We start from the raw sequence: 57,204 nt of genomic DNA on the forward strand, positions 1-57,204 counted from the left end.
GTCTTGCAGTGGGTATTCATCGATCAGGTCATACTGTTCAAAGTAATACTGCAGGCGATAGCCCGCATTGGGATCGGCATGGCCCTCCAGAACGGCATGGAGATGAACGTATTCAAAATTCAGTGTTCTGGAGGGAGGCAGCGGGTTATTGATGGCCTCCAGGCCCTTGTCCACGCGGGTCAGACCGGTGTTCACCGTCAGTGACCGGGAACCCGTCAACTCCCGATCCAGGCGCAGGTTCAGGGCCGTGCGCTCCCACTGGTCGCGGTTGCCGGGAAAGCCGTCATCCTCCGCATGGGACAAGGACAGACGGTAATGTTGTCTGTCCCCCAAACTGCCTCCCTGGCGCAGGGAGGCATCACGGACACCGTGGGTGCCGATCCGGGTCCGGACCTGCGTCCCGGGCGTATCGGCGGCATGGCGGGTCAGGATGTTGATGATGGCAAAGAAGGAGTTGGAGCCATAGGCGGCCGAGTTGGGGCCGCGAATGATCTCGATGCGTTCGACGTCATCCAGGGACAGCGCCAAGTCGCCCCACTGTGCGCCTCCGTTGGTGGGGCTGTAGATGGAGCGGCCATCCACCAGGACCTGCAGCTGGCGAACGAACATGCCTCCCAGGCCGTGATAACTGACGATGCGTCGATTGCCGTCGTGATGGCTGACCAGAAAGCCGGGCACCATGCTCAGAACATCGGCAATATGCCGGGCATCGCTGTGCTCCAGCCAGTCCCTGTCAATAATGGTGACCGAGGCCGGGGCCTCGATCTGGGGCTGCTGGAGCCGCGTCGCCGTGAGCGCCACTGGCAGGTCGAGGAAAAAATCCTGCTCCGAGAAGCTGTGAGGTTCCGCCTGTAGCCCCTGGGGCAGGATCATGGCGCCACACAGGAGCAGGGTCTTCTTGTTGGTCATTAATCGAATCAAGCCCTGAAGGCCGCGGCGGCGGCTCACAAAGTGCTGAAAACCATATCGGGATCTTTCACAGACCTCCGGTGCTGATCAAGATCTGCAGGATGGATTCGGCCAGTATCCGGTAGCCATCCTCATTGGGATGAATGGGGTCGGCCTTCAGTTCGTCCCGTGACAGTATATGGGCGAGCGCGTGATTTTCCAGAGGAATTCTAAATTCCCGGGCCAGGGCTTCATAGGTGACGGCATTTCGTAGTCGAATCAGGGTGGGGGTGGGCACGGCCACCAGTACGACCTGGACATTCCGGTCCCTGGCGGCCCGGATCATGGTCGCCAGGTTGTCCTGTTTCTGCTCCATGTCCATGCGGCGGAGCATGTCGTTTCCGCCATGGATCAGCACCAGCAGATCCGGTCTGTGCTCGTCCAGTAGCCGTGGCAACCGTTCACGCCCCTGACGACTGACTTCTCCGGGCACGCCGGCATTGATGACCTCAAGTCCCGTCAATCGGGCCAGATGGGCGGGATAGCTCTCATCCCGAGAGGCGCCGGTGCCAAAGGTGAGACTGTCGCCGAACGCCAGTATCACCGCGTCCTCGGGCAACGGCAGCATGGCCGGCGGGGCAGGGGAGCAGGCTGCGAGGAGGATCAGCAACAGCGCCGAGATCAGTCTGCCCGCGTGGTGCGCAAGCCGGCGCATCTCAGCGGATCTCCCGAGGGCCTGAATGCCCTAGCAACTGGCCGAGGCTCCGTCGTGCCTGCTGGCCGATGAAGACCCGGGACAGGCGTCGTGGACCGAACAGGAGTTGTTGCTGTACACGTCCCCCCAGATACAGCAGATCCTTGGCGGTGGGGTCGAAGGGGCGTCGACTGATACGGGCGATGCGTCCCAGGTTGATGCCCCGCCCATCGTCCAGCAGGATGAAATGCGGACTCAGGCCCCTGGCCGGGTCGGGCCGGGGGAAATCCATCACATCCAGCAGGATCCGGGGGGCTCCATGGACGCGAACCCCCAATTGCATCGGGCTTGGGACCAGTTCCACCAGATAGATGGCGTCACCAATGGCGGCACGCAGTCGTTCGATCTGCGCGTGATATTCGGTGGGAGGCCATAACTGCTCGCTCATGAGCAAGGAGACTAGGCCCGGGCGGAGGGAACTGCAACCCGGCCGACAAAGGGGAAATCCTGCGCCACGAAAAAAGCCCAGGTGGATCCACCTGGGCTTTTCAATCTTGGCTCCCCGGGACGGGCTCGAACCGCCGACCTAGTGATTAACAGTCACCCGCTCTACCGACTGAGCTACCGGGGAATTGCTTGGAAGCCCGGCATATTACGGATTCCGCCGGGCTTCGTCAACACATTTTGTGAAGTTTATTCACCTTCCACCGCGCGGGCGATTCTTTCCACCGCCTGCTTCAGATTGTCCATGCTGGTGGCGAAGGAAATGCGCACGTGACCGTCGGCGCCGAAGGCGGAACCGGGCACCAGGGCCACGCCCACCTTGTCCAGCAGGTACTCGGAGAACTTCACGTCGCTGTCCATGCCCAGCTTCTCCATCGCACCCTTGACGCTGGGGAAGGAGTAGAACGTGCCGTCGGAGGGCAGGCATTCCACGCCCGGGATGGCGTTCAGGGCCGCCACCAGATAGTCATGACGCTGCTCGAAGGCCTTGCACATCTCACCCACGCAGCCCTGGTCGCCGTTGAGGGCGGCCTCGGCGGCCTCCTGGGCGATGGAGGTGGGGTTGGAGGTGCTCTGGGACTGGATCTTCTTCATGGCGGAGATCAGGGCCTTGGGGCCGCCGGCATAGCCGATACGCCAGCCGGTCATGGCATAGGCCTTGGAGACGCCGTTGAGCACGATGGTGCGGTCATACAGTGCCGGGCAGGCCATGAGGATGTTCACGAAGGGCACGCCCCGGAACATCATGTGCTCGTACATGTCGTCGGTGGCCACCAACACATGGGGATGACGCAGCAGCACTTCGCCCAGGGCGGCCAGTTCCTCGCGGCTGTAGGCCACGCCGGTGGGGTTGGAGGGGCTGTTGATCACCACCAGGCGGGTGCGCGGGGTGATGGCGGCTTCCAGCTGCTCGGGGGTCATCTTGAAACCCTGGGACTGATCGGCGGAAACGATCACCGGCTTGCCGTCGGCCAGCAGCACCATGTCCGGGTAGGAGACCCAGTAGGGCGCGGGGATGATGACTTCGTCGCCTTCGTTCAGCAGTGCCTGGGCCAGGTTGAAGAAACTCTGCTTGCCGCCGCAGGAGACCAGGATCTGGTCGGGCTGGAAGTCATGCCCGTTGTCACGCTTGAACTTGTCGATGATGGCCTGCTTCAGGCCGGGGGTGCCGTCCACCGCGGTGTAGCGGGTCTTGTTGTTGCGGATGGCGGCAATGCCGGCTTCCTTGATGGGATCCGGCGTATGGAAATCGGGCTCGCCGGCACCCAGGCCGATCACGTCGCGGCCCTGGGCCCGTAGCTGGGCGGCAAGGGCGGTCACGGCCAGGGTGGGGGAGGGCTTGATGCGCTGAACGCGGGAAGAGAGCTTGATGTCCAAGGCGATGTCCAGGGAATGCGTGTGTGGATGGGGTTCTGCGTGTGCACACCCGGCGGGGGTGCAAGGGCGCGTACAGGAAAGACGCGCCGAGTCAAGGTAGGATGATACTGAAACCAGGTGGATAAAATAAGCCCATGGACTCATGTTTCCAGCTCAAGACCTCATACACGCCGGCCGGTGACCAGCCTGCCGCCATCGCGCAGTTGCTCGACGGCCTGGATGCCGGGCTGGCCCACCAGACCCTGTTGGGGGTGACCGGTTCCGGCAAGACCTTCACCATTGCCAACGTCATCCAGCGCGCCCAGCGCCCGGCCATCATCCTGGCCCCGAACAAGACCCTGGCGGCCCAGCTCTACGGAGAGATGAAGGAGTTCTTCCCGGACAACGCAGTGGAGTATTTCGTCTCGTACTATGACTACTATCAGCCGGAGGCCTATGTCCCGTCTTCGGACACCTTCATCGAGAAGGACTCCGCCATCAACGATCACATCGAGCAGATGCGCCTGTCCGCCACCCGCGCCCTGCTGGAGCGGCGGGATGCCATCATCGTTGCCAGCGTGTCCGCCATCTACGGTCTGGGGGACCCCCGGGCCTACCTGCAGATGGTGCTGCACCTCAAGCGCGGCGATGTCATCGACCAGCGCCTGATCCTGCGCCGATTGGCGGAACTGCAGTACACCCGCAACGATCTGGACCTCAAGCGGGGTACCTACCGGGTGCGGGGCGAGGTCATCGACATCCACCCGGCGGAGTCGGACCGGGAAGCGGTGCGCATCGAGCTCTTCGACGAGGAGATCGAGCAGCTCTCCTATTTTGATCCCCTCACCGGGGAAGTGCTGCGCCGGGTGCCGCGCCTGACCATCTACCCCAAGACCCACTATGCCACCCCCCGGGAGACCCTGCTGGCGGCCATCGAGCAGATCAAGGATGAACTGCGGGACCGCCTGGAGGTGCTGCGCCGGGCGGATCAACTGGTGGAGGCCCAGCGCCTGGAACAGCGCACCCGGTTCGATCTGGAGATGATGCTGGAGCTGGGCTACTGTTCGGGGATCGAGAACTACTCCCGTTACCTGTCCGGGCGTAACGCCGGTGAACCGCCGCCCTGTTTCTTCGACTACCTGCCCGATGACGCCATCCTGGTCATCGACGAGAGTCACGTCACCGTGCCCCAGCTGGGGGCCATGTACAAGGGGGACCGGTCCCGCAAGGAGACCCTGGTGCAATACGGCTTCCGGTTGCCGTCCGCCCTGGATAACCGGCCGTTGCGTTTCGAGGAGTTCGAGGCCCTTTCACCCCAGACCCTCTTCGTCTCCGCCACGCCCGGCCCTTATGAACAGGAGAAGGCCGGTCAGGTGGTGGAGCAGGTGGTGCGTCCCACCGGACTGGTGGACCCGGAGGTGGAGGTGCGACCCGTCTCGACCCAGGTGGATGACGTGCTGTCCGAGATCCGGCTGCGGGTGAAGGCCAACGAGCGGGTCCTGATCACGACCCTGACCAAGCGCATGGCCGAGGACCTCACCGATTATCTGGGGGAACACGGGGTTCGGGTGCGTTACCTGCATTCGGACATTGACACCGTGGAGCGGGTGGAGATCATACGCGATCTGCGTCTGGGAGAATTCGACGTGCTGGTGGGGATCAACCTGTTGCGGGAAGGGCTGGACATGCCGGAGGTGTCCCTGGTGGCGATCCTGGATGCGGACAAGGAAGGCTTCCTGCGTTCGGAGCGTTCCCTGATCCAGACCATCGGCCGGGCGGCCCGCAATCTCAACGGCAAGGCCATCCTGTATGCGGACACCATCACCGGCTCCATGCGTCGGGCCATGGACGAAACGGCCCGCCGCCGGGACAAGCAGATCGCCCACAATCAGGCCCATGGCATCACGCCGAGGGGGGTGCAAAAGCGCATCGCCGATATCATGGAAGGGGCCTATGCCGGCGGCGCCATGGCCACGCCGAAACGCCATGCCAAGGTGGCCGAGGAGGAGGCACGCTACGGACGGCTGTCGCCCCGGGACACGCTCAAGGAGATCAGTCGCCTGGAGGCACGCATGCTTGAGCATGCCCGTAATCTGGAATTTGAAGAAGCGGCCCGCCTGCGGGACGAAGTTGCGCGTCTGCGCGAGGGGATGTTGGGGGTGGTGGAGTCATGAAGTGTAGAAGCGTGTCTGCCCTGGCCCTGCTGGGAGCATGGGCATGGAGTCTTTCCGCCGGCCTGGGGGCAACGACCCTGTCGCTGCAACCGGGCTCGGATCTGGTGGGCGAGTTGCGGCATGTGGAGGCCCGCCATGAACACACCCTGATCGACATTGCCCGCAGTCATCAGGTGGGGTTCGAGGCCATCCGCAATGCCAACCCGGACCTCAATACCTGGATTCCCGGCGAAGGGGCCAGAGTATTGCTGCCGCTGCAGTTCGTGCTGCCGGACGCACCCCGTCGAGATATCGTCATCAACCTGCCGGAGATGCGACTTTATTATTTTTCCGCCGACGGCAAGCAGGTGATGTCCTATCCCGTCAGCATCGGGCGCATGGACTGGGATACTCCCCTGGGTACCCTGAAGATCACCGAAAAGCGTGAAAATCCCACCTGGACGCCGCCCCGGTCGGTACGGGAGTCCTACGCGGCCCAGGGCAAGAGCCTGCCGGCGGTGGTGCCGCCAGGGCCGGACAACCCCTTGGGTGAGTTCGCCATGCGGCTGAGCCGTCCCAGTTACCTGATCCACGGCACCAACTGGTCCACCGGCATCGGCATGCGCGCGACCCACGGCTGCATCCGCATGGACAATAACGACATCCGCACCCTCTATGGCCGGGTGCCGGTGGGGACATCCGTCAATATCGTCAACCAGCCCTTCAAGGCCGGCTGGAAGGGGGATGTCCTGTACCTGGAGGCCCATCCGCCCCTGGAAGAGTTCAAGGCGGATCACAGCATCACTCCGGCGATCCAGCGCATCATGGCGGCGGTGGGTGAGAAGCCCGCCCGGGTGGACTGGACACGGGTGCGTGAGGTGGCCGAGGCCGCCACCGGCGTACCCCAGCCCGTGGGCTACCGGGGGGAACTGACGGCCTTGCCGGAGTTGCGTCTGGGGCAGCGTCCCGCGGTGGCGCCGGAAGCCGATGCCGGTGACTGGTTCGTGCAGATGGGCAGTTTCAGCGAGGTGGACCGCGCCCGGGTGTTGAGCGCCAGGCTGGAGCAGGAGGGCTTTCCCGTCAATGTCTCCCAGTTCAGCAAGGGCGAGCGACCAATGTACCGCGTGTTACTGGGGCCGGTGCAGGACCGGGCCGCCGCCACCGACCTGGGCGAGCAAGTGGCCCGCCGGATGCTGATCGAAGGGATGGTGATACAGTTGCCGCGATAAGGACGTGCCGAACCCGTCACTCCCGCGAAGGCGGGAGTCCAGGGTTTTCACTCCGTGGCCTGGATTCCCGCTTTCGCGGGAATGACGTGTTGGGGGTGTCTCCGGGCGCTGTATGTGGCCAAGAGTGGGGGAAAGGGACCGGGTGAGAGTGGAGTGGGGCTGTTCCGCGTTGATGCAATCATGCTGATATGGCATAACGGTTCTGTGACCGATTACCGGTTTTGACATCCCCGCCCCAAGGAGCTCCAGCCCACATGGATTGTCACCCCCACCAATCTCCCACCATCTGCTGAACCGGCCCCAGGTTGCCGGGTAATGCCCATGGGAAACGCGCCATGAACACCGAAAACCACACCCAACTCGCCGCCTTCATCTGGTCCGTGGCGGACCTGCTGCGGGGGGATTTCAAACAGTCCCAGTACGGTCGCATCATCCTGCCCTTCACCCTGCTGCGGCGCCTGGAGTGTGTATTGGAACCCACCCGGGCCAACGTACTCAGCACCGCCCAGGAACACCAGAGCAAACCCGATGCGGTGCGCGAGAAACTGCTGCTCCGGGCGGCGGATCAGCCCTTTTTCAATGCCTCGCCCCTGACCCTGGGCACATTGTCCGATACCCAGACCGGCGATGACCTGATGCGCTACGTGCAGTCGTTCAGCGGAGATGCCCGGGAGATCTTCGAGCACCTGGAGTTCGAGGGGTTTATCCAGCAACTGAGCGCCAACAACCTGCTCTATCAGGTGGTGCAGCGCTTCGCCGCCATCGACCTGAGTCCGCAACAGCTCTCCAACTACGGCATGGGGCTGGTGTTCGAGGAACTGATCCGCAAGTTCGCGGAAAGCTCCAACGAAACCGCCGGGGAGCACTTCACCCCCAGGGACATCGTGCATCTGACCACCTCCCTGATCCTCACCGGTCAGGAAGACCGGCTGCAACCGCACCGGATCGTCACCGTCTATGACCCAACAGCAGGGACGGGGGGATTTCTCTCCGAGAGTGATGAGTACATCCAACAGGTCAGTCAGGGCGTGACCGTCTCCCTGCATGGCCAGGAACTCAACCCGGAGTCCTACGCCATCTGCAAGGCGGACATGCTCATCAAGGGCCAGGCGGTGGAGCAGATCAAGCTGGGCAACACCCTTTCCGACGACCAGCTGGCGGGCGAACGCTTCGACATCATGCTCTCCAATCCTCCCTTTGGCGTGGAATGGAAGAAGGTCCAGAAGGCGATCACCGACGAGCACACGCAGAAGGGCTTTGATGGGCGCTTCGGTCCCGGTCTGCCCAGGGTGTCCGATGGCTCTCTGCTCTTTCTGATGCATCTGGTGAGCAAGATGCGCCCCCGCCAGGAGGGTGGATCACGCATCGGCATCATCCTCAACGGCTCGCCCCTGTTCACCGGGGGAGCCGGCAGCGGGGAATCGGAAATCCGCCGCTACCTGCTGCAGCACGACCTGGTGGAGGCCATCATCGGCCTGCCCACCGATATGTTCTATAACACCGGCATTGCCACCTATGTGTGGATTCTCTCCAATGACAAGCCCGCCGAGCGCCGGGGCAAGGTGCAACTGATCAACGCCACCGGTCGGGCCAGCAAGATGCGCAAGTCCCTGGGCAGCAAGCGCCAGTATGTGGCCGATGGCGACATCAACGAGATCGTGCGCCTGTATGGCGCCTTTGGGGAGGCGGAAGAAAGCCGGATCTTCCCGGTGGAGGCCTTCGGCTACCGGCGCATCACCGTGGAACGTCCGCTGCGGCTGAACTTCCAGGCCAGCCCGGAGCGCATCCAGCGACTGCTGGAGGAAAAGCCGATTCAGAAGCTCGATGGCACCACCCGCCTGGGTGTCCAGGCCGCCTGCGAGCGGCTGGGTGTCGAACGGGTCTACACCCACCGCGATGCCTTCCTGAAGGATCTCAAGGCGGCGCTGAAGGCGCTGGACCTGAAACTGGGCGCTCCCGTCATGAAGGCCATTCAGGGTGCCTTGTCCGAGCGCGACCCCGAGGCGAGCATCTGCACCGACAACCAGGGCAACCCGGAGCCGGACACCAGCCTGCGGGACAATGAGAACGTGCCCCTGGGTGAATCCGTGTTCGACTATTTTGAGCGGGAGGTGAAGCCCCACGTCCCCGATGCCTGGATCGACGAGAGCAAGCGCGACCTGCTGGACGGGGAGATCGGCATTGTCGGCTTCGAGATCCCCTTCAACCGTCACTTCTACAAGTTCATCCCGCCGCGTCCGCTGGAGGAGATCGACGCGGATCTGAAGGCCTGCACGGACCGGATCAAGCGGATGATTGAGGAGTTGTCGGCGTGAGGCGGTCGCAGAGAATAGTGGACGATGTTTGCCTTGCTCTTTCTGGGTTGACAGCGGACGTCAATACTGGTAGCGTCCACCTTAACAACACCCCCCAAGCCTATCCCGCAGTCCGCTGCGGTGACGCTCAAACCGGGGGGTTACTTTTTTTCGGGTGGTGGTAATGCGTTACGACAAGCCACCCACATCCATTGACGAGCAGATCGCGCTGTTGGTGGACAGAGGCATGTATGTGCCCTCTGCTGAACGTGCTGCACACTATCTTCGCCATATCGGCTACTATCGCCTCAGCGCCTACTGGCTGCCCTTCGAACATCCCCCGGCCACGCAAGGCCAACGGTCTCACCGATTTCTGAATGAAGTCTCGTTCGATGACGTACTGGCCCGGTACGTCTTTGATCGGGAGTTGCGGTTGCTCTGTCTGGAGGCGCTGGAGCGTATTGAGGTCTCCATCCGTGCATCTTGGGTCAATGCGCTCGCTCTGAGGCATGGTCCCCATGCCTACCTTGATTCTACCCATTTCAAATGCGCCTATGAACACGCCGGGCAGGTGGCCAAGGCAGCCAGCGATATGGGGCGGAGTAGCGAAGTGTTCATTGAGCACTACCGGGGGAAATATTCCGATCCAGGGCTACCACCAATATGGGTGATGGCGGAGACGCTCAGCTTCGGTGCGCTTTCCAAGTGGATTCAGAGTACTCGGGAAACCAATATCCAGAAAGAGGTGATGCATCACCTAAGGCTTCCGACGGTCGAGATCGTTCACGGTGTTTTTCATAACCTGAGCCAGCTACGCAACGTCTGCGCACACCACTCCCGCTTGTGGAATCGGCGTTTTCCCAAGAAGTACCCTCACATAAGGAAGATCCCCGATCTGCTTCATCCGGAGACCGAGGGAGAGGAGGCCCGCTATATCCGCAACCACTTGGTCATGCTTCGATACCTCATGCTGGTGATCAACCCCGGTACCTCCTGGCCACAAAGACTGTGTGACCTTCTGCAGCTGCAACCCAGTGGAACCATCGCTGCCATGCGCCTACCCGACAACTGGCTCGAACTTCTGCAACCCACTTCACTTGGGGGGCATCGAAAATGAGCTTTCCGAAATATCCCGAGTACAAGGATTCCGGGGTGGAGTGGCTGGGGGAAGTGCCGGCGCATTGGTCAGTTAGGCGGATTCGGTACGTAGCAGATATCAATCCGTCAAAATCCGAAGCACGATCATTAGCGGGCAATAAGAAAGTCAGTTTTATCCCCATGGAATCGGTGGGGGAAGACGGTACGCTTGACTTAAAACATGTGCGTCCACTGGAAGAAGTTATCGACGGATATACCTATGTTCGTGATGGTGACGTCACTTTCGCCAAGATCACGCCTTGCTTTGAGAACGGTAAAGCCGCTTTGATGGAAGGGCTGGAGTCGGGTATTGGCTTCGCCACCACGGAATTGACTGTTCTTCGGCCAAAACCGAAATGCTCAACCGGCGAATTCCTTTTTCGTGTTGTCCATTCAGGGCCTTTTCGACTTCTTGGCGAGGCACGCATGTATGGGGCTGGCGGACAGAAACGGGTGCCGGATGATTTTGCCAGAGATTTCACGATTGCTTGGCCACCACTGACCGAGCAGGTCGCCATCGCCGCCTTCCTCGACCACGAAACCGCCCGCATCGACGCCTTGGTGGAGGAGCAGCAGCGCCTGATCGAACTGCTCAAGGAGAAGCGCCAGGCGGTGATCTCCCATGCCGTCACCAAGGGGCTTGATCCCGATGTGCCGATGAAGGACTCCGGGGTGGAGTGGCTGGGGGAGGTGCCGGCGCATTGGGAGGTGGTGAGGGTCAAGCATTCGGCTAAGCTGGAGAGTGGACATACACCCAATAAGGATAAACCCGAATACTGGGATGGTGATATTCCTTGGGTATCACTTAATGATAGTAAGCAGTTAGCTAGCTCCGACTATATCGATAAAACAAAGTTCACGATCAGTGCTCTTGGTATTGCGAACTCGTCCGCTCGGCTGCTTCCAGCCGGGGCGGTAGTATTTACCCGTGATGCCACTATCGGATTATCTGCTATTACTGGTGATGAGATGGCGGTTTCTCAACATCTTATTGCTTGGTTATGCAAAGATGAGATTGTCATACCGGAATATCTTCTTCTCGTTTTTTATGCGATGAAAGAGGAGCTCGATCGGTACACATTTGGGGCGACAATAAAAACGATTGGGATGCCGGATATTCGCTCCTTGGTCATGCCTTTACCGCCACTTTCGGAGCAAATTTTGGTCATTAGGAATGTTTTTTCACAACGAGAAAAACTGGATCGCTTGATAGCTGAGGCGGAAATGGCCTCACACCTACTTTTAGAACGCCGCTCCGCCCTCATCTCCGCCGCCGTCACCGGCAAGATCGACGTGCGCGGCTGGCGGCCACCCGACAGTGCAGCTGCCGCCCCTGCCAAGGCACTGCTTGCCCAAGAGGCACAGTCGTGACCCAACTCCCACCCGATACTCAGGAAATGCTCGACAGCCTTCGGTCTGCGGTTGCGGAGGCCCTGGAACGCAAGCGACGGCTTGGGGAGTACGCCGTGTTCTGGGAAGACGGAAAGCCTGTTTTGGTGGGCGAGGATGCCCCGCCGTATCCTGAACCCGATCACCAACGAGGATGACATGGCCGACAGCCGCGAAACCCAGTTTCAGCAGGACATCATCAACGCCATGGAGTCGGGCGGCTGGAACGTCGGCACCGCCAGCGGCTATGACCGGGCCTCGGCCCTCTATACCGAGGATCTGCTGGGTTACATCCAGGACGCCTGGCCCGAGCGCTGGGAGAAGTTCTGCAAGGCCAACCCCCAGGCACCTGACAAAGTGTTCGTGCAGAAGGTGATTCGTGAACTGGAGCGGGCCGGTACCCTGGAGGTGCTGCGCCACGGTTTCAAGGTGCCGGGGGTCAAGTTCGATCTGTGCAGCTTCCAGCCCGACCACGGCATGAACCCGGATTCCCTGGCCCGCTACCGGGCCAACCGCCTGCGGGTGGTGCCGGAGGTGTCCTATTCGCCCCATGCCCGCGAGAAAGGGCAGGGGAGTGGGAGCTATAACCCGCGCCTGGACCTGGTGCTGTTCGTCAACGGTATCCCCACCGCCACCCTGGAACTCAAGAGCCAGTTCAAGCAGACGGTGGAGAATGCCAAGCGCCAGTATCGCAAGGACCGGCCCGTAAAAGACCCGGTCACCCGCAAGCCGGAACCTCTGCTCACCTTCAAACGCGGCGCCCTGGTCCATTTCGCCGTCAGTCAGACGGAAGTGGCCATGACCACCCGGCTGGCCGGCAAGGACACCCGTTTCCTGCCCTTTAACCGGGGCACGGAGGAGGGCGGGGCAGGCAATCCGCCACCCGCCGATGCCCAAAGCTATGCCACCGCCTACCTGTGGGAAGCGGTCTTCGCCCCGGAGGCCTGGCTGAAGATCATCGGTCGCTTTCTGCACCTGGAGCAAAAGACCGAGGAGGATTTCCATGGCCGCCGCCAGACCAAGGAGACGCTGATTTTCCCCCGTTACCACCAGTGGGAGGTGGTCAACCGGCTGATTGAGGCCACCCGGGCCGAGGGGCCGGGACGGCGTTATCTGGTACAGCACAGCGCCGGGTCGGGCAAATCCAACTCCATCGCCTGGACCGCTCACCAGCTGGCCAACCTCTACGCCGAAGACGGCACCACAAATCCGTCGGGAACGGATTTGGACAGCCGCAGGCTGGCCCGAAGGGCGGACTCCAGGGATGGAGTCCGCAAACTGTTCAACTCGGTGATCGTGGTCACCGACCGCACGGTGCTCGACAGCCAGCTGCAGGAAACCATCTACCAGTTCGAGCATGCCCACGGTGTGGTCTGCCCCATCACCCGCGACATGGGCAGTCAGAGCAAATCGGAGCAACTGGCCGAGGCCCTGGCCAACCACACCCGCATCATCATCGTCACCCTGCAGACCTTTCCCGCCCTGTTCGATGCCCTGGACAAGCGCCCCAAGCTGGCCCAGGGCCATTATGCAGTGATTGCCGATGAGGCCCATTCTTCCCAGACCGGCAGTTCCGCCAACAAGCTCAAGGCCCTGCTGGCGGCGGCGGGAGAGGTGGTGGAGGACGATACCGGGGAGATCAGTGCTGAGGCCATGCTGGACGCCGCCGTGGCCTCCCGTCGCCCCAGTGAGCGCATCAGTTATTACGCCTTCACCGCCACCCCCAAGGCCCGGACCCTGGAACTGTTCGGTCGCCCACCGGACCCGGATCGCCCCCCATCGACGGACAACAAACCCGAGCCGTTTCACCTGTACTCCATGCGCCAGGCCATCGAGGAGGGCTTCATCCTGGACGTGCTGCGCAACTATGTGACCTACAGCACCGCCTGGAAACTGGCCCATCCCGAGGGGGAGACACAGGAGGTGGAGTCCAAAAAGGCCTCGCGCACCCTGGCCCGGTGGGTGCGTCTGCATCCCTACAACATCGCTCAGCGGGTGGAGGTGATCGTCGAACACTTCCGCGACAACGTGCGTCACCTGCTGGATGGCCAGGCCAAGGCCATGGTGGTCACCGCCAGCCGTCAGGAAGCGGTACGTTACCAGCTGGCCATGGGCCGCTACATCCAGGAGCAGGGCTATGAGGATGTTCACCCCATGGTGGCTTTTTCCGGCACTGTGCCGCCGGATGAGGAGATCCCCGAGGAAGTGACCGAAACCAGCCCCCTGCTCAACCCAGGGCTGAAGGGCCGCGACCTGGCCAAGGCGTTCGACACCGACGAGTACAACGTGATGATCGCCGCCAACAAGTTCCAGACCGGTTTTGATCAGCCCAAGCTGTGCGCCATGTATGTGGACAAGAAGCTGCAAGGAGTGGACTGTGTGCAGACCCTCTCCCGCCTGAACCGGCTGTTCCCCGGCAAACAGACCTTCATCGTGGACTTTTTCAACGATGCCCAGGAAGTGCTGGAGGCTTTTATCCCCTACTACCGCAAGGCCGAACTGGCGGACGTGTCCGATCCCCAGGTGGTGTTTGACCTGCAGCGCAGCCTGGATGCCAGCGGCATCTATCAGTGGCCCGAGGTGGCGGGATTTGCCCAGGCCTTTTTCGATCCCAAGGCCCCGGCAGCCAGCCTCAGCTACTACTGCCGCCCGGCCCAGGAGCGGTTCCGGCAACGGTATCAGGCCATTCTTGATCAACAGCGCATCTGGCGAGAGGCCCGTGACCAGGCCGAGCGCAACGGCGACGACAAGGGGCTAAAACGCGCCGAGCAGGAACTCAAGGATGCCGGTACCACCCGCGATGAACTGGACCTGTTCCACAAGAACCTGGCCAGTTTCGTGCGCACCTATGAATTCCTCAGTCAGATTGTCACCTTTGACGATATCGAATTGGAGCAGCTCTGCGTATTCGCCCGCCACCTCCACCCGCTGCTGCGCCTGGACCGACTGCTGGATGATGACGCCATCGACATCAGCGAACTGGAACTGAGCCACTACCGCCTGACCAAGCGGGAGGAACAGCGCCTGCGCCTGGAGGATTCGCAAGGGGATTACGCCCTCAAGCCGATCAGCGAGCTGGGTTCTGGCAAACCCCACGACCCGGATAAGCAGCGCCTGGACGAGATCATTGAAAGGCTCAATGATCTTTACGGCGCCGAAGTCAGCGATGACGACAAGCTGCACTTTGCCAACGGCATTGCCGACCGCATCGAGCGGGATGAGGCAGTGATGGCCCAGGTGCGCAGCCACAGCGAGGCCCAGGTGATGCATGGACTGTTCCCCAAGAAGGTCACCGATGCGGTACTGGATGCCCTGAGCGACCATGAAAAGCTCAGTCTGCCGGTGCTGGAGGATGAGAAAGCCGGGAGGGCGTTTGCGTTGTTGATCTTGAAGTTGCTGGCGGGTCGGTCGGCGGAGAGTTGGAGGGGGAATGCAGATCAGTTCGATGGGGTTGCCGAAAAACTTCGATGACCCAATGCGTCTCTGCCGTTTCTTTGGCTTGTCTAAGGGCTATTGGCTGCGGGCGCAGGTGGCCTATGACACCGAAATTGCAGAACATGTCCTTAAGGATCACTGCCGCAAGGAACATTCTCGCGCTTGGGCACAAGCGTCTCGCAGGAGGAATCCCCCGGCTTTAGCCGTGGGGAGGGCTTCAGAACACCACCAGCATTCCCGCCAGCAGCAGGGCCACGCCGGAGCCGGCGGCGGCGCTGCCGTAGCAGGCCAGCATCATCTTTTTCGAGGCGGGTATGCCAAGGTCATGCAGGGTGTGGTATATGCGGTGGGCGCCGTGGAACAGGAACAGGCTGATGACCACCGCCAGGCCCAGGGCCGGCAGGGGATGGCCGAACAGGCTGCGCAGGCTGTCGTAATGCATGGCGTCGGGACCAAAACCCAGGCCCATGGGGACGAGGATGCCGATGATCAGGACCAGCATGGTGCCCAGCAGGGCGGCAAAGACGCCACCGGCGCCGAACAGGGACCAGACGATGGGTTCGTGGGAACGGGCTCTCATCACAGAAACCTCATGGCAAGCACCAGAAGGACCAGGGAGGCGATGCCCCAGGCCCAGAGGGCGGCGCGGAAGATCATCCGGTCAGGGACCGGCCGGCCCCGGAATCGCATCGGGGGCGTGGTCAGGGGCATGACCTTGAACCAGGTCCAGGCATGGAAGGCGAAGGCCGCCAGGGCCGCCAGATGGAAGATCACCGACACCGGCGATTGCAAAAAGCCCCGCCACAGGTTGAAGGCGGTTTCTCCCAGCACCAGGCAGACCATGCCGGCGAGCAGGAACAGGGCATAGGCCGCCACCATCACGCTGGTGCCTTCCCGCAGCAGGTAGCGGCGGTAGGCGGGGTGTCGCATCCACCAGCGGTTCATGGGGCGGACGTAGGTCTTGGGTGCAGGCGTCATCACGAACCCCTCCCGAAGGGCGCCAGAAAGCGCAGGAAGTAATCCTGGGTGCTGTTGATCTTGTTGCGGTTGATGGCCCGGGCCGGGTCCACGTGCTTGGGGCAGACTTCCGAACACAGGCCTACCAGGGTACAGCCCCAGACGCCTTCCTCGGCATTCACCACCTCCATGCGGGTTTTTTGTCCGGCATCCCGGGAGTCGGCGTTGTAGCGGGCCAGCAGGGCCAGGGCGGCCGGTCCGGTGAACGCATTGTTGAGGCCGTACTGGGGGCAGGCGGCGTAGCAGAGCAGGCAGTTGATGCACTGGGCATACCCCAGGTAGTCCTCGATCTGCCGGGGTGTTTGCAGGTTGGGGCCGTCCTCCGGGGTGAGCGGCTGGGCCGGGACCAGGTAGGGCGTGACGGATTCCAGCTTGCCCAGGAAGTCGCTCTGGTCGATGACCAGATCCTTGACGATGGGGAAGTGCTCCAGGGGTTCCACCCGGATGCGGGCCGGGTAGTAGTCCCGCAGGAAGCTCTGGCAGCTCAGGATGGGCTGGTGGTTGACCATGCAGCCGCAGCTGCCGCAGATGGCCATGCGACAGGACCAGCGGAAGGTGAGGCTGCCGTCCAGGTGGTCCTTGATGTATTGCAGTCCTTCCAGCACCGACATCTCGTCGGTGAAGGGGACCTCATAGGTCCGGTAATGGGGGGCCTGGTCCTGCTCGGGATCATAACGCAGGCACTCGATCATGATGGTGCGGGTCTGGCTCACGGTATCCCCCGATTATGACTGGTTCTGGGCGGCGCCGCCGTAGACCCGCGCCCTGGGCTGGGAGCGGGTGATGGTGACCGGGCTGTGGGTCACCCGGGGCGGGGCGTCGCCCTGGCTGTGGATGAGGGAATGACACAAAAACCGTTCATCGTCCCGGGCCTCGAAACCGTCGATGCGCATGTGGGCACCGCGGGATTCCTGTCGCAGCAGGGCGGCATGGGCCATGGCCTCGGCCACCTGCAGGGTATGGCCCAGTTCGATGGCGGTGAGCCATTCGGTGTTGAAGGCACGGCCCCGGTCATCCAGGGCCACTCCGGCCCGGAACTGTTCCCGCAGCTCCGCCAGTTGTTCGCAGGCCTGTGCCATGCGCGGCCCTTCGCGGACGATGCCGACGCCGGCTTCCATGATCTCGTGCAGGCGTTGGCGCAGCCGGGCCACCCGGGTGCCGCCTTCCCGGCGCAGCATGTCCAGATGCACGGCGGCCCGGCTTTCGGCCTGGGCCTGGAGCGCGGCGGAGGCGGCAGGGGTTTCACGGGCATGGCGGGCGGCGGACAGGCCGGCGGCGCGGCCGAAGACCAGTAGTTCGGCCAGGGAGTTGGAGCCCAGGCGATTGGCGCCATGGATGCCCACGCTGCTGCATTCGCCGGCGGCGTAGAGGCCGGGCAGCGGCGTGGCGCCATGGACATCGCAGAGTACGCCGCCCATGGTGTAGTGCACGGCGGGCCGCACCGGAATGGGGGCGGTGACCGGGTCCACGGCGGCAAAGGTGCGGGCCAGTTCGCAGATCATGGGCAGGCGTTCCATGATTTTCTTCTCCCCCAGGTGGCGCAGGTCCAGATGGACCGCCGTGCCGTGGGGGGTCTGCAGGGTTCGGCCGGCCTGGTCCTCGTGCCAGAAGGCCTGGGACAGGCGGTCCCGGGGTCCCAGTTCCATGGCGCGGGGGCGGGGCCACGGGTCCAGGGGACCCAGGCCGTAGTCCTGCAGGTAGCGGTGGCCGTCCTTGTTGAGCAGGATGCCGCCTTCGCCGCGGCAGCCTTCGGTCATGAGAATGCCGCTGCCGGGCAGGGCGGTGGGGTGCCACTGCACGAACTCCATGTCCCGCAGGGGGACGCCCTGGGCGTAGGCCATGCCCATGCCCTCGCCGGTGACGATGCCGGCATTGGTGTTCTGGCCGAAGACCCGGCTGGCGCCGCCGGTGGCCAGCACCGCCGCTTTGCACTGGAACAGGACCGGTTCGCCGGTGGCGATGCACAGGGCCAGCACGCCCTGTAGGCGGCCGTCTTCCACCAACAGATCGGTGCAGAAGAACTCGTCATAACGCTGGATGGCGGGGAATTGCAGCGAGGTCTGGAACAGGGTGTGGAGGATGTGAAAGCCGGTCTTGTCGGCGGCAAACCAGGTGCGGGGGGATTTCATGCCGCCGAAGAAGCGCACGTTGATGCTGCCGTCGTCCCGGCGACTCCAGGGGCAGCCCCATTGTTCCAGCTGGATCATCTCCCGGGTGCATTGGCCGACGAAGTACTCCACCACGTCCTGTTCGCAGAGCCAGTCGCCGCCGGAGACGGTGTCGTCGAAATGCTTGTCCAGACTGTCATCCGGGTGAATCACCCCGGCGGAGCCGCCTTCGGCGGCGACGGTGTGACTGCGCATGGGGACGACCTTGGAAACCAGGGCCACGGAAAGCCCCGGGGCTTCCTGTGCCACGGCGATGGCGGCCCGGAGTCCGGCACCTCCGCCGCCGATGATGACCACGTCGGACTGGATGACCTGCATGGAATGATCCCGTTGTGAAGGGTTTGGAGACACTTTAGCAGGATTCTATCCGGCCACACTTCCAGCCAGATCAAAAAAGGCATAAGATCCCGCCGCCGCGTCCTGCGGTGTATGAGTCGGTCGTCTTTTTACCTCTTTTCCAGGAGAACTTGCGTGGCGCAGCAATGCGATGTGCCGCCGCGAGGCGATGGGCTGTGGCTGCACCTGATCACTTTCGATCCCTTCCGGACCATCGGCATGCCCGGTGTGCGCTATGTGCGCCCGGAAAACTACCTGGTGGAACGTCAGCGTCTGCAGGAAGCCGACTGGCTCTTGTTTCCGGAATACTGGCAGGTGAACAGCCTCCATTACGCCCTGGGGTGCGCGATTTTCCCTTCCGTGTCGTCCTATCACCTGGGGCATGACAAGATCGAGATGACCCGGGCCTTTCAGGCCCTTTGTCCCCGGCATGTGCCCGATACCCTGATCCTTCCGGCCACGCCCGCCGCCGTGGAGGAGGTGTTGGATGTTCTGGGGCTGCCCTGTGTGCTGAAGGTGCCCCGTTCCTCCATGGGGCAGGGGGTGGCGCTGATCCGGACAGTGGCCGAACTGCGTGACTGGGCCTCCCGTCAGCCGGTGCTTTATGCCCAGGAACTGCTGCCCATCCGCAAGGACATCCGGGTGGTATGGGTGGGGGATGGGGTGTTTACCGCCTACTGGCGCGAGGCGGCGGAAGGGGCATTTCACAATAATGTGGCCCAGGGTGGACGGATCCACTTCGATGCGGTGCCGCCACAGGCCCTGGAACTGGTGGCCGAAGTGGCCTCCCGGTTGAAGATTGACCATGCCGGTTTCGACGTGGCCATGGTGGGGGAACATCCCTATCTGCTGGAGTTCAATACCCTGTTCGGCAACGCGGCCCTGAACCCCCATGGCCTGCGGGTGCAGGATGCCATCCTGCGCTGGCTGCTGGCCCGTCAGCCCACCCCCCGTTCTCCCAGTCCCCTGCTGGCGGCCTGATTCCGATCATTGTTCCGGGACTACGGCCTCCCGCGGCGATTGTCTGTCACTTCTGATCTGATACTTGGTCTAATATAGGGGTCAGGTTCGTCCGGTACCCGATACCGTGCGATGCAAGGGAAATACTGAGCAAGTCCCCTGTCGTGACTCCCCGAACATGTCTCCTGTCGTCACTCCCGCGAAGGCGGGAGTCCGGGAGTGACAGCAGTCCGCGGCTGGATCCCCGCCTGCGCGGGGATGACGTTCCAGGGAAGCGCAGGAGTGTTCCTTTGTCGGCTGGATCTCCGCCCGTGCGGGGATGACGGATAGATCAGGCGGAGTAAGATGGAGAGGACAGCTGGATTCCCGCATGCGCCGGCATGACGTATTCAGAACATCCCAAGGTGATTCATGGCAAGTGACGTGGACAAGCGGGGGCATACCCTGCTGGTCGTGGAAGACAGCCGCTCCGTGGCTGGCCTGCTGGCGGATCGCATCGGTCTTATCGAGGGTGTGACGGTCGAGGTGGCCGGCACCCTGGAAGAGGCCCGCAAGATCGTGCTGGCCCGCAAGGACGCGCTGTTCCTGGCCGTGCTCGACCTCAATCTGCCCGATGCCCCGGATGGGGAAGTGGTGCCCTGGGTCATGTCCCAGGGCGTGCCGGTCCTGGTGCTGACCGCCGGTCTCAATGACAACGAGCGGGACGGCCTCATGGACATGGGCATCGTGGACTATGTGAACAAGACCAACCCATCCGAGATCGAGCATGTGGTGCGTACGGTGGAGCGCATCTACCGCAATCGCCATATCAGTGTGCTGGTAGTGGATGATTCCAATTCCGCCCGGGCTTATCTCATGGAGTTGCTGCGCCGTTATGGTTATCGCCTGCGGGAGGCCCGGGATGGTGCCTCGGCCCTGGCACAGCTGGAGCAGCACGAGGACATCCGGTTGGTCCTGTGCGACCAGAACATGCCGGGCATGGATGGTGTCGCACTCATCGGCCGCATCCGTCAGCGTTATTCCCGCAGCCATCTCTGCATCATCGGCATGTCCAACTACGGATCGGGCATGCTCTCTGCCCGCCTGCTCAAGGCGGGTGCCAATGACTTCATCAATCGCCCCTTTCTGGAAGAGGAGTTCTTCGTTCGTGTGAATCAGAACGTGGAACTGATCGAGTTGATCCGGAGTATGGAGGAAAATGCCAACCGTGATCCGTTGACGGGTCTTTACAATCGCCGTTATCTGGCCGATGCCGGTCGGATGATGCTTGAGGCCGCGGCCCGGACCGGCCAGGGGATGGCGGTGATCCTGATGGATCTGGATCACTTCAAGAGCGTCAATGACCGCTTTGGTCATTTCGGGGGCGACGAGGTGCTCAGGAAAGTGGCCCGTCATCTGCTCGAAATCACCCGCAGTTCCGACATCGTGGCCCGTTACGGGGGGGAGGAGTTCTGTGTGGTGGCGCAGAACGTGGACGGTCACAAGGCCCGGCTGCTGGCCGAAAAGCTCCGGGCCGAGATCGCCGCCCTGGAAGTGACGATCAAGGGAACCACCGTGTCGTTCAGCGCGAGCCTGGGGGTGGTGGTGCGTCCGGGGAGCGGTCTGGAAGACATGCTGACCCGGGCCGATCGATTGCTGTATGAAGCCAAGTCTTCGGGCAGGGATCAGGTCCGTATGGAGCAGGAGAATCCGTGATGACAAACAGAACCATCCTGGTCGTTCTTGCGTTGGTGGTATTCACCGCGGGATGTGCCACCCGCTATCCCTTGGGGATTCCCGAGGAACAATGGGTGTCGCTCAGCCTTGAGGAGCAGATCCGGGCCAGGGAAGCCCAGGCGGCCCTGGAGCAGGCGCAGGCGGAGCGGCGCGCGGCCGAGGCCAGGGCGCGTGAGGCGCAGGCTGCCCGTGAGCAGGCGGAACTGGAAATGCGGCGCCGTGAAGCTCGCTACGGAGAGCGGGTCCAGTGCGTGCTGACATCGGCCGAGGGCAGGCTGGGGGGACGTTGGCGCCCGCTGGAGCCCTTGGCCGTGGATCTGGTGCAAGGGATGGAAATGCCGTTTCAGTTGATGACCACGGCCGATGGGGGCCGGTATCGGGGGCAAGGCCATGCCTATTTCGATGGCACGACGGTCAGTTTGTGTTCGGTGCGGGGGCAGCATGACCGGGATCCCGGGGCTTGTGCCCGTCTGCTGGGCACATTTGAGGATTATCGTCGAGGTCTGAGGAGCGAGGTGTCGTCCGAACGCTTCATCAGGGGGCAGTTGCGTTGCCATCTTGGCCCCGAGGCAGGGGTGTCCCCTAGGAGACACTGAACAGGCCTTGCCGTTGGATTCCCGCTTTCGCGGGAATCCAGGAGGCCCAATCCAGGACTGGATTCCCTCGCGCCCGGGAATTCCCTATTCAGAGTGCCCGTAAAGGCATGATAGAGTTTGACAATAATAACGATTATCAATAACAATCCTCTGCCAGCTGATCGACTATCGGTTCGGTCGCCGCGCGCGGCGGCCTGGACCCTGACGCAGAGAGATTGTTCTGATGAACCAGGTGCAGAAACACCATTTGAGCGGAGGGAAGGGGACGCAGGAGGCAGGCATGGAATCGGCATCTCCCCTGGGCGGCAGGCTGCTTTCCAGTACGGATCTGCTGGAGGGACGTCGCCAACTGCGGATCGAGCACCAGGGCGAGATCTATACCCTGCGGGTCACCAGCAAGGGGAAACTGATTCTGACCAAGTAAGGGATCCGGCCCTGGCTCACTGAGCCAGGGCCGGGGTGGATGTCAGGATCGGTCTAGAAATCCACGTTCATGGAAACCCACAGCCTGCGAGGCTCCAGCAGCTGGTTGTAGACGTTGCTGTAAGCCGTGGTGCTCGGATCGTTGCGCAAGGGATAGGCGCGATAATCGTTGAAGTCCTTGTCCAGCAGGTTGTAGACCACGCCGGTGACGGAGACATGGCGGTTGAACCGATAGGTGGCACCCAGGTCGACCAGGGTATAACCCTTGAAATCCCCCAGAGCTTCGGCGGCACCCTGCGCATCGCCTCCAAGATGGGGTTCATGGAAGCTGTCCGGGCGGAATCGGCTGCTGCGGTATTCCACACCCAGGAAGGTACTCAGGGCAGGGCTGGTCTGCCATGAGAGGCGGGTATTGATCATGTGTTCCGGGATGCTGTACAGGGGGTCGCCTTTCTGAAAGCCCCTGACGATGGAGGAGGTGACTTCGCTATCGGTATAGGTGTAGTTGGCGGCCACCTGCCAGTCGGGCGCGAACTGCCAGCGACCGTTGAGTTCCACACCCCGAATCCGTGCTTCACCGATGTTGCTGGGCTCATCGGGCATGCCCGATGCCCCGGTGGGACGCTCGATCTTGTCTTCGATATTGGTATAGAACAGGGTGGCCTGCAGGTTCAGACCGGCCCGGTTATCAAACAGGGCAGCGACTTCGTAGTTGGTGCTGATCTCGGGATCGAGATTCGGGTTTCCGAACAGCGCGGTTTCGCCGTTGTTGCCATAGCCGATGATGCCGTCGTGCAGCTGTTCCAGGTAGGGGGCGCGGTAACCGCGTCCCACGCCACCCTTGAAGGTCCAGGTGGGGGAGGCGTTCCAGACACCGTAAAGGCGAGGCGTGACCTGTCCGCCAAAGGCATCGTGATTGTCGTAGCGCAGGCCGCCGGTCAGGGCGAACTGTTCGGTCATGGCCCACTCGTCTTCAACAAAGACACCCCACTGCCGGTTTTTGAAGGTGCTCTGAGGGATGCCGTCCTCCATGCGCGCATCAATGTACTGGGCACCCAATGAGAGGGTGTGGTCACCGACGAAGGTGATGAGCTTGGTATCCAGAATGGTCGTTTCACTTTCCAGCTTGCGGTCTGCGCCCACGACCAGCCCGGGCGAAGCCGAACCCACGGCATTTTCAGGAATGGTCCTGCCCGTGGTTTCGGTGCGGTTGTAGGTGAGGGCGGATTCCAGGATACCGATCTCGTAACGTCCGGTATGGGCCAGATAGACCTGGTCTCGCTCGAATCCCAACTCCTTGTCATAACCATCCCGGAAAGCGCCGGCATTGTTCTGGCGGATGCGCCCCAGCTGGCCGCGGTCATTGTTGTAGGTCTGACGGGTGATATCGACCCCCAGGGAGATGTCATTGTCCACGTTGGGGGTCAGGGTCAGGCGTCCACCGAAGGTTTCCACATTGGCGCCGGCGGGGTTTTGTCCCATGGTCCGGTTGTCCACCAAGCTTTCGTTCTGCCCAGGCCAGGTGATCCGCGATTCGGCGCGCTCGTACAGTCGGCCATACACCTGCAGCGAGAGCCGGTCTTCCACCAGGGGGCCGGCGGCATAGGCTTCCAGGGTGGTGTTGCCGCCGAATTCCGCATCGCGCTGGAAAGTGCTGCTCAGGGAGGCTGAACCGCCCCAGTGCTCGCCGGGCTTGCGGGTGATGATGTTGACCACGCCGCCCAGGGCATCGGCACCATAGAGGGTGGACATGGGGCCGCGGATGACCTCGATGCGTTCGATGGCGGCCACCGGGGGGAAGAAGACTGAGGCGGAGTCCACGAAGGCATTGGGGGCCACGGTGCCGGGGACATTCTGGCGGCGTCCGTCGATCAGAACCAGGGTGTACTCGCTGGGCAGTCCGCGCAGGCTGATGGTTCGGTTGCCCGTCTTGTTGCTGCGTGCATCCAGGCCGTTGATATCCACGCCTTCGATGCCCCGTAGGGCGTCTGCGATGTTGGTGATCTGTTTCTGTTCCAGCTCTTCACGGGTGACAACCGTGATGCTGGCCGGTGCATTGACGATTTCCTGCTGGAAGCCACCGGCCGTCACTACCATGGCCGGCATCTCCACGGCCTGTTGGGCCAGGGCTGCGGGCGAGGCCAGGGCAAATGAAACCCCGGCGGTCAGTGCGGTCAATCTGAGTCGATTCGGCATGTCGCCGGACGTGCGGCATGTCTTGGGCACGGATGTATCCCCTTGCGTGAGGTCAAAAGTGACGCTGGCTGGCTAGGCCCTCAGGGGGATTGGCTGGCTTGCGGGCTGGGTTGTGGAACGAGAGATCAGGATTTCGATCTCCATCAAAAATTCACGATTATTCTCATTCTCATTCATTTTTTTGGGATCTGTCAAACCTGGATCCGGCCATGGCGACGGTCTGGTCTGGAACGGTGTTGGCCGGGCAAAAAGAAAGCCCGCCATAAGGCGGGCTTTCGTCAGGGGCGGGCAGTCGCGGCCGCAAGGTCCGCGCTGCCAAAATCCGGGGAGGGAATTACTTGCCGGGGCGCTGGTAGGTGCGCTCCATGCGCTCGATCATCTCGCGCAGGCGGGCATTTTCCTGCAGGGCGCGGTCAGCCTTGCGGTTGGCTTCGTTGGCGGTGCGATTGGCCTGGTCGGCGCCGGCCTTGGCGTCGTTGGCGGTACGCAGGGCCTGGTCACTGGTGACCTTGGCGTTGTCGATCAACTGGCGGTTTTCTTCCAGGTTCTTGGTCGTGGCACAGCCCGTGGTCAACACCAGCGTCAGGACCGCTGCTGAAGCCATGGCCACTTTGAACATTCCTTTCTGCATTGGAACCTCCGGTTTAAGCTGGGTTGTAGGATTGGGAATTGAATTCTAACAGGTGGCTTTAAGTATCCATAGTATCCCCCCGAAAGATATTTAATCGGTCACAAAAATACCCGTTCAAAACGCATCCGGTCGTTGCACCATGTTGGGGCGGATTTTATCGTCTTGCCTGAAAAAAGTGCATTGCATTCAATGTGTTGTCATGGAACTCACCTCTGTGTCGGCATTTTTTCTGGCATGCTTCATGCATTTCATTACGTGTCTGACATCCGGTCCTCTTGATCATGTCGGTCATCGTTTACTCCTCCTGCTTGCGGGGTGCTTCGGCACCCCGTTTTTTTATCTTCGGCTTTCTGCATTCAGTGGCGTGAAACCGGTGGGGATTTGGTTACAATTCCCGCTTTCCGAGCCGGGAGAGTGTGCGTCATGCCCCTTGGGCCTGTGATGGTGGATCTGGAAGGCACGTCGATGACGGCCTGGGAACGGCAGTTATTGAAGCGTCCCGGGGTCGGGGGCGTGATCCTGTTTACCCGCAATTTCGAATCCCGTGAACAGCTCATGGCCCTGGTGGCCGAGATCCATGCCCTGCGGGACCCCCATCTGCTGGTGGCGGTGGACCACGAGGGAGGCCGGGTGCAACGTTTCCGCGAAGGATTCACCCATTTGCCGGCCATGGCCGCCCTGGGTGCCCTGCATGATCGTGACCGGGCGGCCGCCCGTCGTGCGGCCCGGACCTTGGGTTGGCTGCTGGCGGTGGAGCTGCGCGCCGTGGGGGTGGATTTCAGCTTTGCCCCGGTGCTGGATCTGGCCCACGGCTGCAGCGGTGTGATCGGTGACCGGGCCTTTCATCGTCGCCCCGAGGTGGTGGGAGAACTGGGGCATCAGGTCGTGGCCGGCATGCGGGCAGCCGGCATGGAAGCCGTGGGCAAGCACTTTCCGGGGCATGGCGGGGTGCAGGCGGATTCTCACCTGGCCCTGCCGGTGGATCACCGGCCGTTCGATCGGATCCTGCACGATGATCTCCAGCCTTTTGACCGGCTGGTGCGTGAGGGTATCGCCGGCATCATGCCCGCCCATGTGGTGTATGACCAAGTGGATGATTTGCCCGCCGGTTTTTCCCCCCTCTGGCTGCAGCGCGTGCTGCGCGGACGTCTGGGTTTCAAGGGGGCCATCTTCAGTGATGATCTGAGCATGGCCGCCACCGAGAGTTTCGGCGATTTCCCCCGCCGTGCCCGCCTGGCCCTTGAGGCCGGTTGTGACATGGTACTGGTCTGCAATCACCCGGAAGGCGCCTCGCAGGTGCTGGATGCCCTGGAGGGGCATGCGGACCCGGTGTCCATGGCCCGCCTGGCCCGCATGCATGGGCGCCGTGCCCCATCCTGGGCCGGCCTGGAAGCCGACCCGGAATGGGCCGCGGCGGTGCGCATCGCACGGGCGCTGGATGATGACATGAATCTGGAACTGCCGGTCTGAGAGTCCTGTTTCCACCTCCGTGGCTGATCCCGGAATAAGCGGTTCTTATACATTGTGAGGCCTGGAATCCGGTGCCTATAATGCCTTTGCAACATAAGGTAATACCACCCGAGGAGACACAAGATAATGGCCGACAAGTTACTGATCATCATGGTCAACACCGATCCGAAAAACCCCTCCGAGTTGGGGGCGCCCTTCTTCCAGGCCACCGTGGCCGCCGCCATGGAGTACGAGGTGGAGGTGATCATGACCGGCCGCGCCGGCGAACTGGCGAAGAAGGGCGTGGCCGAAAACCTGTTCGTGCAGGAGGGGAGCACCAAGTCGGTGTATGATTTCATCAAGGATGCCCATGAGGCCGGTGCGCACTTCAAGGTCTGCACGCCCACCCTGGATCTTTGGGGGAATGATCTGATCCCCGAGATCGAGGAAACCGTGGGCGGTGCCTATGTGATCGGCCAGGCCATGGATGACGATACCGTGACATTCACCTACTGATCTTTCCGTCAAAACCAGAAAGGGTTGCCATGTCTGTAACTCCGGAGCATGTGAAACAGGTCCTAGCCGAGGCTGACTGCCTCGTGTCGCGTGAACAGGTGGAGGCGGCCATGGACCGCATGGCCGAGGCCATCACCCGTGATCTGGCGGACAGCAACCCCTTGATACTGTGTGTCATGACCGGCGGCGTGGTGGCCGCCGGTCATCTGTTGACACGTCTGCATTTTCCCCTGCAGGTGGACTACCTCCATGCGACCCGGTATCGGGGCGCGCTCACCGGTGGCGAGGAACTGCATTGGCTGGTGAAGCCGCAGACCTCGCTCAAGGGTCGCACGGTCCTGGTGCTGGACGACATCCTGGACGAGGGGCATACCCTGGCGGGCATCCTGGATTACTGCCGCGAGGAAGGGGCCGGCAGGGTCCTGTCTGCGGCACTGGTGCTCAAACACCATGACCGGCGTGTTCCCGGACTGATGGTGGATTATCTGGGAGTGGAGGTGGAAGACCGCTATGTCTTCGGTTACGGGATGGACTACAAGGAATACCTGCGTAATGCCCCCGGCATCTATGCCGTGAAGGGTTGCTGAAATCCCCGACAATTCCCCTGGACGGCATCCTCGCGGATGCCGTCCTGTCTGTTGCATCAACGAGGACCTCATGACTGATACCACCATCGCCATCATCGGCGGCACCGGACTGACTTCCCTCAAGGGCCTGGAGATCACCCGCCGCGAGGTGATGCACACGCCCTATGGCGAGCCTTCAGGCCCCATCACCCATGGCGTGCTGGCCGGCCGTGAGGTCATGTTCCTGGCCCGTCACGGGTATGGGCATACCATCCCGCCCCATCGGATCAACTACCGCGCGAACCTGTGGGCACTGAAGAATGCCGGCATCCGCCGGGTCGTGGCGGTGGCCGCGGTCGGGGGCATCACTCCCGAGATGGCGCCGCCCCGGCTGGTGTTTCCCGATCAGATCATCGACTACACCTGGTCCCGCGCCCATACCCTGTTCGAGGCGGACCTGAGTCATGTCACCCATGTGGATTTCACCCATCCCTACTGCGAGGAGCTGCGTCATGCGCTGATCCAGGAGGCCCGTCGGATCGGTCTGGATTTCGTGGACCGGGGCACCTATGGCGCGACTCAGGGGCCGCGGCTGGAGACGGCGGCGGAGGTCAATCGCCTGGAGCGGGACGGCTGCGACATCGTGGGCATGACCGGCATGCCGGAGGCGGCCCTGGCCCGTGAGCTGGAGCTGTGTTATGCCACCTGTGCCGTGGTGGCCAACTGGGCCGCGGGCCGTGGAGAGGGGCAGGGTGAAATCTCCATGGAGGAGGTGGATCGCAACGTGGCCGAGGGCATGGTGAATGTCCGTACCCTGCTGGAGAACATCATTCCTACCCTGTGAAGGGGTTAACGTCGCTGTTCGCGGGCCTTGCCCGCGAATGCGCATGTCAGATCAGCCCCTGAAAGGGCTGTACCTTGACCAGGTCCCCGGCCGCCACCGGACCCTGTTCCAGTTCCAGCACGATGAAACAGTTGGCCTCGCTCATGGAACTGAGGATCCCCGATCCTTGGGAGCTGGTGGCCCGGACCACCCATTCGCCGTCATCCGCCTGACTGAGTACGCCCCGCTGGAACTCCATCCGGCCGGGGCGTTTTTTCAGGTCCGACAGGCAGCGCACCGGGAAGCAAGGCGGCAGGGAGACCTCGATCTCGCCCATCATCCGCCGTAGCGCCGGCTGGACGATCTGGTAAAAGGTCACGGCCGCGGACACCGGGTTGCCGGGCAGGCCCATGAACACGGTCTGCCCCAGATGGCCGAAGGCCATGGGACGACCGGGCTTGATGGCCACCTTCCAGAAACTGATCCGTCCCAGTTCCCCCAGCAGGTCGCGCACGAAGTCCGCCTCGCCCACCGAGACGCCGCCGGTGGTGATGAGCACGTCGGCGCAGCGGGCCGCTTCTTCGAAAGCCTCCCGCAGGTGCCGGGGTTCGTCCCGCACCACGCCCATATCGATCAGATCCACCCCCAGGCGTGTCAGCATGCCGGACAGGGTGTGGCGATTGCTGTCGTGGATCCCCCCGGGGGGGAGCGGCTTCCCCAGGGCGATCAGTTCATCACCGGTGGAAAACAGCGCCACCCGCAGGCGACGATGCACGGTCACTTCCACCCGCCCCAGGGAGGCCAGCAGGCCCAGGCGGGCCGGCGTGATGAGCGTCCCCGCCGCCAGCACGGTCTGGCCGGCACGGATATCCTCTCCGGCGGACCGGATGTTCTCTCCCGATCGGTGGCCGGTACCCACATGCACCCGTTGGCCCTGGACTTCCACGTGTTCCTGCATGATCACCGTGTTGCAACCGGGCGGGATCATGGCGCCGGTCATGATGCGCACGCACTGACCTTGTCCGATGGCATCCATGAAAGGACGCCCGGCCCAGGCGGTACCGATGCTGTCCAGGACGGCCTTGCCCTGCCGGGGGAGGTCGGCCCCCATGAGAGCGTAGCCGTCCATGGCCGCATTGTCGTGGGCTGGGACAGGGGCATCGGCGATGACCGGTTCCGCCAGCACCCGGCCCAGGGCAAGGCGCAGCATCAGGCATTCCCGACCCCGGACCGGACTCACCTGAGCCAGCGCCCGGGTTCGGGCCTGTTCCAGTGTCAGGGCGTCAGGATCATGATCATCACGGCAGGAGGAAAGGGGGGAGGTATGGGCCATGGATCAGCCGCCTGTGCGGTTCATGTGTCGGAAGATGACGGGTTGTGCGTTCAGCTGGAATTCGTGGCCGCGGGGCTTGATCTGCATCCCTTGTCGGATCGCCGTGGTCAGGGCCTGCAGGTCGCCGGGATGGGAGCGGATCACCCGCCTGAGGTCCACGGCGTGCTCCTGACCCAGGCACAGCAGCAGCCGGCCTTCCGCGGTGAGTCGCACCCGGTTGCAGCTGTCGCAGAAGTTATGACTGTGAGGAGAGATGAAACCCACCCGGATGGAGGTGCCGTCCAGTCGATAGTAACGTGACGGGCCACCGGTCTGTTCGGTGGTGGGAATGAGCGCGTGTCTGGCTTCTATATCGGCCCGGACCTCGTCGCTGGAATAGTACACCTCGGCCCGGTCATGATCGCCGATGAGACCCAGGGGCATTTCTTCGATGAAGCTGATGTCCAGATCCCGGATGCGGGCGTAATTCACCAGGTCAAGGATTTCGTCCTCGTTGCGTCCCTTGAGGATCACGCTGTTGAGTTTGATGCGATCGAAGCCGGCATCCATGGCCGCCTCGATGCCTGCCAGCACCCGCGCCAGATCACCGGTGCGGGTGATGCGGCGGAATCGGTCGGCCTTGAGGCTGTCCAGGCTGATGTTGACGCGGGTGACGCCGGCGGCCCGCAGGTCGCCCGCATGGCGGGCCAGTTGGGAACCGTTGGTGGTCAGGGTCAAATCCTGGAGGCTGTCGAGTGTGCCCAGGGTTTCGAACAGGCTCATCACGCCGCGCCTGACCAGCGGTTCCCCCCCGGTGATGCGGATCTTGTTGACGCCCAGTGAGACGAAGGCCCGAGCGATCCAGGCGGTTTCCTCCAGGGTGAGGAGTTGCTGTCGGGGCAGGAACTGCATCTCTTCGGCCATGCAGTAAACACAGCGAAAGTCGCACCGGTCGGTGACGGAAATACGCAGATAGGTGATCCGGCGGCCGAAACGGTCCATCAGCGGGGGGGGCGGCATGATCGGCGGGTTCATGGTCTGCGCTCCTCGGTGATGGTTCTGGCGAAGGTTCTGACGATGGTCTTGCCGGCATGACTTCATGGGCGTGAAGCCCGCTTTGAGTCCAGGTGTCGAAGGGCCGCGACCTGGTCCGCGGGTGTGTTGATGTTCAGGAAGGCCTGGGGGCAATCGGAAAAATCGGCAATCGCCGCACCCTGGCGCTGGAACCACCGGCCGGCCCGATATTCGCCCTGCATCAGGCTGGTCTCCAGGTCCGCCGCCAGATGCACGGGCACCAGGGCGAACAGGGGCTGCAATCGGTCGCCGTCATGGGCCACGCTCAGGGCGGCGTCACCGGTCCGGACGGCCTGGATCAGCCTGGAGGCCAGATCCATCGGCAATAACGGGGTATCACAAGGGCAGGTGAGCACCCAGGGCTGCCGACTGGCCCGCAGGCAGGCGGCCAGTCCGGCCAGGGGGCCGGCGAAATCACCGACACCGTCAGCGACCACCGGAACCCCAAGGTCCGCGTAGACGGGTTCATTGCGGTTGGCATTGAGCAGCAGTTCGGTGACCTGGGGTCGCAGCCTGGCGATGACGGATTCCACCATGTAACCGCTGCCCAGGGGAATCAGCCCCTTGTCCCGACCACCCATGCGTGTCCCCCTGCCGCCGGCAAGGATGGCCCCGGTCACGGTGATCTGCTGGTCTGGACTATGCATAGTATGGATGATTCTATGTCATTGATCGGGGTCCGGCCAGTCCATCCGGGATCAGGTGCCCAGTTGACCCATGTAGATCCAGAACGGCAGGGTGACGGCGGCGGCCAGGGTGCTGGTGGCGATGATGGCGGCGACGATCTGGCCGTCTCCGCCCATGCGCACCGCCAGGATATAGGCGGAGGAGGCGGTGGGAAGGGCCGCCAGGATCAGGGCCGAGGCCAGATACGGGCCGCTCAGGCCGAACAGGGTGGCCGTGGCCAAGGCAATGGCCGGGACCAGCAGCAGCTTGACGATGCTCAGGTAGGTCACCGCCGGCAGGCGACTACCCAGCCCCGCCAGTCGCAGGCCCGCGCCCACGGCGATCAGGCCCAGGGGCAGGGCGGCCTCGCCCAGAAAGCGCAGGGTGGTATCCGCCATCTCCGGCAGGGGCCAGCCGGACACGGACCAGGCCAGCCCGGCGAAGGTGGACAGGACCAGGGGGTTGCGGGCCAGCTCCCGCAGCAGGCCCTGATTGCCGTGGCGTGCCAGGGCCCAGACCGCCCCCAGGTTGGCCAGGGGCACCATGAACCCGGCCAGGATGGCGAACACCGCCACCCCTTCGGCGCCATACAGCCCGCCGAGGATGGCAAAGCCGATATAGGTGTTGAAGCGGAAGGCGCACTGGAATGAGGAGGCGAACTCGGTCTCCGTCAGCCTGAGCAGGTATCGGCCCAGATAGCCCAGCAGCATCCCCGCCGTCATGAAGATGACCCCGGTATAGATCATGCCCGCCGCGCTCTGCAGTTCCAGGGGGCGGCGGGCCAGGGCGCCGAACAGCAGGGCGGGGAAAAGGACGTAGTAGATCAGCCATTCCAGGTCCGACCAGAAACCGGCGCTGAAACCGGCATGACGACGCAGCAGATGGCCCAGCACCACCAGGGCAAAGGTGGGCAGCAGGATGTTCAGTGGATTCATGGATGAAAGGTTATAAAGGATCGACCCGTTCCGCGCCCGGCGCCTCGATACCCCGCCGCAGGAGCAGGGTGCCGCTTTGGCGGTAGAGTTCGGTCAGGGCCTGGCGGTGACGGATCAGGGATTCAATTTCTTCCAGCTGGCTTTCCAGCAGGTCCCGCTGGGCCTGGGAGACGGCAAGCGCGGTGCCGGTACCCACCCGGAACCGGACCTGTTCGGTCCGCAGTACCTCCTCCTGCAGTTCCCGGGTGAGGCGGGTGGCCTGGATCTGTTCCCGGGTGCGGTTGGCCTCGAACCAGGCATTCTGCACGTCCAGGGCGGTGAGCTGTTGGAGATTGCCCAGGGCCTCCAGGGATTGCTGGCGGGTCAGGCCCGCCCGTTGGGACTCCGCCCGGGCGGCGCGGTTGCCCAGGGGGTGTTCCAGGCGCAGTCCGGCGCTGTAGTCGTAGCCGGGGCCGTCGATCTCACGCCAGGCCTCGCCGAAGGCGGCGGCATAACCGGTCTGGCCCAGGGTGATGAACAGATCCAGCCGGGGCAGCAGCCCCTGGCGGGTACGGATCACCTCCAGCTCTCCCCGTTGCACCCGCAGCCGGGCTTCGTTCAGGTCCGGGCGATGGTCCCGGGCCAGGGCCAGGTGCAGGTCCACCGACTCCATCGGGGGAACCTGGTGGTCGGGGCGGTCCAGGGGTGTGACGGCGGTGCCCCAATGGGCCTGTTGCGGATTGATCAGTTGCAGTAGCCGGATGCGGGCTCGGGCCTGGTCGGAACGGGCGTTGATCAGCCCCTGGCGGCGCAGGGCCTCTTCGGCCCGGGCGGCGGTTTCCTCGGTTTCCGGCCGTTCTCCCACCCGGATGCGCTGGCGGGTCTCTTCCAGCTGGCGGCGTGCCACCGCCAGGGATTCCTCAAAGATGGCGGTGCGGCGGCTGGCCAGCACATAGTCCCAGTAGGCCGCTTCCACATCGGCCACCAGGTTTTCGGCAAAGCCGCGAAATTCATACAGGGAGCTTTGGGTATCCAGACGGGCCTGACGCAGGCGGGCCAGGTTGGAGTCGATGCGCGCCCCTTGCAGAAGGGCCTGGGTCAGGGTCAGTCCCGCCCGCGAGGTGAACTGTTCGCGGGTCTGGGTGGACTCGCTGCGCACCGTGCGCAGGGAGAGTTCCAGGTCCGTGCCCGTGGGCAGGCGCTGGCGCAGGCCGCCCTCGAAGAGGTCACGGTCGGAGCGGGTGATCTGGTCGGACAGATCCGGGCGCTGGTCGAACTGACGTACCGTCTCGTCTCGACGCAGGGACATCTCGGCGAACAGCACCGGGTCGAACACCGCCCGTTCCACCGCCTCGAAGGTCCCGGTGATCAGGGGTTGAAGCTGCTGGACGGCCAGGGACCGGTTGTGTGACAGGGCCAGGAACACCGCCTGTTCCACCGACAGGGACAGGGCATCCGGCCCCAGTGCATCCGGGGGCATGGCGGTATCCCGGGACGGGGTGACCACGGGCAGGTCATCAGGGGGAGGCAGCCCGTCGGGCAGGTGGGCGTCCAACCGCTCATCCAGCCAGCCGGGCGGGGTGTAATGGGCCGGCGTCTCCTGCCGGGCCTGGGCGCCGCCGCCGAGCATGAGCAGTGCAACGGCCGTCGCCAGGGCGATCCGTGCCGGTCGAAGAGGGGGGCGATCAGGCTGGGGCATGGGTCAAGGGTCCGTCAACGGTCTGTCGGGTGGGTCGGTCCCGGTGGAACAGGGTGTAAAGGGCCGGAATCAGCAGCAGGGTGATCAGGGTGGAACTGATCAGGCCGCCGATCACCGCCCGGGCCATGGGGGCCTGGGCCTCGGCGCCTTCACCGAAACCCACCGCCAGGGGGATCAGGGCCAGGATGGTGGTGAGGGAGGTCATGAGGATGGGGCGCAGACGCCGCCGCGAGGCCTCGCGGACCGCGTCACGGACCTTGAGGCCCTCCCGCCGGTGCAGGCGGGCACTCTGGTCCACCAGCAGGATGGCATTGTTCACCGAGATCCCGGCCAGCATGATGATGCCGATCAGGGACTGAACGTTCAACGTGGTGCCCGTGAACAGCAGCATGAGTACCACCCCGATCAAGGCCAGGGGGACGGCGAACATGACGATGAAGGGATCACGCAGGGACTCGTACAGGCTGGCCATCACCATGTAGACCAGGGCAATGGCCATCAGCAGGGCCAGGCCCAGTTCGGTGAAGGCCCGCTGCTGTTCCTCCACGTCGCCGGCGAACAGGATCTCCACATCACGAGGCAGGGGCATGGCCGCCAGTTCGGCGCGTACGTCGGCGACGATGGAGCCCAGATCACGACCGGAGATGTTGGCATTGACGGTGTTGACCCGCTGCTGCTCCTTGCGCTCGATCTGCAACGGGGCAATGGCCGCCTCCAGACTGACCAGGTTGCGCAGACTGACCGGATCTCCGTCCCGGCCCGGCAGGGTGATGTTGAGGATATCGTCCAGGCTCAGATGCTCGGCGTCCCGGAGCTGGACCCAGATTCGGGTCTCGCTGCCGCCATCCCGGAACTGACCGGCCATGCCGCCGCTCAGCGCGGTTTCCAGGGTGCGGGCCACCTGGGCCACGCTGATGCCCAGGTCGGAGGCCCGGGCGCGGTCGATGCGGACCAGCTGCTGGATGCGCCCATCTTCCCGGCCCAGGCGCACATCGGTGATGCCGTCGATGCTCCGGATCCGGGCGGCCAGGTCGCTGGCGGCCAGATCGATGGTCTCCAGATCAAAGCCGCGGACCTCGATGCTCAGTTGCTCTCCGTCCTGCCCGGCCCCCATGCCACGCATCATCATCCCCTGGCTGGCGCGAACCCGCACCGTGATGCCGGGGATCTCCGTGACCTGCCGTCGCAGGGCGGTGGCGATCTGTTCCGTGGAACGGCCGCGTTCCGACAGCGGCACCAGTGCGATGTTCAGGCTGGCGGTGGAAGGGGAGGTGGCCCGAAAGCCCGAGGCCCCCACGCTGGCGATCATGCTGCGCAACTCCGGGACTTCGGCGGCAATGACGGCTTCGATCCGGCGGACGGCATCATCCAGGACCTCAATGCGGGTGCCCGGCTCCATCTCGATGCTCACTCGCAACTGGCCTTCATCCGTGGCGGGCATGAACTCGGTGCCCAGGCGGGGGATCAGGGCCATGGCGCCAACGAAGAGTGCGAGGGTCAGCACGACGACCACCCAGCGATGGTCGAGTGCCCGGTCCAGCAGGGCCAGGTAGCCTCGCTCCAGCCCGCGTACCAGGCCGCCGGCCGCGGTTCCCAGTCGATGGATGCCGCCGGGGGTGATACGGGTCTTCACCGTGGCTTCCCGCCCCATCAGCATGGGAACCAGGGTCAGGGCCACCAGCAGGGAGCAGAACAGGCTGAAGGCCACCACGAAGGCCAGCTGCTTGAACAGGATGCCGGCCATTTCCTGGGCAAAGAACATGGGCAGGAAGATGGCCAGGGTGGTGAGGGTGCTGGCGGTGATGGCGGCGGCCACGTCACCGGTGCCCCGGGTGGCTGCTTCCACCGCGCTCAGGCCTTCCTCCTTGCTGCGGCGGGCGATGTTCTCGATCACCACGATGGCGTTGTCCACCATCAGACCCACGCCCAGGGCCAGGCCGCCCAGGGTCATCAGGTTGAGGGTGAAACCGCCGAAATAGATCAGCCCGAAGGTGGCGATGATCGACACCGGAATGGCGGTGGCGGCCACCAGGGTGAAACGCAGGTGGCGCAGGAAAAACAGCAGCACCAGCACCGCCAGACTGCCGCCGTAGAGGATGGAGCGGCCCACATTCTGGATGGAGCGCTCGATGTGTCCGGCGGTGTCGATGGCAGTGGCGATGTTGAGCTGGGGAAAATCCCGGTCCAGGCGCAGGATTTCTTCCTGCACCGCCCGGGAGACCTGCACCGTGTTCGCATCCGACTGTTTCTGGATGGCCAGACGCACGCCGGGGGCGTCATTGATGCGGATGATGCGGGTGATGCGCTGGTGGGTGTCGCGCACATCGGCCACTTGGTGCAGATGGATGGGGATGCCGTCGCGCACCGCCACCACGGTGGCGCGGATCTGATCCAGGTTTTCGAACTCGCCGGGGGTGCGCAGGCGCAGGTCCATGCGGCCCCGCACGATTTCGCCGGCGGGGTGGATGACGTTGGCATCCCGCAGGGCCTGACGGATCTCGTCCAGGCCCAGGCTCAGGGCCTGGAGGCGGTCCGGGTCCACTTCCACCCGGATTTCCCGCTCCAGGCCTCCCCAGACATCCACCGCCGCCACGCCGGGCACCCGCTCAAGGCGGGGACGGATGCGGTCGTCGATCAGCCGGCGCAGGTCGATGGGGTCCAGGTTGCCGCCCACGCCGATCATCATGATCGGGAAGGCGGCGCTGTCAAAACGCCGGACCAGGGGGCGTCCGGCTTCTTCGGGCAGGGCGTTGATGATGCGGTCGAGACGATCCCGTACCTCGTTGGTGGCGGCGTCCAGGTTGGTCCCCCAGCCAAAGGAGACCCGCACGCTGCTGGAGCCTTCCGATGAGGTGGACGTGACTTCCTCCACCCCGGGGACCGCCGAGACGGCTTCCTCCACCGGTCGGGTGATGAGCTGCTCGATCTCGTCGGGACCGGCATTTTCATAGCTGGTCATGATCGAGACGGTGGGAAAGGTAATGTCCGGCATCAGGTCGATGGGCAGGCGGAACAGGGACATCAGCCCCAGGGTGACCACGATGGCCGTCACCATGGCCGTGAAGATGGGACGCGGAACAGTGAAGACGGCCGGGTTCATGGCTCGGTGCTCCCGGCCTGGGCCTGATCCGGCTCATCCCGCTCCACCGGTCGCAGGCGTGTCCCGTCGCTGATCAGGTGATGACCCAGGGTGACCACCCGGCCTTCCAGGGCCGGGCTGATGATCTGGACCCGATCCCGCTCCTCGATGCCGGTGTCCACCGGGATAAACCGTGCCGTGGGTCCCGCGTCTGTGGCCTCGACCAGGAACAGGCCGGACCTGCCCTGTCGTTCCACCAGGGCATCCACGGGAACCAGGGTGACATCGGACAGGGCGCGGGTGGTGATCCGGGCCTCCACGAACATGCCGGGCCGCAGGCGTTGATCCTCATTGGGGACATGGATCTCCACCCGTGCCTGGCGGGAGGCTTCGCGAAATTCCGGCGACAGCCGTTCCACCCAGCCCGTGAAGGTCTCTCCCGGGTAGGCAATGGTGGTCAGGGTCACCGGCTGACCCGGTGCCAGGCGGGCATAGTCCCGCTCGGTGACGAACACCCGGGCTCGCAGGGGGGTCAGATCCACCAGGGCCAGGATGGGAGTGTTGGCCTGCAGGATACTGCCCCGATCCACGAAACGGTCCGCCACCAGCCACTGGGTGTCTTCCGCCTTGGCATCGGCGTGGATGCGCGTAAAGGCCTGTCGGATTTCCGCGTTGCGCACGGCGGCCTGACGCTGGTCGATCTGGGAACGGGCCAGGGCCACCCGAGCCTGCTGGGCCTCCAGTTCGGTCTGTGCCGCTTCCAGTTCGGACTGGGAGGCGATGCGCTGTGCCCGCAATTCCTGAGTGCGGGTCAGGGCGCGTCGGGCGGCGGCCAGGGCGGCCTGGGACTCTCCCAGACTGGCCCGGGCCACGGCCAGTTCGGCCCGGGCCTGCTCCAGGTTTTGCACCACCTCGTCGTCATCCAGCTCCGCCAGCAGGGTGCCGGGCGCCACGGCATCGCCGATATCCACGTGCAGATGTTCCAGGCGCCCGGCAATCCGGGTGGCCACCTCCACCCGGTGGGCGGCCACCAGAGAGCCGGTGAAGACCACCCGTTCGGTGATGTCGCCGCGGGTGATCGGCGCCACGGCCACGGGTACGGTCGTGGAACCACGCTGGGAGGCGGGGGCCCGGGAGGCATCCTCTTCGCCGCCCAGCCGGAACAGGAGCAGGATGAGCAACACGAGGGCGGCCGCGGCGGCCGCGGTAAGCAGGCGTTTTTTGTTCATCGGTGGCGTTGATTGTCCTGAAACGTGGGCAATGCATCCAAGGGACCGCAATCCGGTCATCGGGTTCGGTAGAATGCGGATCTCCTACTATCTTCCCATGGATTCACCTTCCAATGTGCCCCGTGTCATTGGCACCCTTGCCCTATCCCGAGGATTCCGCCCGCCTGTTCGAGGCGCTGCGCGAGGAACCCTGGGCCGTCTTTCTGGACAGCGCCCGTCATGGCCAGACCAGGGGGCGCTTCGACATTATCACCGCCGATCCCGCCCTCACCCTGATGACGGAGGGGGATCTGACACGGGTGCGGAATCGGGAAGGCGAACTGCTGGAGACAACCGGGGCCGATCCCTTCGAGGTCCTGCGCGCGCGCCTGGGTGAGCCCATCCGCCCGGTGGCCGGACTGCCGTTTGCCGGCGGGGCGGTCGGTTACTTCGGCTATGATCTGGCACGGCGCCTGGAACGCTTGCCCAGCCTGGCCCGGGATCATGAATCCCTGCCACAGATGATGCTCGGCATCCATGACTGGGCGGTGGTGGTGGACCATGACCTGCGAACCTGCGTGCTGGTGGGGCAGGGCCGGGATCCGCGCACTGCCGAGCGCTGGGAGTCCCTGGTGCGGCGGTTCAGCCATCCGGCGCCGTCGGCTCCCCCGGGCGGTTTTGTCCTGGGCGGGCCGCTGCGCGCCAACCTTTCCCCCGATGCGTACCATCAACGCTTTGACCGGGTGCAGGCGTTCATCCGTGAAGGTGACTGCTATCAGGTCAATCTGGCCCAGCGGTTCGAGGCCCCGGCCCAGGGAGATGCCTGGGGGGCTTACCGGCGCTTGCGCGAACTCAGCCCGGCCCCTTACGGGGCCTTTCTCCGGTTTCCCGAAGTGGCCGTCCTGAGCAATTCTCCGGAGCGTTTCCTGCACCTTCGGGACGGCACGGCCACCACCTGTCCCATCAAGGGCACCCGGCCCCGGGGAAGGACGCCGGAAGAGGATGCCCGATTGCGGGAAGCCCTGGCGAACAGCGACAAGGACCGGGCGGAGAACGTGATGATCGTGGATCTGTTGCGCAACGATCTGGGCAAGACCTGCGCCGTCGGCAGCGTGGCGGTGCCGGAACTGTTCGCGTTGGAAAGCTATGCCACGGTGCATCACCTGGTCAGTACCGTGACCGGTCGGCCGGCGCCGGGACGGGATGCCGTCGATCTGCTGCGGGGCTGTTTCCCGGGCGGTTCCATCACCGGAGCGCCCAAGTTGCGGGCGATGGAGATCATCGAGCTGCTGGAGCCGCACCGCCGGGGCATTTACTGCGGCGCTATCGGCTATCTGGGCTTTGACGGCGCCATGGATACCAACATCGCCATCCGCACCCTGGTACACAGCCATGGCAGGCTCAGGTTCTGGGCCGGGGGAGGGATCACCACCGGTTCGCGGATGGCGCACGAATATCAGGAAACCCTGGACAAGGCGGCGGCCATGATGCAGCTTCTCGATGTGAGCGGCTTCGGTCGCAACGGAATTCAAGAAAATCTCCTCGCCGGCCGATAACACTAACAGAGCCATCAGGTGCCGCGTCCGGTCGTGTTTTCGTGCCGCCAGTGATCCTGCCCGTCCGTCTCCCGACTTGGGCCGCCTGACTCCAATGACATCCGAGGACATCCGATGCTGGATAACATCACCATCCGCGCAAGACTGATCCTGCTGGCCATCGTCGGCCTGACCGCCGTGGGCTGCCTGCTGGCCGCGGTGTCCTATCAGTCCGCAGCCGGCACCGCCCGCAGCCTGGTGGAGCACAGCCTGCTCGTCAAGGCGGATGGCGATCTCAAGGCCGCTCGGGTCTACCTGCAGCAGTATTACGGCGAATTGAGGTTGCAGGACGGCCGACTGGTGGATGCCCAGGGAGTACCGCTGGATGGGCGCCATGACATGGCCGATGCCGTCAGCCGTGATCTGGGGCTGGTATTCACCTTTTTCGCCGCCGATCGCAATGAATTCGTCCGGGTGTCCACCAGCCTGATCGGTACCGACGGGCGCCGGGCCGTGGGAACGCCCCTGGGACGGGATACCCCGGCCCATCAGACGGTGGCCAGGGGGCAGCGTTACGTGGGGGAATCCGTCATTCTCGGCAACCCCTACCTGACCGCCTATGAACCCATCTTCAACCAGCGTAACGAAGTCATCGGGATCATGGGGCTGGGCATTCCCCGCGCCCAGGCCGACAGCATCGTGGCTTCCGGCATGTCCAGCCTGATGGTGCGGATGGTCATGACCCTGGTGATCGTGATTGCCCTGGGCATGGTGGGTGCGGTGGTGTTTGCCCGTTCGATTGTCAATCCGATCCGGGAGGTCGGCGCCACCCTCAGGGACATTGCCGATGGCGAAGGGGATCTGACCCGGCGGCTCAAGGTGACCGGCAGGAACGAGCTGGCCGACCTGGCATTGGCCTTCAATGCCTTTGCCGAACGCATTCACGAGCTGGTGCGTCAGGTGTCCGTGGCTACCTCCCAGCTGGCATCCGCCTCGGAACAACTTTCCACCACGTCGGAAGAAACCCGCGAGCAGGTTCGTCACCAGCATTCGGAGACGGATCAGGTGGCCACCGCCATGAATGAGATGACCGCCACGGTGCAGGAGGTGGCCAGGAATGCCAGCGAGGCGGCTCAGGCGGCTCAGGAGACCCAGCATGAGACGCATGCCGGCAGCCAGGTGGTGAAGCAGACCATTACTTCCATCGAGGCCCTGGCGGGCGAGGTGGAAAATGCCGCCGAGGTGATCGGGCGCCTGTCCACCGACAGCGAGGAAATCGGCAAGGTGCTGGACGTGATCCGGGGGATTGCGGAGCAGACCAATCTGCTGGCGCTGAACGCGGCCATTGAGGCGGCCCGGGCCGGTGAACAGGGACGGGGATTTGCCGTGGTGGCCGACGAGGTACGCACCCTGGCCAGCCGTACCCAGTCATCCACCAAGGAGATCCAGGCCATGATCGAGCGGCTCCAGAGCGGCACCAGCGGTGCGGTCAAGGTGATGGAGCAGGGCCGCGGCAAGGCCCGGGAGAGCGTGAGCCAGGCTGCCAGGGCAGGCCAGTCCCTGGAAACGATCAATCAGGCCATTGCCGGCATCAACGACATGAATGCTCAGATTGCCAGTGCCGCGGAGGAGCAGTCGGCGGTGGCCGAGGAGATCAATCGCAACGTCTCCAACATCAGCCATTCGGTGGATCAGACATCCCGGGGCGCCGCCCAGATTGCCTCGGCCAGCGAGGAGTTGGCCCGTCTCGCCGCCGATCTTCAGGTCAGGGTCGGCGGTTATCGCATTTGACTGGACCCGATTGTGCCCCACCCCTCTGCCGCCCCTTCGGGCAGGGGGGAGGCTGCGTTCCCCGGCACCCGCGGGAGGAGCGGCCCGCGGCCGCGAACCAGGGGCGCCGGCCCGGGTCAGGGGGTGGCGGCATCTCCGGACAGGACCCGGGTGAGGACATCCAGGGTCTGAGCACGGGTGCGGGATTCGGTGCCGGGCGCATGGTCGTTCAGTCTTGACCATTCCGGGTGCAGCCGCGCCTTCTGCACCGGTTTGGGCAATGAACCCTTGCGCCAGGTCTCGTCCGCCGGGGTATCCAGCTTCAGCGCCTGGTCGGCGCCGTGTCCCCGGTGGATCAGAGCCTCCACCAACTGACTCTGGCGCAGGGCCAGCAGTCTCAGGGTGTTGTTGTTCACCCGCAGTTCCCGGTGGCCACGCATCCGGTGCATGAGCCGGCGCCCAAGATCCAGGGTATTGCCCAGCAGGGCCCCGGCCGCCGCGCCGGCCGCCGTCCCGGCGCCCAGGGTGGTGCCCAGGGCCATGACATCCACCGCCATCCCCATGGCACCGCCGACGGCGGCACCTTCACCGGTACGCAGTCCGTAGTGACGCAATGCCTCGGGGGTGAACAGGTCCAGCCCCCATTGCCCATCTTCCAGGGGCAGACGTTCACCCAGGTAATCGCTGGGGCGAAACCGGAACAGGTTCAGCAGGGCATCCACGCAGGCCTGCTCCCGCTCCCGGACCCGACCCTGCAGGGCCTCCATGGCCTTTTCGGTATCTTGCCGGCCCCCGCCCTCCACCACCATCACGCAGGCGGCCACGTCGATGAGCATGTCGGCCACGGTTTCCGCCGCCGCCTGCCGGAGCCAGCGGGCCTCCCGTTCCCGGGCCTGCATCAGCCGTTCCAGGGGAATCCGCCAGGGGTCCAGCAGGCTGCGCAGCTTTTCGTACAGACGCAGTTCACCCTGCAGGTCGTAGACCACGGAGTCGAAGGTGATCACGGCATGCAGGCCCAGCCGTGCCAGCGCATCCCGCCATTCCTCGGCCCGGTTGTGGGGGCCGGCGACGAAATTCAGCACCGGCAGCAGAGGCCGGGCGCACAGGCCCAGCACGGTCAGTTCGTCCCGGTATTTCCCCAGCACCGGCTCCCTGGCATCGATGACGTAGAGGCCCACCTGGGAGGCCCGCAACTGGCGCAGCACCTTGGTTTCCTGGTCGAACCGACCGGCGGCATCCGGTGACGCCAGAAAGCGTTCCAGGTCATCCGCACCCGTCTGACGGCCGCCGCCGGCCTCATCCAGCCAGTCCAGAATGCCGGAGGCATCTTCCAGGCCCGGGGTGTCGTACAGGGCCACGAGGGGCTCTCCGTCCACCAGCAGCTGGGTGCCTTCCACGTGTCGGGTGGTGGCGGGGGCATCGCAGACTTCGCCGAATTCCGTATCCCGCGACAGGGTGCGAAGCAGCGAGGTCTTGCCGGTATTGGTATGGCCGACCACGGCCACCTGCAGGATCGAGGTCATGGTTTGGCATCCTCTGATGCGGCAAAGGCTGCTTCCAGAATCTCCGCCGCCGGCCGGTCGGCATCCGCCGGTCGCTCCGGCAGGAGTTGGTCCACGCCGGCCCGCTCCGCCAGTTGTTCCCAGGCCGTGCGACGGGCCCGCGGGTCGATGCCGCGGGTTTGCGCCATGTCCTGCTGGTCCAGCAGGAGCCAGACGGGGGCACGGGTCCGGGCGCGCAGTTCGGTGAGAAAAGCCTCGGTACTGCGATCCGGGGTCCGGGCCAGGGAGCAGACGGCCACCACCACGGCGGGGGGCGGTTGCAGGCTCTGCGCCGCGGCCAGGACATCCCGCCTTGTATGCCGGTCGTCCACCTGGCCAAGGGGGATCCATGCCGGCCGCTTGTGATGTTGGATCCAGTGGTCGTCGGCCTGTTCCAGCTCATATCCCAGCAGGGCCAGGGTAGCGCCCCCGTGGCGTTCGCGGTGACGGGGCGGCTCGGGGGGATGGATCAGGGTCAGCGGTGGCGGGTCCACGACCCCCAGACGCTGGGAGTTGGGCAGCAGTCGGGGGGCCAGGCGGGCATAACCGGGACCGGTCAGATCCAGCCGCAGCCGCCGCCTGGCCCGTCGCGCCATCAGGGCGCACCACAGACCCAGTCCCAGTCTGGGTAGCAAGCCGTAGAACAGCAGGCTGCCCAGTAGCCAGCTTGACCACTGCACCCGCCCCAGGGTGTCTTCGGTCACGCCCAGTCGGCTGGCCCGGATCAGGGCTTCATCGGGCATGGGCAGTCCCAGCCAGCCGGGTAACAGGCCCAGGGCGGTGATCAGGCCGACGAAATGATCCTCCGCCAGCAGGGTGGTCCCCCAGACGAAATCATACTGGCGCACACTCAGTGCCCACAGGCACATGAGCAGGGCCCCGGCGGTGAAGGCCGCCCAGATCAGGTGGGTGAGGGTGCCGGCGGACCAGCGTCCGAGGCCATTGCGGCTCATGAGTTGCAGCAGGGCGCGGATGGCCAGTACCGGGGCCTGGCCCCGGACCAGACGCCGCGCCAGTCCCCCACCCAAACCCAGTACGCCCTGGCCCAGCAGCCCCCCGCCACCACGGGGGCGAACGAGCATGAACAGCGCCCACAGCAGCAGCATCAGCAGCTGTACGCCCAGCAGACTGCCCAGGGCCCACAGGATGTTGATCTGGGAGCTGCCCGCCACCAGGGGGGCCGCCAGCGCCGCGCCGGCGGCCGCCATGCCGCTCAGCCCGGTGAGCAGCAGGATCAGGATCAGGATCCAGCCCGCCAGGGTGCGGGCGCCGCCAAGGGCATCCCTCACCTGGGCACCCAGGCGAGTGGCTCGCGCGCGAACCAGCACCCGATGCTCCAGATCACCGCCGGCATCACGCCCGGCCTGCCAGGCATGGGGCTCGTCGATCACGCGACCGGCCTGATCCTCGTGCAGGCGCACGGCTTCGGCCACGAGACGGTCGGTGAAGCGGTCATGGGGGGCTGGGCTCGCCCTGTCGGAAATATGGGTATTCATTGCGGGCACACTATAAGGCCATGTCCCCGGGACGCCAACCTGGGCGCGAGGAAATCAGTGGTATGGACATGTGCTTGGGAATGACGGATTTGGAATATCCCGCATACAATCGTCGGAACATCCCTTGATGAACTGGAAGCCGGCATGTTGCGATGGTTGTTGATCCTGTTGGGCGGTCTGTTGTCCCTGGCACTCGTGGCGGGGCTTTTGGGGCCGTTTCTGATTTCCCCCCGGCCACTGCCCGATCTGTCTTCGGCGACGGACGTGGCCCTGCCGGAGAGTCGTTTCCTGACCATCCCCCATGACGGCACGGACGGCCTGATGATTCACTACCTGGAGCGGGAACAGGAGGCCGCCGAGGGCCCCGTTCTGGTGCTGCTGCACGGCTTCACCTTCAACGCCTTCACCTGGAACGGGATGATGGACGACCTGGACGGGGCAGGCAGGGTGCTGGCCTACGATCAGGTGCCCTACGGCCTGAGCGCCAAGCCGGTGCGGGGGGAATGGTCCGGCAGCAACCCCTTTACCAAGGCCGCGGCCCTGGAACACCTGTTCGCCTTTCTGGACGCCAAGGGGGTGGAGCAGGCAGTACTGGTGGGGAATTCCTCCGGCGCCACCCTGGCGATGGAGGCGGCCCTGAGCCGGCCCGAGCGGGTGAGCGGACTGGTGCTGGTCAATCCCTGGGTCTATGTAAATCGGCCCAGCTTCCCCGAGTCGGTGGCGGAATGGCCTCAGTTGCGGCGTCTGAACCTGTGGCTGGCCCGCCGACTGGGCAGCAGCGGCGCTCTGCTGGATCTGTCCTACCATGACCCGGAGCGCATCACCGATGAGCGCCGGGCACTGACCACCCTGCATACCCAGGTGCGGCACTGGGATCTGGCCTGGGGTGAACTGTTCGTGCGGGCCATGTCCAGTCCGGTGGATGTCAGTGCCCATCTGGCCGACATCCGTCAGCCGGCGTTGGTGATCATCGGTGAGCAGGATCGGGTGGTGTCGCCGGAGGATTCCATCCGCGCCGCCCTGGCATTGCCGGCGGCGGACCGGATCCTGCTGCCCGAGTGCGGCCACGTACCCCAGGAGGAATGTCCGGCGGCGGTAGCGGCGGCGGTGCGTGACTGGCTGGCACGGGCAGCCCCCGAGACCTCACCATGAACCGCCGCGGATGACCCCGACGCCGATGCCCTCGATGTCCAGGGACTGGCTGCGAAGGTCCACTTCGATGGGCCGGTAGTCGGGGTTTTCCGGCTTCAGCCGAACCCGGTGGCCCTGCCGTTCAAAGCGTTTCACGGTGACTTCGTCCTCCAGACGGGCCACCACGATCTGGCCGTTGCGGATCTCGTGGGTGCGATGGACCGCCAGCAGGTCTCCGTCCAGGATGCCGGCCAGGCGCATGCTGTCACCCTGGACCCGTAGCAGGTAGTCCGGTCGGGGCCTGAACAGGCGTGGGTCCAGCTGGTAATGATCCTCGATATGGGCCTGGGCCAGGATGGGCGCCCCGGCGGCCACCCGGCCCACCAGGGGCAGTCCCGTCCCCCCCAGCAGGCGGATGCCCCGGGAGGTGCCGGCCAGGATCTCGATGGCCCCCTTGCGGGCCAGGGTGCGCAGGTGGCACTCGGCGGCGTTGGGGGAGCGAAAGCCGAAGGCCCGCATGATCTCCTCCCGGGTGGGAGGCAGGCCGTTGGATTGCAGACAGTCGCGGATGAAATCGAGGATTTCCGTCTGGCGGGGGGTGAGCTTTTCCATGACAGGCTCTCGATCAATGGGCGAAGGTATATCTTTGCACAGTAGGGCAAGCCCCGGTCATTGGCAAGTCGGTATCAGCGCATCAGCCGTCGCCGCAGCAACGCCGTGGCCACGGTCAGCCCCACCAGACCATAGACCAGAATCACCGACAGGTGCAGCGGCACCTGGGATGGCCAGGCCCCGGTCATCAGGGGACGGACGATCTCGACCACATGCACCAGGGGCAGGGCCCAGGCCATGGCCACCACGGCGGGCGGGAGCTGTTCCAGGGGGAAGAATACTCCGGAAAGCAGCAGCATGGGGGTGACCGCCAGGGTGAAGTAGTAGAGGAAGAAGTCATAGCTGCGGGAGACCGCGGTGACGACCATGGCGCAGGCACCGAAGCAAAAGCCCGCCAGCAGGATGACCGGCAGGGCCAGCAGGGCGCGCAGATCGCTGATCAGGCCCAGCACGGCGGCCACCAGCAGGATGGCGCCGGCACTGAACAGTGCCTTGGTGGCGGCCCAGATGATCTCGCCCAGCACGATGTCGTCCAGGTTGAGGGGGGCGCCCAGCATGCCGTCCCAGGTCTTCTGTTCCGACATCCGGGTATAGGCGGAGTACATGCCCTCGAAGCTGGCGGTGTACATGGCGCTGGAGCAGACGATGCCCGAGGCCAGGAACACCATGTAGGGTAACTCCCCCAGATCTCCCACCAGGCGGCCGAAGCCATACCCGAAGGCCAGTAGGTAAAGTACCGGCTCGCCGAAGTTACCCATGACGGAAGGCACCATGATCTTGCGCCAGACCCGCAGGTTGCGGCGCCACACCGGAATGAATCGCAGGCTGAGCTTGGGTAGGGGGAAAGCGGACATTTCAGTCCCTCAGTTCGTGACCGGTGAGCTTCATGAAGACATCCTCCAGATTGGCGGGACGATGCAGGTATCGGATACCGGCCTGTTCCAGGCGCGCGATCAGGGGGCCGGCCTGATCGGTGTAGATCAGGGCCAGGTCGCCGATTTGCCGGACCCGGGCCTGAAGTTCTCCCGCCTGATGCGTCAGCCAGTCCATGGCGGCCGGTCCGTTGAGTTCCAGGACATGGCGTTCGATATGGGTATGGATCAGGGACTGGGGTGAGCCCCGGGCCACCACGCGGCCCCGATCGATGATGGCCAGGCGATCGCACAGCCGCTCCGCCTCTTCCATGTAGTGGGTGGTGAGGATCAGGGCGGTGCCGGTCTTGAGCAGGCCGCGCAGGCATTGCCAGATATGATGCCGGGCCTGGGGGTCCAGGCCGGTGGTGGGTTCGTCCAGCACCACCAGTTCGGGCTGGTTGATGAGGGCGCGGGCCAGGGTCAGGCGACGTTTCATGCCGCCGGACAGGGCACTGATGGGGGCATCCCGACGGGATTCCAGGCTGGCGAAGCGGAGCAGATCCTCCACCCGCTCACGGCGTGCCCGTCCCTTGAGGCCGAAATAGTCGGCGTAGGTGTGGAGGTTTTCCCGTACGGTGAAGTCCGGGTCCAGGGTGTCGAACTGGGGCACGATCCCCAGTCGCCGGCGGGCCTCCCGGGCCCGCTCCGGGATGGGTTCACCCAGCACGGACAGGGTACCTTCGTCGGGCGGGGTCAATCCCAGCAGCATGCGTAGGGTGGTGGTCTTGCCGGCCCCGTTGGGGCCCAGCAGGCCGAAGCACTCACCCGGCTGGACCGTAAGGTCGATATGATCGACCACGAGACGGCCATCATAGCGCTTGACCAGTCCTTGGGCCTGGGCAATGGGGGCGGGGATCGAGGGGAGATCGAGCGGGTCCATGTGGGGCAAGGCAATCCTTCCGGGTCTTGGGGCGGTGGACAGGCTAACCTATCGGCAGGCATTTTTGTCGGTCCCGTTCCGGTGAAGGGGGGGATGTCGTCAGACAGCAAACCCCGAGGGAATATTCAGGGATGTTCTGAAACGGTTTTTTCAATAACGCGGAGGGAGTTTTTTCAATGACGCTGAAAATCGGCTGTATCGGTCTTGGCATCATGGGGCGCCCCATGGCGGGACACTGGCTGGCGGCGGGGCATGACGTCACCGTCTGGGCCCGTCGCCCGGAGACCGTGACCACCCTGCTGGGGCAGGGCGCCCATTGGGCCGACAGTCCCGCGGATCTGGCCCGGCAGGTGGATGTGGTCTTCACCAATGTGTCCGATACACCCGATGTGGAGCAGGTTCTGCTGGGGCCTGACGGCGTGGCCGAGGGCGCCAGGCCGGGGATGATCGTGGTGGACCACAGCACCATCTCGCCCACCGTCACCCGGCGGCTGGCGGACACCTTGGCGGAGCGGGGGATCCATCTGCTGGATGCCCCGGTGTCCGGCGGCGAGCGCGGCGCCGTTGACGGTACCCTGACCATCATGGTGGGCGGCGAGACCGCCATCCTGGAGCGGGTGCGGCCGCTGCTGGAGGTGGTGGGCCGGACCATCACCCATGTGGGGGGCTCCGGGGCCGGTCAGTTCACCAAGGCCTGTAATCAGCTCATCGTCGCCCAGACCATGGTGGCGGTGTCGGAGGCCATCAGTCTGGCGGAGGCGGCCGGGGTGGACCCGGCGGCCATGCGCGAGGCCCTCATGGGCGGTTTGGCCTATTCCCGGGTGCTGGAGGTGCACGGGGAACGCATGATCCGGCGGGAGTATCCCCCGGGCTTCAAGGCTCGTTTGCATAACAAGGACATGGCCATCGTCCTGCGGGCGGCGGCGGATCTGGGCCTGCCCCTGCCGGGCACCGCCCTGTCCGCCCAGTGGATCAGCGCCGCCGTGGGACTGGGGCATGGAGAGGAGGATTCCGCCGTGGTGGCCGAGGTGTTGCGCCGGCTGGCGCCTCCGGGACCGATGAACGGCGGGAACCGATCGCCTCTTGCAACGGCCGAACAGGAATAGAATCACCATGGATCCACAGACCGGAGCGAACGTGAACCTGTCCGAAGCCCCCAAGCCGTCTTCCATCGACCCGGAGGAGGTGGCCCGTTATACCGCCCTGGCGGATCGCTGGTGGGATGAAAGCGGCCCCTTCTGGCCCCTGCACACCCTCAATCGGTTGCGCACCGACTACATTTGCCAGCGGCTTTGCGCCCATCTCGGCCGCGATCCGTCTGCGCCTCGTCCCCTGACGGGTCTGCGCCTGCTGGACATCGGCTGCGGCGGCGGCATCCTCAGCGAGTCCATGGCCCGTCTGGGTGCCCGAGTCGAGGGGGTGGACGTGACCGAAAGGAACATTGCGGTGGCCCGCTTGCATGCCGCGCGTTCCGGGCTGGACATCCAGTACGAGGCGGTGCCGGTGGAGACCCTGGCCGCCCGCGGAGAACAGTACGATGTGGTGCTGAACATGGAAGTGGTGGAGCATGTGGCGGATCTGCCGGGCTTCATGGCCGCCTGCAACCAACTGGTCAGCCCGGGAGGGTACAGCTTTATCGCCACCATCAATCGCAACCCGGTGTCGTTCATCGTGGCCATCCTGGGGGCGGAATATATCCTGCGCTGGTTGCCCCGGGGGACCCATCAGTGGCGACGCTTCCCAAAACCCGCGGAACTGGAGGCGTTGCTGGTGCCGGACGGCTTGCGGGTGCTGGAGCGCACCGGCGTCAGGGTCAATCCCTTCAACCGCGGCATGTACCTCACCGGCTATCTGGGGGTGAACTATATGCTGATGACAACCCGGACTCCCGCTTTCGCGGGAGTGACGGAATTGAGGAGTCGCACATGTGGTGGTTCGTGATCGGATATGCCCTGGGCCATGTGGGTTTCCTGCTGGGATCCATGCCTGTCATTGTGGCGGGCGGTGTGCTGTTTCTCTACGGGGCCTACGTGGTGGTCTACGGTCGGGACGGCCGGGAGTGAACGTCACCCGGCGATGAGCGTCGGCAGCGGCTTGTTCCACGGTTTGCCCTTGGCCTATAGTCACCCCATGATGATCTCGCCGGAATCCGTGTTCAAGGCCCTGTCCGATACCACCCGCCTGCGGTGCCTGGTCCTCCTCGTCGAGGAGGATGCCCTGTGCGTGTGCGAGCTCACCCATGCCATCGGTGTGCCGCAGCCGAAGATGTCGCGGCACCTGGCCTTGCTGCGGGAGAGCGGGTTGGTGGCCGACCAGCGCCGGGGGCAGTGGATCTTCTATCGCATCAATCCCGCGCTGCCGGCCTGGGTGCGGGAAGTGTTGCGGCAGACGACACGGGCCTGTGGCGGTACGCCCCCCTACCGCGACGACCGTGCGCGTCTTGACGCCATGGACGGCCGCCCCGGGAGGGGATGCGCCGCCTGAGCTAGAAATCCCGTCTTGCCCACAGGTCCTGTCGGCTCTTGCGCCGATCCTTGCCGGACCTTCGGGGTTCCTTTTCGAGTTCGAAACGGATCATTTCCCTGCGATCGGGCAGCTTGCGCCGCTCTCCCTTGCGTCGTTCGGGACCGGTATAGGGCTTCGGATTGTCCGTGGACATCGGTTCTTCGCTCACTGGTCGCCTCCTGCCGGGCCCGTCCCGTGGGACGGGCCGGATTGCCGATGGCGCGGCCTAGTCCTTGCCGCGCAGTTGCGAGATTTCCTGGCGCAGGGCCGAGATTTCCTGGCGCAGCGCCTTGAGGTCCTCGTGGAGCTGGGCGTTTTCCGCATGCACCACCTCTTCGATGGTGTCATGCTCGAATTTCTGCTGCTCCTCCTGCATGGACTGCATGGTGTTCACGATGATGGCGATGAACAGGTTGAGTATGGTGAATGTGGCGATCAGGATGAAGGGCACGAAGAACACCCAGGCCCAGGCATGGGTTTCCATCACCGGGCGGGAGATGCCCATGGACCAGCTCTCCAGGGTCATCACCTGGAACAGGGTGTACATGGATCGGCCCAGGTGGCCGAACCACTCCGGATGGGAGTAACCGAACAGGCCGGTGGCGATGACCGCGAACACATAGAAAAGCAGGATCAGCAGCCCGAAGATCGACAGGATGCCGGGAATGGCCTTGAGCAGCGCCTCGACGATGAATCGCAGCTTGGGCACCATGGATACCAGGCGCAGCACACGCAGCACACGCAGTACGGCCAGCGGGCCGGTGGTGGGGATCAGGGCAATGGTCACCACCAGGAAGTCGAAGACGTTCCAGGGACGGCGGAAGAAGCTCAGGCCCTGGGCGTAGAGCTTGAGCAGGATTTCCACCACGAACACCCCCAGGATGACGCGGTCGGCATTCATCAGCCAGGGACCGGCCTTTTCCATGAGCGTGGGCGAGGTGGCCAGACCGAGAATCGCGGCATTGATCAGGATCAGTGTGATGATCAGGCGCTGAATCGGCGCCGATTCGATGAAGGCGCCCACTCGGGCGCGAAGGCCGGCCTCGGCTTGCATGTCGGAAACTCCCGGGTGTTCTGTTGCGGCTGGAAAACGGGCGGACAGGGCGCCCAAGCGTGGGGCAGATTAATGAAATCCGCCCTCCGGCACAATCATCAGGGGCATGGAATCAATTCAGTTGCATGCCTTGCAGGCTGTGCTTGAGCACGTCGGCGGAGTCGTGCATGCCCTTGAGTTCTTCTTCATTGATCAACGATGCAGGGGATGCTCAGACAGACATCCGCCAGGCCATAGGTCCCGGCCGGGTTGACGCTTACCGGCAGGACGCTTTTCTGATCTTCCAGGATCACACTGATCAGGTGGCTGATCACTAGGCCGATGGCGGTGTTGGTGTAGCCCTTGCGTGCAATGATGTCGTAGGCGGCATTTTTTACCCCCTGGAACAGGCGCTGCATGGCCTGGGCATCGAAATCCCTACCGTTGATGGTCTGCTGATGGATGCTCAGTCCTCCTACCCTGGCGGTGCTCCAGACCGGGACTTCCGAATCACCATGTTCTCCCATGATATAGGCGTGGACGGAGCGGGGGTTTACCCCGTAGTAATCTCCCAGGGCAGCCCGGAAGCGGGAGGTGTCCAGCATGGTGCCGGTGCCGATGACCCGTTCCGGAGGGCGCCGACTTAGGTGCTGCATCACGTAGGTCAGGATATCCACTGGATTGGTGGCAATGACCAGGACCGCGTCGGGGGCGTGGTGATCCAGGTGGGCGGCGATTTCCCTGAACACGGCGGTATTGCGGTTGAGCAGTTCCAGGCGGGACTCTCCCGGTTTCTGGCTGACCCCGGCTGTGATGACGATCACGCCGCACTCGGATAGATCCGGAAAGTCTCCCGCCAGGACCGAAACCCGGCCCACCAAGGATTGCCCGTGCATCAGATCCATGGCCTCGCCTTCGGCCCGCCGCCGGTCCCGGTCCACCAGGATGATGCGGCCGGTGGTCTGTTGCTGGAACAGGGAGTAGGCGGCGGCGACACCCACGTTACCCGTACCGATGATACCCACGCTGCTGAGTCTGCTCATCTGCGATGCCTCCAAAGATGCTTTACACTCCTGGAATGTCAATAATTTGCCTTTTATCGACATGGTGTGGATCTTCCACGACCCACGGCCGGGAAGATGCGTCCCGGCGTGGCTCTTGACAGTTAGTCTGGATGAATTCAGCAGGCCATCACAGAACCTTTTGCAACGTCGATGTAGAATCCTTACAAAAATATTTTGCAGAACATGGGTGGTTCGCAGATGAAGTCAGTTTCCGGCATTCCAGATGATGAACATGAAGAAGGCTCTCCAACTCAGCGCATCAGTGCGGAGGCGGTGCGCGCTCTGTACAACCTCGACGCGGTCATGGCCTTCTCGGTGCATGGGGAGAAGCATGAGTTCAAGGCTGGGGCGCGGGTCTTTGTGGTCGGCCGCAGTGCCGACTGTGACCTGGTGGTGAATGTGCCCGTTGCCTCCCGTCACCATGCGCGGGTGATTTACCGCAAAGGCAAGTTCGTGTTGGTGGATCAAAGCACCAATGGCACCTATGTCCGCATCCACGGCATGGACGAGATCTGTCTGCTCAATGGTGAGGAGCTACCGCTGGTGGGGGAGGGGGTCGTCAGTCTCGGGCGCCCCGTGACGGAGGGTGACGCGGATCTGGTGACATTTTCCGTGCCCCATTAGTAGTAGTGGCGTCTGTACCCTCCTATCTGTGCTCCATCTTATCTGTGCTCCATGACTTGCCAGCGGCGAATATCATTTTGAGGTTCTTCCCGTCGCTCCCGCGAAAGCGGGAGCCCAGGATTTCCGTGCTCTGTGCTGACTGGATTCCCGCTTTCGCGGGAATGACTGACCGGAATTAGGACTGACTGACCGGAATTGGGAATGACTGACCGGAGAGGGGGCGATCCTGGCGGTTCCCAGGTCACTCTGCCGCCGGGCGGCTCAAGACCGGGATCCCGGTTCGGGTCAGCATCCGGCACAGACGGATCAGGGGTAGCCCGATCAGGGCGGTGGGATCGTCACCCTCCAGGCGCTCGAACAGGGCAATCCCCAGACCTTCCGACTTGAAGCTGCCGGCACAGCCGTAGGGCTGTTCCCGACGCACGTAATCCTCGATCTCTTCCCGGCCCAGGGTGCGAAAGTGTACCCGGAAGGGCTCCACTGCCTCCTGTCTCTCACCGCTTTCGGCATCCAGCAGGCACAATCCGGTATGAAAGGCCACGCTGCGCTCCGAGGCCGCGCTCAACTGGGCGACGGCCCGTTCATGATTGCCGGGTTTGCCCAGTATCTTTCCATCGAGTTCCGCGCACTGGTCCGAGCCGATGATGAGGGCCCCGGGAAAGCGGTCCCGGACCGCTTCCGCCTTGGCCCGGGCCAGGCGGGCCACCATGGCCGCGGGAGACTCCCCCGGCCGGGGGGTCTCATCCACGTCCGGGGCGCAAGTCGAAAACGGCAACCCCAGCCGTTCCAGCAGCTCGCGCCGGAACGGTGAGGTAGAAGCCAGAACCAGGGTGCGTGCCGCCCGCGTCATCAGGCTTCCTCGATTTCCACCAGGGCATCATCCGGGTTGACGCTGTCGCCCTTGGACACGTGAATGGCCTTGACCACGCCACCCACCGGGGCCTGGACCTCGGTTTCCATCTTCATGGCCTCCAGGATCAGCACGCCGTCACCGGGCTTGACCGTATCCCCTTCCTTGACCAGTACGTCGATGATGGTGCCCGGCATGGACGTGGTGACATGGCCGGGCTTGGTGGCCCGGGGGCGGCCGCTGCCCTGGGGACCGCCGCGCCGCGCGCCGTTGTCCCCGTCCACCAGGATCTCGTCCAGGGTCTCGATGACGATCTCTTCCGGCATGCCGTCCACGGTCACGTAGAAGGGACGCATGTGATCCCGCTTGTGGCCGGTGCCGGTGAGCTTGATATGGTAGGTCTCCCCATGCAGGGTGGCCTTGAATTCCACCGGAGCCACCTTGTCCTCGCCCTGGCCGCCCAGGGGTTCCAGGGGTTCGGGGACCAGCTTGCCGTCGCGGCGCTGTTCCAGGAACTCCCGGCCGATCTCGGGGAACATGGCATAGATGAGGACGTCTTCCTCGGAATGGGCCAGTTCGCCGATCTGGCCGCGCAGGGCGTCCATTTCGTCCTCCAGCAGATCCGCCGGCCGGCATTCGATGACGTCGGCGTGGCCGATGGCCTTTTGCCGGACCACGCTGTTGACGTGGCCGGGGGTACGGCCGTAGCGGCCCTGCAGATAGAGCTTCACCTCGTTGGTGATGGTCTTGTAGCGGGACTCGGTGAGGACGTTCATCACGGCCTGGGTGCCCACGATCTGGGAGGTGGGGGTGACCAGGGGCGGATAGCCCAGATCCTCCCGTACCCGCGGGATCTCGGTCATCACCGCGTTCACCTTATCCAGGGCGCCCTGGGCCTTGAGCTGGCTGATGAGGTTGGAGATCATGCCGCCGGGGATCTGGGTGGTCTGCACCCGGGTATCCACACCGGTGTATTCGCTCTCGAACTGGTGGTACTTCTTGCGAATCTCCCGGAAATAGAAGCCGATCTCCTGCAGCAGGTTCAGGTCCAGGCCGGTGTCGTACTCGGTATCCCGCAGTGCCGCCACCATGCTCTCGGTGGGGGCATGGCTGGTGCCGCCGGCAAAGGCGGACATGGCGGTATTGATGTTGCTGCAGCCGTTTTCGATGGCCTTGAGGTGGCACATCTCGGAAAGGCCCGCGGTGGCGTGGGTATGCAGGTGCACGGGCACCTTCACTGCGTCCACCAGGGCGGCGGTGAGTTCGCCGGCGGCCCGGGGGGTGAGCAGACCGGCCATGTCCTTGATGGCGATGCTGTCGCAGCCCATCTCCACCATCTCCCGGGCCATGGTCACGAACTGGTCCAGGGTATGCACCGGGCTGGTGGTGTAGCTGATGGCGCCCTGGGCGTGCTTGCCCGCCTTTTTCACCGCCTCGATGGAGACGCGCACGTTGCGGGTGTCGTTCATGGCATCGAAGATGCGGAAGACGTCCATGCCGTTGTCGGCGCAGCGGGCGACGAAATCCCGTACCACGTCATCGGCATAATGGCGATAGCCCAGCAGGTTCTGGCCCCGCAGCAGCATCTGCAAGGGGGTGTTGGGCAGGGCCTCGCGCAGCTTGCGCAGGCGCTCCCACGGGTCTTCCTTCAGAAACCGCAGGCAGGTATCGAAGGTGGCGCCGCCCCAGACTTCCAGGGACCAGAACCCCACCGCGTCCAGCTTCTCGCAGATGGGGAGCATGTCTTCCGTGCGCATGCGGGTGGCGATCAGGCTCTGGTGGCCGTCACGCAGGGTCAGGTCAGTAATCGTTACCTTGGACATCTATCAATACCTTTTGTCTTAAAGACCCTTGTGAGCCGTGATGGCGGCGGCGATGACGGCAGCCAGTTCGCGGGTCGGACGGCGTACGGAGTAATCGGTCAGTTCCGGATGGGCATCCACATAACCGGTGTCGAAACTGCCCTGGCGGAAGGCTTCGCTGTTGAGGATTTCCAGGTGGTAGGGGATGGTGGTTTTCACCCCGTAGACCCCCATGTCGCCCAAGGCGCGGCGGGCGCGGCGGATCAGGCTGTCCCAGTCCATGGCCCAGACGACGAGCTTGGCGCACATGGAGTCATAGTGAGGGGGGATGTGGTAGCCGGTATAGATGGCGCCATCGGTGCGCACGCCCGGCCCGCCGGGGGCGAAGTAGCGGGTGATGCGGCCGAAACTGGGCAGAAAGTCGTTCTTGGGATCCTCGGCGTTGATGCGGAATTCCACCGCGAATCCGCGCCGGGTGATCTGATCCTGAGGGTAGGTGAGGGGCAGTCCCGAGGCCACGCGGATCTGTTCCTGCACGATATCCACGCCGGTGATCATTTCAGTGACCGGGTGTTCCACCTGCAGCCGGGTGTTCATCTCCATGAAGTAGAAGCGACCGTCGGCGTCCATGAGGAACTCCACCGTGCCGGCGTTTTCATAGTTCACCGCCCGGGCCGCCCGTACCGCCAGCTCGCCCACCTCCCGGCGCTGGGCCTCGGAGAGCTGGGGAGAGGGGGCGATCTCCACCAGCTTCTGGTGGCGGCGCTGGATGGAGCAGTCGCGCTCGAACAGGTGAATCACGTTGCCGTGGCGGTCGGCCAGGATCTGCACCTCGATGTGGCGCGGATTGATGATGGCCTTCTCCATGAAGATCTCGGTGCTGCCGAAGGCCTTGGTGGCCTCGGAACGTACCCGCTCATAGTTGCGGCGCAGGGCGGTCTCGTCGTCGCAGCGACGGATGCCGCGGCCACCGCCACCGTTGGTGGCCTTGAGCATGACCGGATAACCGATCTTCTCGG

General features: G+C 64.0%; 50 protein-coding genes and 1 tRNA gene (2 of these 51 running past the window's edge). 22 read left to right on the top strand and 29 right to left on the bottom strand.

Annotated elements, in window-relative coordinates:
• The 5 genes from LQD11_RS05430 to LQD11_RS05450 all read right to left on the bottom strand — a co-directional run.
• On the bottom strand, window positions 1-909 hold the beginning of the coding sequence (locus LQD11_RS05430) for a TonB-dependent receptor plug domain-containing protein (protein ID WP_238616619.1). Its footprint begins 1,062 nt before the window's first position; the window shows 909 of its 1,971 coding nt (coding positions 1-909); it begins with the start codon at window positions 907-909; the stop codon falls past the left edge of the window.
• A 67-nt stretch (window positions 910-976) separates the two neighbouring features.
• Complete coding sequence (locus LQD11_RS05435; protein WP_238616620.1) at window positions 977-1,603, bottom strand: arylesterase; 627 nt, start codon at window positions 1,601-1,603, stop codon at window positions 977-979.
• A gap of 1 nt (window position 1,604) precedes the next feature.
• A complete protein-coding gene (locus tag LQD11_RS05440) occupies window positions 1,605-2,030 on the bottom strand; it encodes a hypothetical protein (RefSeq protein ID WP_238616621.1) in 426 nt (141 codons plus the stop codon).
• A 107-nt stretch (window positions 2,031-2,137) separates the two neighbouring features.
• Window positions 2,138-2,213, bottom strand: a tRNA-Asn gene (locus LQD11_RS05445).
• Between the two features lie 62 nt (window positions 2,214-2,275).
• Window positions 2,276-3,463 (bottom strand): pyridoxal phosphate-dependent aminotransferase, encoded by a 1,188-nt coding sequence (locus LQD11_RS05450; protein ID WP_008933233.1) that lies wholly within the window; start codon window positions 3,461-3,463, stop codon window positions 2,276-2,278.
• Window positions 3,464-3,597: 134 nt separating this feature from the next.
• On the opposite strand from LQD11_RS05450, the gene uvrB reads away from it, so the two are divergent.
• The 6 genes from uvrB (at window position 3,598) to LQD11_RS05480 (ending at window position 15,115) form a co-directional block, all read left to right on the top strand.
• Window positions 3,598-5,616: an excinuclease ABC subunit UvrB gene (uvrB, locus tag LQD11_RS05455; RefSeq protein ID WP_238616622.1), complete on the top strand. Its 2,019-nt coding sequence runs from the start codon at window positions 3,598-3,600 to the stop codon at window positions 5,614-5,616.
• Window positions 5,613-6,824: a L,D-transpeptidase family protein gene (locus LQD11_RS05460; protein WP_238616623.1), complete on the top strand. Its 1,212-nt coding sequence runs from the start codon at window positions 5,613-5,615 to the stop codon at window positions 6,822-6,824. The genes uvrB and LQD11_RS05460 overlap by 4 nt, the downstream gene beginning before the upstream one ends.
• 335 nt (window positions 6,825-7,159) lie before the next feature.
• Entirely contained in the window at window positions 7,160-9,139 is a 1,980-nt protein-coding gene (locus tag LQD11_RS05465) for a type I restriction-modification system subunit M (RefSeq protein WP_238616624.1), read from the top strand.
• Window positions 9,140-9,302: 163 nt separating this feature from the next.
• On the top strand, window positions 9,303-10,235 hold the full coding sequence (locus LQD11_RS05470; protein WP_238616625.1) for an Abi family protein: 933 nt from the start codon (window positions 9,303-9,305) through the stop codon (window positions 10,233-10,235).
• On the top strand, window positions 10,232-11,626 hold the full coding sequence (locus LQD11_RS05475) for a restriction endonuclease subunit S (protein WP_238616626.1): 1,395 nt from the start codon (window positions 10,232-10,234) through the stop codon (window positions 11,624-11,626). Before LQD11_RS05470 ends, LQD11_RS05475 begins: the two co-directional genes overlap by 4 nt.
• A 177-nt stretch (window positions 11,627-11,803) precedes the next feature.
• Entirely contained in the window at window positions 11,804-15,115 is a 3,312-nt protein-coding gene (locus tag LQD11_RS05480) for a type I restriction endonuclease subunit R (RefSeq protein WP_238616775.1), read from the top strand.
• 181 nt (window positions 15,116-15,296) lie between these two features.
• Here LQD11_RS05480 and frdD read toward each other — a convergent pair whose 3' ends face one another.
• The 4 genes from frdD to frdA are packed head-to-tail and all read right to left on the bottom strand — an operon-like array spanning window position 15,297 to window position 18,582.
• Complete coding sequence (frdD, locus tag LQD11_RS05485; RefSeq protein WP_238616627.1) at window positions 15,297-15,659, bottom strand: fumarate reductase subunit FrdD; 363 nt, start codon at window positions 15,657-15,659, stop codon at window positions 15,297-15,299.
• Window positions 15,659-16,057, bottom strand: a complete 399-nt coding sequence (locus tag LQD11_RS05490) for a fumarate reductase subunit C (protein WP_238616628.1) — start codon at window positions 16,055-16,057, stop codon at window positions 15,659-15,661. The genes frdD and LQD11_RS05490 overlap by 1 nt, the downstream gene beginning before the upstream one ends.
• A complete protein-coding gene (locus LQD11_RS05495) occupies window positions 16,057-16,809 on the bottom strand; it encodes a succinate dehydrogenase/fumarate reductase iron-sulfur subunit (RefSeq protein WP_008933156.1) in 753 nt (250 codons plus the stop codon). The genes LQD11_RS05490 and LQD11_RS05495 overlap by 1 nt, the downstream gene beginning before the upstream one ends.
• A gap of 12 nt (window positions 16,810-16,821) precedes the next feature.
• Entirely contained in the window at window positions 16,822-18,582 is a 1,761-nt protein-coding gene (frdA, locus tag LQD11_RS05500; RefSeq protein ID WP_238616629.1) for a fumarate reductase (quinol) flavoprotein subunit, read from the bottom strand.
• Between the two features lie 153 nt (window positions 18,583-18,735).
• Between frdA and LQD11_RS05505 the strand changes: the two genes are divergently transcribed.
• The 4 genes from LQD11_RS05505 (at window position 18,736) to hemP (ending at window position 22,296) form a co-directional block, all read left to right on the top strand.
• Window positions 18,736-19,581 (top strand): ATP-grasp domain-containing protein, encoded by an 846-nt coding sequence (locus LQD11_RS05505; protein ID WP_238616630.1) that lies wholly within the window; start codon window positions 18,736-18,738, stop codon window positions 19,579-19,581.
• Between the two features lie 390 nt (window positions 19,582-19,971).
• Window positions 19,972-21,255, top strand: coding sequence for a GGDEF domain-containing response regulator (locus LQD11_RS05510; protein WP_238616631.1), 1,284 nt, complete (start codon window positions 19,972-19,974; stop codon window positions 21,253-21,255).
• Window positions 21,255-21,872: a hypothetical protein gene (locus LQD11_RS05515; RefSeq protein ID WP_238616632.1), complete on the top strand. Its 618-nt coding sequence runs from the start codon at window positions 21,255-21,257 to the stop codon at window positions 21,870-21,872. Before LQD11_RS05510 ends, LQD11_RS05515 begins: the two co-directional genes overlap by 1 nt.
• A 280-nt stretch (window positions 21,873-22,152) precedes the next feature.
• Window positions 22,153-22,296: a hemin uptake protein HemP gene (hemP, locus tag LQD11_RS05520; protein ID WP_238616633.1), complete on the top strand. Its 144-nt coding sequence runs from the start codon at window positions 22,153-22,155 to the stop codon at window positions 22,294-22,296.
• Between the two features lie 53 nt (window positions 22,297-22,349).
• Here hemP and LQD11_RS05525 read toward each other — a convergent pair whose 3' ends face one another.
• Entirely contained in the window at window positions 22,350-24,491 is a 2,142-nt protein-coding gene (locus LQD11_RS05525) for a TonB-dependent receptor domain-containing protein (protein ID WP_240544933.1), read from the bottom strand.
• Between the two features lie 334 nt (window positions 24,492-24,825).
• On the bottom strand, window positions 24,826-25,095 hold the full coding sequence (locus tag LQD11_RS05530; RefSeq protein WP_238616635.1) for an Lpp/OprI family alanine-zipper lipoprotein: 270 nt from the start codon (window positions 25,093-25,095) through the stop codon (window positions 24,826-24,828).
• Between the two features lie 450 nt (window positions 25,096-25,545).
• On the opposite strand from LQD11_RS05530, the gene nagZ reads away from it, so the two are divergent.
• The 4 genes from nagZ to LQD11_RS05550 all read left to right on the top strand — a co-directional run bounded on the left by nagZ (window position 25,546) and on the right by LQD11_RS05550 (window position 28,497).
• A complete protein-coding gene (gene nagZ, locus LQD11_RS05535; protein WP_238616636.1) occupies window positions 25,546-26,592 on the top strand; it encodes a beta-N-acetylhexosaminidase in 1,047 nt (348 codons plus the stop codon).
• A 126-nt stretch (window positions 26,593-26,718) separates the two neighbouring features.
• A complete protein-coding gene (locus LQD11_RS05540) occupies window positions 26,719-27,087 on the top strand; it encodes a DsrE family protein (protein ID WP_008933148.1) in 369 nt (122 codons plus the stop codon).
• 29 nt (window positions 27,088-27,116) lie between these two features.
• Complete coding sequence (locus LQD11_RS05545; protein ID WP_238616637.1) at window positions 27,117-27,674, top strand: hypoxanthine-guanine phosphoribosyltransferase; 558 nt, start codon at window positions 27,117-27,119, stop codon at window positions 27,672-27,674.
• A gap of 70 nt (window positions 27,675-27,744) precedes the next feature.
• Window positions 27,745-28,497 (top strand): S-methyl-5'-thioinosine phosphorylase, encoded by a 753-nt coding sequence (locus LQD11_RS05550; protein ID WP_238616638.1) that lies wholly within the window; start codon window positions 27,745-27,747, stop codon window positions 28,495-28,497.
• A 46-nt stretch (window positions 28,498-28,543) separates the two neighbouring features.
• Here LQD11_RS05550 and moeA read toward each other — a convergent pair whose 3' ends face one another.
• The 7 genes from moeA to LQD11_RS05585 all read right to left on the bottom strand — a co-directional run bounded on the left by moeA (window position 28,544) and on the right by LQD11_RS05585 (window position 38,449).
• Window positions 28,544-29,809 (bottom strand): molybdopterin molybdotransferase MoeA, encoded by a 1,266-nt coding sequence (moeA, locus tag LQD11_RS05555; RefSeq protein WP_238616639.1) that lies wholly within the window; start codon window positions 29,807-29,809, stop codon window positions 28,544-28,546.
• A 3-nt stretch (window positions 29,810-29,812) separates the two neighbouring features.
• Window positions 29,813-30,823, bottom strand: a complete 1,011-nt coding sequence (gene moaA, locus LQD11_RS05560; RefSeq protein WP_238616640.1) for a GTP 3',8-cyclase MoaA — start codon at window positions 30,821-30,823, stop codon at window positions 29,813-29,815.
• A gap of 62 nt (window positions 30,824-30,885) precedes the next feature.
• Window positions 30,886-31,509, bottom strand: coding sequence for a molybdenum cofactor guanylyltransferase MobA (mobA, locus tag LQD11_RS05565; RefSeq protein ID WP_238616641.1), 624 nt, complete (start codon window positions 31,507-31,509; stop codon window positions 30,886-30,888).
• 51 nt (window positions 31,510-31,560) lie between these two features.
• Entirely contained in the window at window positions 31,561-32,463 is a 903-nt protein-coding gene (locus LQD11_RS05570) for an AEC family transporter (RefSeq protein ID WP_238616642.1), read from the bottom strand.
• A gap of 10 nt (window positions 32,464-32,473) precedes the next feature.
• Window positions 32,474-34,072: a TolC family protein gene (locus LQD11_RS05575; protein WP_420828254.1), complete on the bottom strand. Its 1,599-nt coding sequence runs from the start codon at window positions 34,070-34,072 to the stop codon at window positions 32,474-32,476.
• A gap of 55 nt (window positions 34,073-34,127) precedes the next feature.
• Window positions 34,128-37,241, bottom strand: coding sequence for an efflux RND transporter permease subunit (locus LQD11_RS05580; protein WP_238616644.1), 3,114 nt, complete (start codon window positions 37,239-37,241; stop codon window positions 34,128-34,130).
• Window positions 37,238-38,449 carry an efflux RND transporter periplasmic adaptor subunit gene (locus LQD11_RS05585; RefSeq protein ID WP_238616645.1) on the bottom strand — a complete coding sequence of 404 codons (1,212 nt, stop codon included), beginning with the start codon at window positions 38,447-38,449 and terminating at the stop codon, window positions 37,238-37,240. Before LQD11_RS05585 ends, LQD11_RS05580 begins: the two co-directional genes overlap by 4 nt.
• 113 nt (window positions 38,450-38,562) lie before the next feature.
• On the opposite strand from LQD11_RS05585, the gene pabB reads away from it, so the two are divergent.
• Both pabB and LQD11_RS05595 read left to right on the top strand, forming a co-directional pair.
• Window positions 38,563-39,984 (top strand): aminodeoxychorismate synthase component I, encoded by a 1,422-nt coding sequence (pabB, locus tag LQD11_RS05590; protein ID WP_238616646.1) that lies wholly within the window; start codon window positions 38,563-38,565, stop codon window positions 39,982-39,984.
• A 114-nt stretch (window positions 39,985-40,098) separates the two neighbouring features.
• Window positions 40,099-41,754: a methyl-accepting chemotaxis protein gene (locus tag LQD11_RS05595; protein WP_238616647.1), complete on the top strand. Its 1,656-nt coding sequence runs from the start codon at window positions 40,099-40,101 to the stop codon at window positions 41,752-41,754.
• Window positions 41,755-41,870: 116 nt separating this feature from the next.
• Here LQD11_RS05595 and LQD11_RS05600 read toward each other — a convergent pair whose 3' ends face one another.
• Window positions 41,871-43,256 (bottom strand): GTPase/DUF3482 domain-containing protein, encoded by a 1,386-nt coding sequence (locus LQD11_RS05600; RefSeq protein ID WP_238616648.1) that lies wholly within the window; start codon window positions 43,254-43,256, stop codon window positions 41,871-41,873.
• Complete coding sequence (locus LQD11_RS05605) at window positions 43,253-44,770, bottom strand: DUF2868 domain-containing protein (protein WP_238616649.1); 1,518 nt, start codon at window positions 44,768-44,770, stop codon at window positions 43,253-43,255. The genes LQD11_RS05600 and LQD11_RS05605 overlap by 4 nt, the downstream gene beginning before the upstream one ends.
• Before the next feature lie 144 nt (window positions 44,771-44,914).
• Between LQD11_RS05605 and LQD11_RS05610 the strand changes: the two genes are divergently transcribed.
• A complete protein-coding gene (locus LQD11_RS05610) occupies window positions 44,915-45,922 on the top strand; it encodes an alpha/beta fold hydrolase (RefSeq protein WP_238616650.1) in 1,008 nt (335 codons plus the stop codon).
• On the opposite strand, the gene lexA is transcribed toward LQD11_RS05610, so the two are convergent.
• The 3 genes from lexA to LQD11_RS05625 form a co-directional block, all read right to left on the bottom strand.
• On the bottom strand, window positions 45,914-46,513 hold the full coding sequence (lexA, locus tag LQD11_RS05615; RefSeq protein ID WP_238616651.1) for a transcriptional repressor LexA: 600 nt from the start codon (window positions 46,511-46,513) through the stop codon (window positions 45,914-45,916). The genes LQD11_RS05610 and lexA overlap by 9 nt on opposite strands.
• Window positions 46,514-46,587: 74 nt before the next feature.
• Window positions 46,588-47,367 carry an ABC transporter permease gene (locus LQD11_RS05620; RefSeq protein WP_238616652.1) on the bottom strand — a complete coding sequence of 260 codons (780 nt, stop codon included), beginning with the start codon at window positions 47,365-47,367 and terminating at the stop codon, window positions 46,588-46,590.
• A 1-nt stretch (window position 47,368) separates the two neighbouring features.
• On the bottom strand, window positions 47,369-48,307 hold the full coding sequence (locus tag LQD11_RS05625; RefSeq protein WP_238616653.1) for an ATP-binding cassette domain-containing protein: 939 nt from the start codon (window positions 48,305-48,307) through the stop codon (window positions 47,369-47,371).
• Between the two features lie 176 nt (window positions 48,308-48,483).
• Here LQD11_RS05625 and LQD11_RS05630 point away from each other — a divergent pair, with 176 nt between their 5' ends.
• The 4 genes from LQD11_RS05630 to LQD11_RS05645 all read left to right on the top strand — a co-directional run bounded on the left by LQD11_RS05630 (window position 48,484) and on the right by LQD11_RS05645 (window position 50,791).
• Entirely contained in the window at window positions 48,484-49,413 is a 930-nt protein-coding gene (locus LQD11_RS05630; protein ID WP_238616654.1) for an NAD(P)-dependent oxidoreductase, read from the top strand.
• 7 nt (window positions 49,414-49,420) lie between these two features.
• On the top strand, window positions 49,421-50,248 hold the full coding sequence (gene ubiG, locus LQD11_RS05635) for a bifunctional 2-polyprenyl-6-hydroxyphenol methylase/3-demethylubiquinol 3-O-methyltransferase UbiG (RefSeq protein ID WP_238616655.1): 828 nt from the start codon (window positions 49,421-49,423) through the stop codon (window positions 50,246-50,248).
• Window positions 50,233-50,370 carry a hypothetical protein gene (locus tag LQD11_RS05640; protein WP_008932661.1) on the top strand — a complete coding sequence of 46 codons (138 nt, stop codon included), beginning with the start codon at window positions 50,233-50,235 and terminating at the stop codon, window positions 50,368-50,370. Before ubiG ends, LQD11_RS05640 begins: the two co-directional genes overlap by 16 nt.
• A 67-nt stretch (window positions 50,371-50,437) precedes the next feature.
• Window positions 50,438-50,791, top strand: a complete 354-nt coding sequence (locus LQD11_RS05645; RefSeq protein ID WP_238616776.1) for a metalloregulator ArsR/SmtB family transcription factor — start codon at window positions 50,438-50,440, stop codon at window positions 50,789-50,791.
• A 1-nt stretch (window position 50,792) separates the two neighbouring features.
• On the opposite strand, the gene LQD11_RS05650 is transcribed toward LQD11_RS05645, so the two are convergent.
• The 3 genes from LQD11_RS05650 to LQD11_RS05660 form a co-directional block, all read right to left on the bottom strand.
• Window positions 50,793-50,981 (bottom strand): hypothetical protein, encoded by a 189-nt coding sequence (locus LQD11_RS05650; protein ID WP_238616656.1) that lies wholly within the window; start codon window positions 50,979-50,981, stop codon window positions 50,793-50,795.
• Window positions 50,982-51,038: 57 nt separating this feature from the next.
• On the bottom strand, window positions 51,039-51,866 hold the full coding sequence (locus LQD11_RS05655; protein WP_238616657.1) for an ion transporter: 828 nt from the start codon (window positions 51,864-51,866) through the stop codon (window positions 51,039-51,041).
• 185 nt (window positions 51,867-52,051) lie between these two features.
• Window positions 52,052-52,888 (bottom strand): L-lactate dehydrogenase, encoded by an 837-nt coding sequence (locus LQD11_RS05660; RefSeq protein ID WP_238616658.1) that lies wholly within the window; start codon window positions 52,886-52,888, stop codon window positions 52,052-52,054.
• 219 nt (window positions 52,889-53,107) lie between these two features.
• On the opposite strand from LQD11_RS05660, the gene LQD11_RS05665 reads away from it, so the two are divergent.
• Window positions 53,108-53,533, top strand: coding sequence for an FHA domain-containing protein (locus LQD11_RS05665; protein ID WP_238616659.1), 426 nt, complete (start codon window positions 53,108-53,110; stop codon window positions 53,531-53,533).
• 241 nt (window positions 53,534-53,774) lie between these two features.
• Here the strand turns inward: LQD11_RS05665 and LQD11_RS05670 are convergent, their stop codons facing one another.
• The 3 genes in view from LQD11_RS05670 to LQD11_RS05680 are tightly spaced (at most 18 nt apart) and all read right to left on the bottom strand, a layout consistent with a single transcriptional unit that may run on beyond the window.
• Complete coding sequence (locus LQD11_RS05670) at window positions 53,775-54,383, bottom strand: Maf family protein (RefSeq protein ID WP_238616660.1); 609 nt, start codon at window positions 54,381-54,383, stop codon at window positions 53,775-53,777.
• Complete coding sequence (gene oadA / locus LQD11_RS05675; protein ID WP_008932655.1) at window positions 54,383-56,206, bottom strand: sodium-extruding oxaloacetate decarboxylase subunit alpha; 1,824 nt, start codon at window positions 56,204-56,206, stop codon at window positions 54,383-54,385. Before oadA ends, LQD11_RS05670 begins: the two co-directional genes overlap by 1 nt.
• Before the next feature lie 18 nt (window positions 56,207-56,224).
• Window positions 56,225-57,204, bottom strand: partial view of an acetyl-CoA carboxylase biotin carboxylase subunit gene (locus tag LQD11_RS05680; protein ID WP_238616661.1) — the 3' portion only. It continues 439 nt past the right edge of the window; the window shows 980 of its 1,419 coding nt (coding positions 440-1,419); its start codon lies beyond the right edge, outside the window; it ends in the stop codon at window positions 56,225-56,227.

Source organism: Ectothiorhodospira shaposhnikovii, from assembly GCF_022227765.1.
Classification (GTDB): domain Bacteria; phylum Pseudomonadota; class Gammaproteobacteria; order Ectothiorhodospirales; family Ectothiorhodospiraceae; genus Ectothiorhodospira.

Excerpts from the sequence above, each read along its gene's own strand:
- LQD11_RS05545 (WP_238616637.1), top strand. The coding sequence starts at position 27,117 with ATGTCTGTAACTCCGGAGCATGTGAAACAGGTCCTAGCCGAGGCTGAC.
- uvrB (WP_238616622.1), top strand. The coding sequence starts at position 3,598 with ATGGACTCATGTTTCCAGCTCAAGACCTCATACACGCCGGCCGGTGAC.
- LQD11_RS05630 (WP_238616654.1), top strand. The coding sequence starts at position 48,484 with ATGACGCTGAAAATCGGCTGTATCGGTCTTGGCATCATGGGGCGCCCC.
- LQD11_RS05510 (WP_238616631.1), top strand. The coding sequence starts at position 19,972 with ATGGCAAGTGACGTGGACAAGCGGGGGCATACCCTGCTGGTCGTGGAA.
- LQD11_RS05600 (WP_238616648.1), bottom strand. The coding sequence starts at position 43,256 with ATGACCTCGATCCTGCAGGTGGCCGTGGTCGGCCATACCAATACCGGC.
- LQD11_RS05570 (WP_238616642.1), bottom strand. The coding sequence starts at position 32,463 with ATGAATCCACTGAACATCCTGCTGCCCACCTTTGCCCTGGTGGTGCTG.
- LQD11_RS05490 (WP_238616628.1), bottom strand. The coding sequence starts at position 16,057 with ATGACGCCTGCACCCAAGACCTACGTCCGCCCCATGAACCGCTGGTGG.
- LQD11_RS05640 (WP_008932661.1), top strand. The coding sequence starts at position 50,233 with ATGTGGTGGTTCGTGATCGGATATGCCCTGGGCCATGTGGGTTTCCTG.
- frdD (WP_238616627.1), bottom strand. The coding sequence starts at position 15,659 with ATGAGAGCCCGTTCCCACGAACCCATCGTCTGGTCCCTGTTCGGCGCC.
- frdA (WP_238616629.1), bottom strand. The coding sequence starts at position 18,582 with ATGCAGGTCATCCAGTCCGACGTGGTCATCATCGGCGGCGGAGGTGCC.
- LQD11_RS05480 (WP_238616775.1), top strand. The coding sequence starts at position 11,804 with ATGGCCGACAGCCGCGAAACCCAGTTTCAGCAGGACATCATCAACGCC.
- LQD11_RS05605 (WP_238616649.1), bottom strand. The coding sequence starts at position 44,770 with ATGAATACCCATATTTCCGACAGGGCGAGCCCAGCCCCCCATGACCGC.
- LQD11_RS05660 (WP_238616658.1), bottom strand. The coding sequence starts at position 52,888 with ATGAGCAGACTCAGCAGCGTGGGTATCATCGGTACGGGTAACGTGGGT.
- LQD11_RS05625 (WP_238616653.1), bottom strand. The coding sequence starts at position 48,307 with ATGGACCCGCTCGATCTCCCCTCGATCCCCGCCCCCATTGCCCAGGCC.
- LQD11_RS05670 (WP_238616660.1), bottom strand. The coding sequence starts at position 54,383 with ATGACGCGGGCGGCACGCACCCTGGTTCTGGCTTCTACCTCACCGTTC.
- LQD11_RS05620 (WP_238616652.1), bottom strand. The coding sequence starts at position 47,367 with ATGTCCGCTTTCCCCCTACCCAAGCTCAGCCTGCGATTCATTCCGGTG.
- LQD11_RS05460 (WP_238616623.1), top strand. The coding sequence starts at position 5,613 with ATGAAGTGTAGAAGCGTGTCTGCCCTGGCCCTGCTGGGAGCATGGGCA.
- LQD11_RS05610 (WP_238616650.1), top strand. The coding sequence starts at position 44,915 with ATGTTGCGATGGTTGTTGATCCTGTTGGGCGGTCTGTTGTCCCTGGCA.
- LQD11_RS05575 (WP_420828254.1), bottom strand. The coding sequence starts at position 34,072 with ATGCTCGGCGGCGGCGCCCAGGCCCGGCAGGAGACGCCGGCCCATTAC.
- ubiG (WP_238616655.1), top strand. The coding sequence starts at position 49,421 with ATGGATCCACAGACCGGAGCGAACGTGAACCTGTCCGAAGCCCCCAAG.
- LQD11_RS05595 (WP_238616647.1), top strand. The coding sequence starts at position 40,099 with ATGCTGGATAACATCACCATCCGCGCAAGACTGATCCTGCTGGCCATC.
- LQD11_RS05525 (WP_240544933.1), bottom strand. The coding sequence starts at position 24,491 with ATGCCGAATCGACTCAGATTGACCGCACTGACCGCCGGGGTTTCATTT.
- LQD11_RS05465 (WP_238616624.1), top strand. The coding sequence starts at position 7,160 with ATGAACACCGAAAACCACACCCAACTCGCCGCCTTCATCTGGTCCGTG.
- pabB (WP_238616646.1), top strand. The coding sequence starts at position 38,563 with ATGTGCCCCGTGTCATTGGCACCCTTGCCCTATCCCGAGGATTCCGCC.
- LQD11_RS05550 (WP_238616638.1), top strand. The coding sequence starts at position 27,745 with ATGACTGATACCACCATCGCCATCATCGGCGGCACCGGACTGACTTCC.
- LQD11_RS05475 (WP_238616626.1), top strand. The coding sequence starts at position 10,232 with ATGAGCTTTCCGAAATATCCCGAGTACAAGGATTCCGGGGTGGAGTGG.
- nagZ (WP_238616636.1), top strand. The coding sequence starts at position 25,546 with ATGCCCCTTGGGCCTGTGATGGTGGATCTGGAAGGCACGTCGATGACG.
- LQD11_RS05645 (WP_238616776.1), top strand. The coding sequence starts at position 50,438 with ATGATGATCTCGCCGGAATCCGTGTTCAAGGCCCTGTCCGATACCACC.
- LQD11_RS05655 (WP_238616657.1), bottom strand. The coding sequence starts at position 51,866 with ATGCAAGCCGAGGCCGGCCTTCGCGCCCGAGTGGGCGCCTTCATCGAA.
- hemP (WP_238616633.1), top strand. The coding sequence starts at position 22,153 with ATGGAATCGGCATCTCCCCTGGGCGGCAGGCTGCTTTCCAGTACGGAT.
- LQD11_RS05440 (WP_238616621.1), bottom strand. The coding sequence starts at position 2,030 with ATGAGCGAGCAGTTATGGCCTCCCACCGAATATCACGCGCAGATCGAA.
- LQD11_RS05530 (WP_238616635.1), bottom strand. The coding sequence starts at position 25,095 with ATGGCTTCAGCAGCGGTCCTGACGCTGGTGTTGACCACGGGCTGTGCC.
- LQD11_RS05540 (WP_008933148.1), top strand. The coding sequence starts at position 26,719 with ATGGCCGACAAGTTACTGATCATCATGGTCAACACCGATCCGAAAAAC.
- LQD11_RS05665 (WP_238616659.1), top strand. The coding sequence starts at position 53,108 with ATGAAGTCAGTTTCCGGCATTCCAGATGATGAACATGAAGAAGGCTCT.
- LQD11_RS05515 (WP_238616632.1), top strand. The coding sequence starts at position 21,255 with ATGACAAACAGAACCATCCTGGTCGTTCTTGCGTTGGTGGTATTCACC.
- LQD11_RS05435 (WP_238616620.1), bottom strand. The coding sequence starts at position 1,603 with ATGCGCCGGCTTGCGCACCACGCGGGCAGACTGATCTCGGCGCTGTTG.
- lexA (WP_238616651.1), bottom strand. The coding sequence starts at position 46,513 with ATGGAAAAGCTCACCCCCCGCCAGACGGAAATCCTCGATTTCATCCGC.
- moeA (WP_238616639.1), bottom strand. The coding sequence starts at position 29,809 with ATGGCCCATACCTCCCCCCTTTCCTCCTGCCGTGATGATCATGATCCT.
- moaA (WP_238616640.1), bottom strand. The coding sequence starts at position 30,823 with ATGAACCCGCCGATCATGCCGCCCCCCCCGCTGATGGACCGTTTCGGC.
- mobA (WP_238616641.1), bottom strand. The coding sequence starts at position 31,509 with ATGCATAGTCCAGACCAGCAGATCACCGTGACCGGGGCCATCCTTGCC.
- LQD11_RS05470 (WP_238616625.1), top strand. The coding sequence starts at position 9,303 with ATGCGTTACGACAAGCCACCCACATCCATTGACGAGCAGATCGCGCTG.
- LQD11_RS05585 (WP_238616645.1), bottom strand. The coding sequence starts at position 38,449 with ATGAACAAAAAACGCCTGCTTACCGCGGCCGCCGCGGCCGCCCTCGTG.
- LQD11_RS05580 (WP_238616644.1), bottom strand. The coding sequence starts at position 37,241 with ATGAACCCGGCCGTCTTCACTGTTCCGCGTCCCATCTTCACGGCCATG.
- oadA (WP_008932655.1), bottom strand. The coding sequence starts at position 56,206 with ATGTCCAAGGTAACGATTACTGACCTGACCCTGCGTGACGGCCACCAG.